We start from the raw sequence: 57,671 nt of genomic DNA on the forward strand, positions 1-57,671 counted from the left end.
GCGCCGTGATACCTTCCTGCCAATCTTCAGGGTCAATATTTTCACCAATATCCAGGTAATTCTGTTTTCTAGCTAAGGCAACAGGAATGATTTCCTCCATTGTTACTGGTTCACTGTCAGCATTATAAGGAGCTCTGAAGAGGATTGTGCTGTGACCGGTTACACATTCAATCAATAAACGAGTAAGTTTAAACTCCATTAATGCTCTTTCCGAAGTTATGGTTGCTACGTTTCTATGCGTAAATGTGTGATTACCAAGCAAATGTCCTTCATTGTAAATTCTTCTGAGGATTGGTAGATTTTTCTCAGCTTGCAGACCCACAACGAAGAATGTTGCAGGAACGTGATACTTTGAAAGAATATCGAGAATCTGAGGAGTATATTTTTCATCTGGTCCATCATCAAAAGTTAATAATAACTTAGTCTGTGGAGCCTCCCCATATTTTCTTACCTGATAGGTACTAGGAATTTTAATATAGTGTTCTTCTGCAATGAGCATTTCTGTGCTGTCGATTTCTGTAATGATTTTGCCTGGATGTGGAGTATTCAGTACATCAAGTACCTCTCCATCACCTATATAATCCACATCATTGACCATCGTTACATTTTCCAGACTCTTTTTACTGATTCTCTTCGCACCATCTTTTGATATGTCTTTGTTGTAGTATGTCCATACCCGGCTATCTTCACTACCAAGTCTCCAAATTCCAAAACCAGCCAAACCATATTCTGCTCCAAACCGCATGGTATTGAAATGGGTTGCCGCATCTGTGAAATATACCTGATGAATAATGTTCTTATCATCCTTATAAGCATAATTCAGGTTATAAGTATCATTATCAAAAATGATTTTTGATTTACTTGCAGAAGCTCGTGAAAGCGCTTGTTGATATGTAACGTTAGGAGTTGAGTTTGCTGCAGCCGGCCAATCATAGCCAAATGCTCCTAGACCAAGAATTATCTTTTCAGCTGGGACCTTTTCTGCCAGATCGTCTACAGTGGCTTCAATCCATTTTTGTGAACTTATTGGGCCCGGGTCGCTGTCTGAAGAGTATTCATCATATGCCATCAAACAGAGATAATCATTGTATTTTGCAAGTTCTTTGATGTTGTAGTCTTCATTAAACGGCATAATATCCTGTGTCACTAAAAGTCCTTTCGCATGAAATGCTTCAGAGAACTCTTTAACAAACTGAATGAGATATGCATCGCTTTTTTCATTCAATGATTCAAAATCGAGATTAATCCCAACAAAGTTGTGCTTGAGACATTCGTTTAAAACGTAGTTAATTACCTTTTTCCTTTTTTGCTCATTATGCAGAATTCGTCCGATAGCTTCCGGTCTGAATTCCCTCTCAAAGTTATTGCTTAACATTGGCATAATTGGAACTCCGCTTTTTCTCATCAGATTGTATCCACGCACGTCGACATTTGTTTTTACTGCATCGGTTTTCGGATCAATAAAGAACCACTCCGGCATTATCAGATTCAGGTTACGGATATTCCTTTTAAGAGAGAAGAAAGATTGCGGGTCCCAAGCAACATAGAAAGCTGCACGGATGCCTGCAGGAAATCTGTTCCAGTTATTAATTATCTTGTTTGAGCTGTTTGGAGTCAGGTTATTCTTAAATTGATTATACCTGGCAAGTGATTTCATTTTCTCTTTTTCATAATCCGTATGCAGCTTCTTATCCGAAATATAATCTCTAAATCCTTTATATTCTTTCGAAAGCTTTGTTTCTTGCATGAATGGTCTTGAAGCCGTTACTACACTTCGATAATTATGTCTGAAAGGTAAAGTCGGTGTTTTATCAATGATTAGCATGATAATTAATGCAGAAAAAAGTATTGCTGCAATAAAAATTATAAACCTCATGCTCCATTTAAACTTTTTCCATCTGGAAGTGTTTTCAGTTTGGAAGATCTGTTTGCCCATATTAGTATAATATTATATCTCTTGTTTTGGTGACAAATTTAAAGAAAAAGACGCTTACGAATAGTAAATATTGAATTATATATTTATAAAATATGGTTAATTAATTTTTATGTTCAATCATTGATCAGCTTTTTAAGATGTTTCACAGAAAAGATGCGTTATTAACGTGAATTTATAGTAGTCGATTTAACGAAAATAGCTTCATCATTTTATAAAGATTTAAGTAGATGGTTCTTTGATAATACCCAAAAATCCTAAAACAAATCAAAATGTATTATAAAGAACACTTTATCGTAAGTTATTCCGTGGATAAAATCCTTATCTTAGCAGCGTTTTTAATATACTAATGAAAAATGAAAAAGTATTTGTCGCTTATCTTATCTGTTATATTCCTGTTGTTTTCTTCGAATGTTGATGCACGTAAAAAGAGACACCGTCACCGCCGTGTTGCAAAGAAGCATGTTCGTGTTGTAGATGTAGCTCCTGTTGTTCCTCGTATTGTTGAAGGGATCTGCGGCATTGATGTTTCTCATTATCAGGGAACCATTGACTGGGATAAGGTGGTACATTATGAAAATAATCCAATAAAGTTTGTATATATAAAGGCAACCGAAGGAAGTACCATTAAGGATGAATGTTATGAACGAAATATAACACTTGCTAAACAGAAAGGCCTTTTAGTAGGCAGTTACCATTATTTCACTACTCGTTCATCTGCCGAAGAACAGTTCGAGAATTTCAAGCAGACAGCGAGTAAAGATTCTCAGGATCTTATTCCTGTAGTAGACATTGAAGAATGCAGATATTGGACTGAAGATATTTTTCACAAGAATTTGCAGGTTTTTTTAAATGAGGTTGAAGCGCATTATGGTAAGAAACCTGTTATCTATACAATGCCTTCTTTTTACAATAAATATCTGCTGGATAAATACAAAGATTATAAAATATTTATTGCTCAGTATGGCGATGGAAATCCAGAACTAAAAGATGGAAGTAACTGGCACATTTGGCAGTTTACACGCCGAGGACGTATTGAGGGCATACGAGGAAATGTGGATGTCAATGCAATTAACCCTCAGTGTGACCACAAAGAAATTCTGCTTTATCACAATGAACCGAATGCAAATCAAAGTGTAGAAAAGAGAGAAGAGGCTCCCAATCCGGTTCCGGTTCCTGTAAGTTAGCAAAATTTATAATGAGAATATCGAAAGAATTTCTATAACCTCAATCCGAGAAGGTTATGATTTTCAGTTTCTCCAAATTAAAAGAGCCATTTTCAATCCATAAGATAGGTTGAAAATGGCTCTTTAATTATGCAATATGTTTGTCAAATCATAATCTGCAGTTCAGTCTTTAACATCTGGATTAATGTTAGTTCCTTCTCATAATTATAATTCAATAATCATGGATTGTCTAGGTGAAAGATGCAGATCAGTGGTCAGATCGATTGCCTTATCACTGACAATGTCTTTTCCCGAAACGTGGTTCTTAATCACTTCCGAATAGTTCTTAATTGGAAGAGATTGTTCTTTGCTGGTTCCATTAAGAATAACCATCACTGTTTTCCCTTCGTAAGTTCGTGAATAGACGTAAATACCGTTCTGAGGAAGGAATTGTGTCATGCCACCTTTCGAGATAGCTTCGTTTCCTTTTCTCCAATGCAATATTTTACTAATATAATCAAAAGCTTCATTTTGTTCCGTTGTACGTCCTTCTCGAGTAAAGGCATTTTGAGCATCATCTTTCCATCCGCCTGGAAAATCTTTTCTCACATTTCCGTCACTGACATCCTTTTTCCCATTCATCATGATTTCAGTTCCATAATAGATTTGAGGAATTCGTCTTGTAGTAAGAAGCAAAGTAATAGCTTGTTTCAAGGCAGCAATGTCATGTCCATCTTCCAGGAATCGGTTGGTATCATGGTTATCCAGAAATGCCATTACGGAAAGCGGGTTAGGGTAGAGGAAATCATATACAAAATTGTTGTATATTCTATTCAGACCTTTCCAGTCTTCAGTGCTCTCTTCATGTTTTGCCTGATTTACCTTTTCAAAGAAACTGAAGTCCATCACGGTCTTTAAATTAGAATTCCTTGGTGCAGACAACTTAGAATCTTTTTGCCAGTATGCTGTATAGGCAGGTTCGGTGACCCACGATTCGCCAACCACATTGAAATTCGGATATTCTTCATTCAACTCTTTCATCCACTCCGCCATCGCATCGAAATCCGCATAGGGGTAAGTATCCATACGAATACCGTCGATGCCTGCATATTCAATCCACCAAAAGCTGTTCTGGATAAGGTAACGCAGTACATGTGGATTACGTTGATTAAGGTCAGGCATTGATCTTACAAACCAGCCATCGTTCATTGTTTTAAAATCATATTTTGATGCATACGGATCGACATGTGGAGTAAGTTTGAAATTGGTTTGCACAAATTTCTTTTCATAATCAGGGAAATTAAACCAGTCATGCGAAGGCATGTCTAACAACCATGGATGCTCTGAACCGCAGTGGTTGAAAATCATATCCATCACAATCTTTAGTTTTTTCTCATGTGCTTTATCAATCAGACTCTTATATTCTTCGTTACTTCCGAAACGCGGGTCAACCTTATAATAGTTGGTAGTAGCATATCCATGGTAAGAACCACCGGTCATGCTGTTTTCAAGAACCGGAGTAAACCATAAGGCTGTTACCCCAAGCTCATTAAAATAGTCCAAATGTTCTGATATTCCGGCAAGGTCACCACCGTGACGTGCATTCGGATCTTTTCGGTCGGCTTTAGAAGGAGATAAAGTGTTATCATTATCATTTGCCGGATTCCCATTTGCAAAACGATCGGGCATTAGCATATACAGTACATCCGATGCGTCGAAGCCAATTCTTTCAGTTCCTTTATGGCTACGCTCCTTAAGTTCGTAGTATTGAATCTCTTTTTTCTTTCCTTGCGTGAATGTGAGTTGTACTTTACCTGGCTTTACCTCCTCATCAAGAAACAGGTATATCAACAGATAATTCGGGCTTTCCAGTTTCACCACACTGCCTAGTCTTACTCCTGGATAGTTCACGGCTACATCCCACGAAGCTATGTTTGCTCCGTATACCATCAATTGTAATTTTGGATTTTTCATCCCTACATACCAGAATGATGGTTCAATCTTGTCTATATTTTTACTTGCTGCATTCATTGTAGATGCAATTATAAACAAGACTAAAGTTAAAAGTGTTTTTCTCATGGTTATAATAAATGTTGTTATATGTGGCGAATATAGTCAAAAATGTTCTCCGAAAACTTTGTAGTTCTGTTTCTTTTCGATGATGTTAATGCAAACGATTTCATGAACTCTCTAAAATATAAGAGATGCTTCAAAATGAGGAATCCCTCTCTTCAGAAAGAATGCTATTTGACTAGTCTTTCACTGAGAACTTCTCCATCCAGAATATTGTATATTATGTCTGTTTGTATAAAAAAAGGGGTTGCCTTGTATTAAGGCAACCCCAATCTATTTTGAGATTATGATATATTACATCAGCAATCCAATAAATACTCCCGCAGCAATCGCGGCACCTATGATACCTGCAGCGCAAGGTCCCATGGCGTGCATATGCAAGTAGTTGGTCGAATCATATTCTAGAGCAACTTCTTCCGAAACACGTGCTGATATTGGAGCTGCAACACCTGCATTTCCAATAAGCGGGTTAATCTTATTGCCATTCTTCAGGAACATATTGAGCAATTTAACGAACAATATACCTGCGATGGTAGCAATAACAATTGCCAGGAATCCTAAAACGATGGTATATACAGTTCCTGATGTAAAGAAACTTTTTGCAGTCATTGTAATACCAACTGTCAATCCTAAGAAGATTGTCACGATATCGAGTAATATTCCGCTTGCAGCTTCAGCTAAACGACGAGTCACGCCGCTTTCCTTCAGCAAGTTTCCAAAGAACAACATTCCAAGTAATGGAAGTGCAGCTGGAATCAATAAGCAAGTCAGCAACAATCCGATAATCGGGAACATCACCTTTTCAGTGTGTGAAACCTGACGTGCCGGTTTCATCTTGATTGTTCTTTCGTTCTCATTGGTCAATAACCGCATAATCATAGGTTGAATTTTCGGAATAAGAGCTATGTACATATAAACTGAAACAGCTATTGCTCCAATAAGTTCAGGAGATAATTTCGATGCAAGGAAAATTGCAATTGCTCCGTTTGCGCCTCCAATTGTTCCAATTCCTGCAGCTTGAGTAGGATCAAGTCCCAACACCATTGCAAGAATGTACGCACCGAATATACCTAACTGGGCAGCTGCACCAACCAACATTAACTTCGGATTTGAAATCAGAGCAGAAAAATCTGTCATGGCACCAATGCCTAATAGAATCAGAGGCAGATACCATCCGCTTTCTAACCCTTGATAGAGAACATTGAGTACAGAACCATCCGAGTATAGATCAAAATCTCCACCGATAGTGAAAGGTATATTACCAATCAGAATGCCGAATCCGATCGGAATCAGCAACATCGGTTCAAAATCTTTTTTGACTGCCAGATAGATAAGGCACACTCCGACAAGCATCATTACAAATGTCCATGGCGTTGCGTTCGCGAATCCTGTATAACTCCAGAAGTCAGCAAAGTTATTAGTTAAAAATGTTCCAAGTCCTCCCATACTATTATTCAATTACGATGAGATCAGTTCCTTCAAGAACAGAATCTCCATTATTTACGTTAATAGCGGTAACTTTTCCATCCTTTTCTGCATGGATATTGTTTTCCATCTTCATAGCTTCAAGAATAAGAACAGTTTGTCCTTTCTTCACTGTGTCGCCTACTTTCACTTTAATATCCAGGATGATTCCAGGAAGCGGAGATTTAACAGCATATTTGTTTGTTGCAGCTGTTGGACGAGCCACTACAGGTTTGCCACTTTCTGTTTTTGGAGCGGCAGCCGGACGTGTTACAGGTTTTGGAGCTACAGTTTTTTCAATTTCTACTGTATAAGGTGTACCGTTTACTTCAACTGTAGCGATGTTGTTTTCATCAATGTCATTAACCGTAACTTTATAGAGGTTTCCATTGATTTTATATTTATATTGTTTCATCTTTTTTGAATTAAGAATTAATATTAAAATGCTTTTAACGTCTACGCGGGGTTTCAGTTAAAGTATAAATCTTAGAACTCCATGGAGAATAGTTACGTTTAACCTTGTTGATGGTTAATACAGTGTCTTCCACGTCATGTACATTGTCCTGAAATTCGTGCAATGCCATTGCAATAGCAGCAAAAACCTCACCGGACTCTGAGCCGATGGCCTTTTCCTTAGCAACATTCTTATCTGTAATTCCCTGAGCCTTCATAGCATTCTTCTTTGATAGCTTAACAGCTACGTCAGCAATGATTTTGAATACCAGATAAAGAAGGATTAAGCCAAGGAAAATTGCAACCATAGCAATAATGGTCATGCCAATGCCTGCAGAGTCATCCTGACGGAAATTTTGTGCATTTGCGCCAATGCTTCCTGCAAGCAAAGTGATGATTAATACCCCTTTATTTAATTTGTTCATAACTTATCTGTTTATAGTTACTTATAATGGAATATTACCATGCTTTTTAGCAGGGTTGGTCAATTTCTTAGTCTGTAATTGTTGCAGAGCACGGATAATGCGGAAACGAGTGTTTCTAGGCTCAATTACATCATCGATATAACCATATTTTGCAGCATTGTATGGGTTTGCAAACAGCTTGGTGTATTCAGCTTCTTTTTCTGCCATGAATGCATTTGGATCTTCTGCTTCCTTAGCTTCCTTAGCATACAATACTTCAACTGCACCAGCACCACCCATTACGGCAATTTCTGATGTTGGCCATGCATAGTTCATGTCACCGCGAAGTTGCTTGCAGCTCATTACGATGTGAGAACCACCATATGATTTTCTTAATGTAACTGTTACTTTAGGAACTGTGGCTTCACCGTAAGCATACAACAGTTTAGCTCCGTGAAGAATTACACCGTTATATTCCTGTCCTGTACCTGGTAAGAATCCAGGAACGTCAACCAATGTTACCAATGGAATATTGAATGCATCGCAGAAACGAACGAAACGTCCGGCTTTACGTGATGCATTGCTATCGAGCACACCTGCCAGATATTTAGGCTGATTTGCAACAACACCTACTGATTGTCCGTTGAAACGTGCAAAACCGATGATGATGTTCTTTGCGTAGTCTTTCTGGATTTCAAGGAATTCACCATTATCAATGATTGCACCGATTACCTCGTACATATCGTAAGGTTTATTGGGGCTATCAGGAATAATGTCATTCAATGAATCTTCCAGACGGTCGATTGGATCATCACATGTAACAAGCGGAGCTTCTTCCAGGTTGTTCTGAGGAATGTAGCTAAGCAGCTTGCGGATAATTCCTAAACCTTCTTCTTCTGTTTTTGCAGTGAAGTGAGTAACACCCGATTTAGAAGAGTGAACACTTGCACCTCCCAGATCTTCCTGAGAAACATCTTCACCTGTTACAGTCTTAACTACTTTCGGACCAGTAAGGAACATGTAAGAAGTTCCTTCCATCATCAGTGTAAAGTCTGTCAATGCAGGAGAATAAACGGCACCACCGGCACAAGGACCAAAGATACCTGAAATCTGAGGAACTACACCTGAAGCCAGAATGTTACGTTGGAAAATTTCAGCGTAACCTCCCAGTGCGTTGATACCTTCCTGAATACGAGCACCACCCGAGTCATTAATACCAATTACCGGCGCACCCATTTTCATGGCCTGATCCATCACTTTGCAGATCTTTTGTGCCATTGTTTCAGAAAGAGAACCACCAAATACGGTGAAATCCTGTGCAAAAACATATACTAATCTTCCTTCGATAGTTCCGTATCCGGTTACAACACCATCACCGAGGAATGATTTCTTTTCTTGTCCAAAGTTGGTACATCTGTGTTTCACAAACATATCCATCTCTTCAAAACTTCCTTCGTCTAATAACTGAGCAATACGCTCACGGGCAGTGTATTTTCCTTTCGCGTGTTGTTTTTCAATTGCTTTTTCACCACCACCTAAGCGAGCTTGAGTACGTAGTTCTATAAGCTCTTTTACTTTTTCAAGTTGATTACTCATGAATTTATTATGTTAAAGTTAATAATTTATTGTTCACAGAGTTCAGTCAGAACACCCAAAGTAGATTTTGGATGTAGGAATGCAATTTGCAGACCTTCAGCTCCCTTGCGAGGTGCTTTGTCAATCAGGCGAATTCCATTGCCTTCCATTTCAGCTAAAGCATTTGCAACTCCATCTTCAACAGCAAATGCAAGATGATGTACACCTACACCTTTGTTTTCAATGAATTTAGCAATTGTACTTTCAGGGCTGGTAGGTTCTAGAAGCTCAATTTTAACGTCTCCAACTTTTAGAAAAGCAGTTTTAACCTTTTGGTCTTCAACCACTTCGATGTTGTAGCATTTTAAACCTAAAACATTTTCATAATAAGGTAAAGCTTCTTCGATGCTATTAACGGCAATACCCAAATGTTCAATGTGTGAAATCTTCATGACTATTCTATTTTATTATTAGTATATATAGTTTATATTGTGTATATCTATATCATAAAAGAGTACAAAGAAAGTCAATTACTTCTTAATAAAGAAATATTTCAGCATTTATTTAGGTGCTGTTACCGTTAAAACTCCAAAAGTAATCGGACGTTAATCTGACGAGATGTCAGGTAATTAGGTACCGCATACTGGTTATTATAGACGTCTGTCACCCAATAATATGAGTTTACGTTATTTATACCTAACAAATTGAAAACATCAACCCCTAACCACATGTTGCGGATATGTCTGCTTATTCGGCCTCTATACGTATTATCTTCATTGTCGATTAATTGTCTCGACATACCTATATCCACTCTTCTGTAGGGAGGAGTGCGGAACACCATTTTTTCCATTCCTGAATGCGGAGGACCAAAAGGAAGACCATCTGCCCAGCATGCCTTCAGATTCATTTTCCATTTCTTGTTTCCGGGAAAATAATCACTGAAGTATAAAGAAATATTGTATCGCTGGTCGGTAGGACGTGGAATCCATTTTCCGTTTATCTTTTCTTCAGTTTGCATTAGTGAAAGGCAAAGCCATGAATCGGTACCTGTTACAAACTCTCCGAACAGTTTCATGTCAAGCCCTGCCGCATATCCCGACGATATATTTTTGCCATAATAGCTTATGCGCACATTATCAATATTGTATGGCACTAGGTTGTTCAACTTCTTAAAATACATCTCGGTAGTAAATTTGAAGGGTCTTCCCAATGCCCGGAATTTATAATCACCTGCAAGAACATAATGAATGGATTGCTGTGATTTAATGTTTCTGTTCAGCGTAACAATCGTATTTCCTTCAACAGAGGTCGTATCACGAAATTCTTTGTAGAATGGAGCCTGATAATAGATTCCGGTGGCAGCCCGGAAGGTGAGATCTTCATTAAATCCGGGAATCAGGGCGAAAGAAACACGTGGACTAAAGATAAATTCTTTATTCCAGTTCCAGTAGCTGCCTCTTACTCCAGCATTGAGTGTAAACAGCCCCATTTCGGATGAAAATTTATAAGTATCCTGTGCATAGAAAGAATAGCGGTTGCTATTAATCTCATTTTTCGATGCCAGACTGTAGATTAATTCTACACTGTTGCTGCTTCGTGGAAGAGAGTACCCTGCAGAATCTCTCATTTCCCATTCCCGGAGCTTATCTTTTATTATCTCTTTTTTTAATTCGATTCCCCATTTAATTTGGTTTCTTTTAATCAGGTGGTTCCCGGTAAAAGTAAGGCTTCTTACATCCGCCCTCAGGTAGTTTCGCGCATGTTCCATGTAAGTTCCCACTCCCACGGTTTCCGACCCGCTTTCGTTAGAAGTGCTACCGTCAAGCGAACTTAGCCAGTATTGCCCCGTAATATCGTATGTTTCCTTTTCTTTGGTTCTGAACGCCGACCCTATCAAAGATACGTTATTATATGAATTCAAGTGGTAAGTCACGCTTCCCGATCCAAAATAGGTCTGGAATAAATCTTTTTCCTGACCGCCGAAGTATACCTTAAATTCCTGAACGGAAGCTATAGTCCCGAATTTAGTGGAACGATCCTTAGGCGTAAAATTGTATTTGTTTTGCGAAATATTTCCTATGAATCCAAACTCCCATCTTTTGTTGGGCATCCAATTCAGATAAGTCTGATAATCAAGGAAACTAGGATCGTATTCCCCTTTTGTTTCAAGGCTTCCAAGTAGATAACGATTGGTTTTATATCGAATACCATGAGTCATTGAAAAATGCTTGTTTCCATATCCTGCATATACATTCGCTCCGAGAAGGCTAGCCGAAACAGCACCTTCCATTTTTTCCGGTTTCTTGTAAGTGATATCCAGAACAGACGACATCTTGTCCCCGTATTTAGCTTCGTATCCACCAGATGAGAATCCAATATCCTGAACCATGTCCGGATTGATAAAGCTAAGCCCCTCTTGCTGTCCGGAACGGATGAGTAACGGACGATATATTTCCACGCCGTTTACATAAACGATGTTCTCGTCAAAACTTCCTCCCCGGACATTGTATTGAGAACTTAGTTCGTTGTGAGAGCTTACTCCGGCTTGTGTCGCAATAAGCGATTCAATATTTCCTCCCGAGGCATCTGGCATTAGCTTGGACCCTTTTGGCTTTATTTTTTCAGTCATTCCAGTCTGCCGTTTCGTTTCAGTGACTGTTACCTCACCAAGTTCGATGCCGGTATTAAGCAATACAACATTCAGTGTGATTTCTCCATGTGGATTTCTAAGGACCCGTTTTTTTGTATTATATCCCAGCATGGAATATATTAATACAACGCTGTCTTTTGAAGCTACAGTAATTGAGTAATGCCCTTTCAGGTCAGTGACGGTTCCAATAACTTGCCCTTCAACCCGCACGCTTGCTATTTCGATCGGATTATTATCCTGATCCATCACTATTCCCGATACTTTAGCCGTTCCCTGAGCCATGATTGCAGCGGGGAAGAATATAGTTATAAGTGCCAGAAGTGCACAATATTTCATAATAACACAATCTTTTATTTTTATGCTTACAGGCACGTTCATGCCTTTATCATTTAATAACGTAAAAAACGAGTTAAGTGTATATTCTGGCGAAAAATTTATTTAAAAACGGCCAATTCAGTCGGAACCATCTTCGGGAGCTTTGCTGTTTTCCACCAAATCGGAGAACAAAATCCCTGTATCCATGTTTCTTGAACGGTAACCCCACATCCATGTATTCAAGATGCTTGTATCCCATTTTATGAACAAATTTCAGTGCTTCCCATATAGCAAGAACTCCGGGATAGAGATTTTTATAAGTTTTTCTAATCCCGCCTGAAAACAACAAATAAGCATTTTCTCCAGAGAAAACAACCACCGATCCTCCGATAATCATCTCCTTATATTTTATGATAAAGATTTTACCTATTCCTTTATGCACAGCATTCTCGTCAAAATGCTCAAAAAACTCGATGCAAGGAAAATGTTTACGTATATTGTACGAATAGTTCTTTCTCAGCATCTTCGAGAATAAACGTATATCTTTAGGAGTGTCGGCAGTATACGCTTTTGCCCCATTTGCATATCCTTTTTTTATCTGTCTTCTTCTGGATACACTTATATTTTCCAATAAGTTTTTATTGTCATAGAGTGAGTTTTTTACCCTCATCCAGTTAATTGGAAAGTACTTGTTGTTTCTGAATGCTTTATAGCCAAACAGGGCGTTCTCCAGATTCCTGAATTCAATAACGAACGACTCCTTTAAAGCAATGTTGGTAATGTATTCAAGCATCTCCTCAAAAACCTGTTCACTATTAACCATATCATCAAAATATTCGCCCGTGCCATATATTTCGCAGCGTCGAATGATGCTCGGCGGAAACAGCCTGTTTGACTTTCTGATTACAAACAGTATTTTGGCCAGAGGTTTCAGTTCATTATATGCCACAACCAAAACGGGTGAGTATCCCGGAGTGGCTTCATATACATGAAACATCTCTTTGGAATAAAATACGTTGCTCCCCGGCAAGTCAGGGATGTCATCAACATGATAATATGTAGAGAGCTTTAGAGTCATATAGTCGCAAATTTATAATTCTTAACCATAAAATCAAAATTCTAGTTGTATATTTGTGGTTTAATGAATATGCAATATAATAATGATGGAACATTTTAGCGATTTAATAAAGAATAGACGAAGCATGCGAAAATTTACCTCTGAAGAACTTACTCAGGAAGAGGTGGTAAATTTATTGAAAGCAGCTTTGATGTCTCCCTCCTCTAAACGTAATAATCCCTGGCAATTTATTGTTGTTGATGATAAGGAAACACTTGCCAAACTAGCCCATTGCAAAGAGCATGGCGCAAACTTCATTGCCGATGCTGCTTTGGCTGTAGTTGTTGCTGCCGATCCGTTGGTAAGCGATGTCTGGATAGAAGACGCTTCGGTTGCTTCAATTATGATTCAGTTGCAGGCCGAAGACCTCGGACTAGGAAGTTGCTGGGTGCAGGTACGCGAAAGGTTTGCGGCAACCGGAATGACATCCGACGAATATGTACACGGAGTTCTGGATATTCCATTGCAGTTGCAGGTTCTATCCATAATTGCCATCGGGCATAAGGGCATGGAACGTAAGCCTTTCAACGAAGAAAATCTGCAGTGGGAGAAGATTCATATCAACAAATATGGAAGCAAATAAAATAGTATTTATCGGGTCCGGAAATCTCGCTACCAATCTGGCTAAAGCTTTCTTCGACCGACAAATAAAAATTTCACAGATATACAGTCGCACGGAAGAATCCGCACGATTACTGGCTGAAGCCGTGGGTGCCGATTACACCACATCACTTGCGCAGGTCATTACCGATGCAGATATATACATCGTAGCACTGAAAGATGATGTAGTTGCCCAGCTGATGCCGCAAATCATTGCAGGCAAGGAGGGAGCCTTGATGGTTCACACCTCGGGCAGCCTGCCATTAAGCATCTGGCCCGATTCCGTAAAACGCAAAGGAGTCTTTTATCCGCTCCAAACATTCAGTAAACAGCGCAAGGTTGAATTCGATTCCATTCCGGTTTTTATCGAATGCAATAACCCCGACGATAATAGCTTGCTCAAAGAGCTGGCTGCATGTATCACGAATCAGGTTTGCGAGCTATCATCCGAAAAACGCCGTCAGCTACATCTGGCAGCTGTTTTTGCCTGCAATTTCACGAATCACATGTATGCACTTGCAGAGAAGATATTGAAACAATACAACATACCTTTCGACTATATTCTTCCTTTGATTGAGGAGACCGAAAAGAAAGTGCACTATCTTTCTCCGCACCAAGCGCAAACGGGTCCTGCAGTGCGTTATGATGAAAAGGTTATCAATAAACACCTTGAGCTGCTGTCGGGCGAACCCGAGATGCAGGAAATTTATCAACTATTAAGCAAAAGCATACACAGGTTATGAGTACAATCAATTACGATTTAAAGAAGATAAAGGCCCTGGCTTTTGATGTGGACGGAGTGCTGAGCTCCGATATGGTTCCACTTCATCCAAGCGGTGAGCCAATGCGATGTGTCAATATCAAAGACGGTTATGCCTTGCAGTTGGCAGTTAAACACGGGCTTCATATAGCAATTATCACAGGAGGAAGAACAAACTCCGTGCGCCTCCGTTTCGAAGGGCTTGGTGTAAAAGACCTCTATATGGGCTCCAGTATTAAAATAAACGATTACAATAAGTTCAAGCAAAAGTACAATCTTGCAGACGAAGAGATTCTCTTCATGGGCGATGACATCCCCGATTTGGAGATTCTTCAAACCTGCGGACTACCTTGTTGCCCGGCCGATGCAGTTCCCGAAGTGAAAGGAGCGTCACTCTATATCTCTCATAAGAACGGCGGGTGCGGTTGCGGAAGAGATGTTGTGGAACAGGTTCTCAAAGCCCAGGGCAAATGGCTTAACGGAGAGGCTTTTGGATGGTAATTTTAAACAGATTATAAATGCTCGATAATTTAAATAAATACAAGATAATACTTGCCTCCAATTCTCCTAGAAGAAGAGAGTTGATGACGGGGCTGGGAGTGAAGTACACCGTCAAGACACTACCCGATGTAGACGAGTCGTACCCCGAAACCTTGTCGGCAGGAGAGATTCCCGTCTATATCGCCAAAGGCAAAGCGGATGCCTACATGCATCTTATTAAACCCGACCAACTGATTATTACCGCCGATACCATTGTGTGGCTGGAAGGCGAAGTGCTTGGAAAGCCCACAGATGAGGAAGATGCCAGAGCGATGCTTCGTCGCCTTTCCGGGAAAACGCACGAGGTAATTACCGGCGTATGCCTTACCACCCAAACATTCCAGAAGAGTTTTTATTCAGTGAGCGACGTTACATTTGCTACGCTCGATGAGGAAGAGATAGACTATTACGTAACCCATTACCGTCCGTTCGATAAAGCAGGCGCCTATGGCGTTCAGGAGTGGATTGGCTTTGTTGGTGTGGAACAGATTTCCGGTTCCTATTTTAATGTTATGGGTCTGCCCATCCAAAAGCTGTATCGGGAGCTGAAGCAGATTTAATTTATAACTTTCACTTATATAATGGAGCTATTTCCAGTCCTCATTGTAGGTTGGAAATGGCTCTTTTGTTATTATTGGTTTCTTATTTGTAGATTACAAAATAATTTATTCGGGATCAGAAATGCAATACGTCTTGTTAATTTGATGGCCATTACACTATTTTTTACCTTTTCTTTTATCTTCAATATATTCCAAAATAAAGACAGCAAATCCAAATGTTATAACTATTACGCCAATAATCGCGCAATAAATGTAATATTTTGATTTAAGCAACTCGTTTTCAAATACAGCCAATATTACGAACATCGAAAGCATAACTTTTGACATAATTTTCGTCAGTTTTGTATACTTATTCATATCATTATTTTTTTGAATTATTTAGATAACTATGTGTTTTATCAGATATTTTGTATCCTAATAAAATCCCAGATAATAAGATCATTATATAGGTGTAATATATAGATATGTCTTTTAGCCAAAACGCATACAAGAGTAAGTAAATTAAAAACAAAGCATGTATTATTGTGTACGAATAATAGTGCAAATTAAATAAAAGTTTCCGCTTCATATTTTTACTGTTATTAGTTTGAATATTTATTATTTACTTTATTGCTGGCATACCTAAATTATTGTTTCCGGATCATAGGTTCTTGTTTAAATACAACATCATAACCAGCATTTTTTATTTACGTAATTATTGGGATGTTGTCATTTGGAAATTAATCATTAAGCCAGTAACAATGATAATCGGAATAGGAATGTTATTGTCCCTATAATAACGAAGAACAGCCAATATTTCCTCATCGACTGATACTTTTCCTTTTTTGACGTTTTTAAATACAAACCAGCAACAATACCAATTAAAGGAATTGCCAATCTAATTATCTCCTTGATAATAATTGCATTTTGCAATTCTTTTGAAAGAAGCATTAGTCCCATGATAATAAATGCAATAGAACCTATATAACCCCTAATATGGACTACATATGATGTTGTAAAACTAGCTTTTATTTTTTTTCCATCTTTATAGCATATATAAAGAAAAACACTTCCCACAAGGAGACACCCAAAAGAATATAAAAAATTCATTGTTTTAATATTTCATTTTTAGTTTTCATAACAATATTCTTTTGAAAAAAATGATAATGCCAAAACTAAAACTTGCCACAATAATTCAAAAAGAATATAGGTACATGCCTATGCCAGCAAATGACAGACCGCATAAAAGTACAAAATAAACCGGAAGATCCAGGATAAATTTTAATTCAGATTTTTGAGGTTTTTGCGGATTATAGTACACCATGCATTCTTCTCCTATGCCGTACTGCTTTACAATTTTCTTTATATAGGATGAGAAGCATATGGCTATCTAATCACCGTAATAGATTTTTTTTAAAGAATATATTTCCCCATCTACTTGATACTGATACTCAACTATTGCTCTATATGATTTACTCGAACTGTCGTGATTCCAGCCAAAGTCTATTAATTCAGAAGAACGTATTTTTCCTGTTGTTGTTGACCATTGCTTTGATTTTCTCGTTTGATGAAATATGTTTAGGAAGCATAAAATTTGCAATGCACCACCAATTAGTAAACAGATACTAAAGAAAGGGATATTTTCCATCATCATTCTATGTAATAAAATTTGGCTGATTCATCTAGCTCATCCATGAAATCTGTTGAAAATTGGAAATTATACAATAACCATTTATCTTTGGGCTTATATAGTGTAAATTGAAACCTAATGGGTTGCACTTCATAATTGACTATGCACGAATAATGAATCAATGATTTTCCAATAATACGCTTTGATACAATTTCATAGCCACAATATTTCCCAATGGAATCTGTGTATGAAGTCAATCTGTTTTTTACTTCATCAGTAGTATTAGAGTGCATCATACTAAAATAAACATTTGTCGCAAATATCTCATTTAGGGCCATTTTAACGCCTTTATTCTTATATGTATCAAAGAATGATTCTATCAATTTCTCTGATTCTAAATTAGTTGGTTTATTTTGACCACTTGTTGTTAATAATAAAAATGATAAAACAATTAAGTGTTTCATGTTAATATATTTATTAATTATTTGCAGCGATTTTATTATTGCATTAAGAAGAGCGTCTGCTATGGGAAAGATCAAATTCTGCATGGTAGTTGTTTTTTATATTTCCTTTGAATGAAGTAAATGCATAACATAAGTAATCTTATATTGTTTATTTGCTTAAATAGAATTAATATGGTACTGATTTTATAGATAGTCATCAGGAATATCTCTCAATTGTTCATTTAAATTCCAATTTTCGGGTTTATCACGTGACTCATCCCATTTAGCTCCTTGTTGTATCCAATTATTCCGAAATCTTTTTATTGATTCTGGGGTATAATCTTCGTTACCAAATTCAACTCCACAGCAAGGACAAATCTCATAGGTTGGACATAATCCATCCTTGCCCCATGGCTTGTCTTCTATATATAATCCACATACTCTGCAATTATGCTCTTTCATATTTTGTTTTACGTGAGTATAGCTTATCGTTTATTGGTTAAATATTGTCAGTTGTATTTTTTTTGACAATGAGAATGCTGTGAAAACAGTATTAATGCTATTAGTAAACTGGCCTTTTTCATAATATTGTTTGTAAAATTAGCGAAGTGAATAATAATACATCATGTTACCAATAGACTCTATAATATACCGTTCATCATGCAGTTTACATGAGATAAGGTGAACATATTTCCAAAATGTTTTTTCGTAAAGCTGTAAAGTACCATTATGTTTTTCTTCTACTAAATATTTTTATTAATCCCTTGTTTTTTATAATACTGTCCATTTCTTTACCACAAAAATAAAAACAAATTTATATTCTTTTCATTTTTAATTTGTTTTTATTTTTAATCCCTGTATTAAATGTTTATGTAGATTCATTCAAGGATACGCAAAATACATTCATCTAGAATGATCAATCTGCTCCACCATTTTCTATTTTGTATTCTCATATCAAAGGCTAATACAGCCCCGTCCTTTCAATAAAACCGGTAACTTAAATATATAAAACTACCAATAAAATACAATAAAATACCCAAAATAACTAATAAACCTGTCCAAAAACATTTTCTTTTTTTATTTATTTGCATTTTATCAAATTCTTTGAAATAAGCAATGTATTTGTCATGTTTGAATAGTAAATGATAATTTATTATTAACGAAATACATATTGTTAAAATGAAATCGAATAGATTTAAATTTAATTTTTGTTGAACTAAACCTGAGTATATATTTAATAGTCCAAAAAATATCAGTAGAACTAATGTATTCATAAATCCACCGGCAAAAAGACTACTTAACCCAAAGTCGGCTCTTTTGAATGCTTTGTTAACTTCATCTACTGGATTTATCCCTTTTTTCTCAAAATGTCTTTTAGCAAAAGGGAGATTGTAAAAATAGAACACAGGATTTATCTTATTAAAGATTAAATGACTTTTGTAATGAGCTTTATAAACAAAATAGTGTATTAGATTCCAAAATCTTTCCATAATAAATATTTAAGTAATAAAATAAACGGCGAAATCGCCAATTGCAGATCCACCTATACCAGCAATAAATCTGCCTATAGCTCCTTCAATTACAGCATCGGGTATAGATCAAATGTCTCCAAATCAAGCGTCATTGCTATTAGAAGAATTGCATATAACTCTGCAGTATCAGATTATTTCCAACATTTATCATAAGTTGATATAATCTGTAAAATAAAAAACGTAATAGTTTTATAGTTCGTTATTTTAAAGAGTCGCCCCATCCACCAATTCACCAGTAGTTCTGCATTTAATGTGTTAATATTAGACTTCCCCAGAATGAACCGATTGCAAATAATATCAATAATAACGTAATAAAACCCCACTTAATTTTCCATTTTATATCTTTAAGATCAAATTCTGTGAAGTAATCTAAGTATTTGTCATTTTTAAACAGCAGTTGATTATTAATCCAATACGGAATAATAAGTTGTAAAATTAAAGCGGGTATTATTAAATATGTATTATTGAGAATAATTTCATATAATATGTCTTTTCCGGTAAATGCTTCACAGAGAAAATAAATGCTAAATTCAATCAAAACAATTATTCCGCCAATATGAATGCTGGCCCACATAATACTTGCGCCATGTTTAGGATCATTCATCATTCCCCGATAAAAGCCATTCATATCGGGCATGCCATTCCTTGCTTTATGCCTTTTCACTACTGGAATTTTATTTATCCAATAAAATGGAAGTGCATAGTTCAATGCAATGCTGAAATTTATATCCCATCTGTATAACATATAGTGAATCACATTCCAAAACCATTCAATCTTTTTCATTTTTTTTATTTATGTGGTTCAAACAATTCTCCTCCAATCCATTGACCTCCCAAAGCTCCACCAATTGTTCCTATAAACCCTCCGGCAACACTACCAATTACTGCACCGGATATTGCACCCCATCCTTCGAAACACAAACCCGCTTCCCAGCCTATTTCAAAGCCCAATGATGAACCAGTTTTTAAGTTAGCAAAAGCACCAACTCAACTACCAGTAGCTTTAGTAATTACTTCTTTTGTATTATATCTTATTCTATTTCCATCTTTCTTATATGCAATATAACTTTGTATTCCAGTTAGTGAGCAGCCCAGCCGTTGGGTTGTTAAAAGTCACACCTCCATTGGAACAAACAGTAGTTTTGCCAATATCTCCAAAATTTGTTGCATAAGATTCAATCTATGTTAATTTGCAAATAATAAAAGCTATAATTAATATTATTAGTGGAGTAAGTAATGAAATCAACATATATTTTATAAACAATTTCCCATCATGAGGTTTGTATTTTTTGATAATATTTTTATATTTATTTTTATAAAACACGAGAGGATAATGGATAAGGTATCCCGGTAATAAAAAAAGAATGAGGGCATGAGTTAACGTGTCAAGAAATTCTGACTCAAAAAAGTGAAACTCACGAAAGAACTTAGTCGGGGCAAAATCTTTTGGCAAAAATGATAGTAAAAAAACAAAATTGAACCCAAAACATAATGACATAACAAAAAGGGAGTACCATTTCCAACTATTTTTATTAAAAGGATTTTTTTGTAGTTGCAAAATCAAGTCAGCCCAAACTGAATAATAGAATTTCTTAATCATATTTTTTTATTTTTTCTCATTAATGAGCACTTATTCCCTGCTAATGTTTAATTATTTATAATTTACTTCCTTGTTATTTTTGTAATCGTTTTTAGTAAGTAGCTTAGAACATCTTTAGCATTTGCATGCCTTTAGCTTTGCATGCAAGTGATAAATAACCGGAATAAAACTAAGATACATTATAACTCTCCCCGGTTTTTCATCATCATCAAATATAAGCCAAGAGAAAATAACAAATATGATAAAACTAAATAGCAAATCACAACAAGTCTACCTGTTAATAGCTTTTTCCTTGATTCATTTTCATATTCCATTTTTATTTCTAAAAATTTCTTTTCTCTTGCAAATGATAAGTAGAAAATAGAAACCAAAACAAAGGCAATAGTTAAAACTATTGTGTTAGGGATATCAAGAATATTTTTATTGATTTTTGTAAAAACGTATAATAGTGACTTCAAAGTAATGTAATTTAAGAATAATGTCATTGTCATTAGAAGAATGGCACAAAATTCTGCCAAATCTTTATTTCCTACACTAATCATAAGTTGATATAATCTATAAAATAAAAAACGAAATAGTTTCATGGTTTTATAATATATTATTTGTCATTTTAGAGGGTTACCCAAATCGCAGATTCATTAGTTTATCCAGAGTGTTTTTTTGAAAAGATTACTAATCGATCATATTATTTTAATGGGCCGCTGCTGCTCTTCCATAAACAAAAATAGGCCAGGTAAATGCTAACATCCATAACAAAAGTGTACCAAATGTATAGACATAGGATAATATCGCATATTTCCTTTTCTCTTCTTCCGACATCATCTTTACCGCTTTCCTGATTGGTGCCCGATCAATTCTTTTGTCCATTTTAAAATGCATCCAGAATATGAACAACAGCATAACAGCCCCATATGAATAAAGGGTTTCTGTACAGAATATATTCAGTGTTAAAAGCAATCTTGTGACAAAATATAAGGATAGTATTCCTAAATTACCCATTTTTAGGTCCATTAATATTATGCATGTTTCTTCCGGTTTATATGCATTTTCCCGTTTCTGAAACCGTTGGTATCCCAATACATAATCTAATTTTATCAAATAGTCAATCATAGATGTTTTTAAATAGTTTGTTGTTTTATTGGTTGTCTGTTTGTAAACCAAAGGTTTGTTGTCAATTTGAAGAATATTATTAAAAAATCATTTAGTCATATTCTTTTGTTTCAACTATCCAATGAAAATGTTATTTTAAATAGTGTTTCGTCCGACAAATATAATGATTAATGTTCTATTATCGTTATGGAATACATAAAATGTGTAAATATATATATAAGGTTTTAATATCACTTCAGTCCTTAAAACGCCAAATATGCTTGATGCTTCTATTGGGGTGGTACAGGTGTAACAAAAAAGGGTGTAGATGGTGTAGATAAAACGGCAGTTTTTCGATTCTAGAAAATGAAAACTGAAAATTCTTCTAAAATAATTTTTTTCAAATATGATTTCCTAGAAACGTGAATAGCTTGTTTTTACTACACCATCTACACCCTCTAAATTTGCACTCTAATGATAATCAGTTGATTGTATTCTTAAATGAATGGTGCAGAGGAATTACATTATGCTGAAATGCCACTAAAAATGGAGCCGGATGAGTGGTTTACGGCAATGGAATCGGATGAAGCAGGTACCTCTACCTGGTGTGGTGCATGGAATAGCTGCAGAAGGGCTTGTTGACCAATATGACAGTCTGCCAACTACCTGTTCCGGTCTGTTTTTGTTTTGTTTATCAAGGATTGGCGGATATGCAACAATACACGACCTCTTTTTGTCGGAACTTCTTTCCGGCAGATAGAGTTACGGTCTGCTCCGAAGATTATTCTTTGTTCATGAGGAATTAGCAGAAGCAACAGGAAGAACTAACCAAAACAACACGACGTATTACCCCAATCTTGTACACGTTTTGCTTCAATCATGTACAAGATTGAACTCAATTATGTACATGATTACCCCCTAATCTTGTACATGATTGGGCTAACTCTTCGCCAATAAATGGTTAGTGCTTCCTTTATGACTCTTAATTCAACGTTGAGAGTGTACTAAACTGATTACGGTTGACTGCAAATGCTTCTAAGTGGATAATCGGTTGATTGATGAATAGGCAAACTCTGATATGGGTTGACTTTACAACTATGAGGCTTGAAAGAGGGATATGGGAGTAGAGGAGTGCACCATGTGCGCCTGCTTAAAGAGGTGGGTTGACCGATAAATGGTGCAATCGCAAGCCTAAAAGTATGCAGGGTGGAGTATAAAATCTACTGCCACCCCGGTATTATTCTCTTATCAAATGTGTAAAGTGCAGATATACAGCACTGTGCATCTTTGAGTGGGGCAGAAAGTGGTGCAGAGGGTGGAGTAAAATAGACCTGCCAACCTTTTCTGAAATTTTATTTTGAAAATTCAGTTTTTTGAAGAATTTTTTTGAAATAATTTTTCACGACTGCAAAAATGCCTTTTCATCTCCACCCTCTGCACCACGAAGAGCTGCTAAGTGTTGATAATAAGGTGAATAAGGTTGTTTATATGTAAACAAATATTTTAGTTAAATGAGAAATATGATTACGTATTTAAAGGGGTTATGTGTTGAAGCACCTCAAACAACAGTAATCGGGCCCTAGCACCCTAAAAAAAAGAGAACCGCAGCATAGGGTTCTCTTTTGGGTTATTGTGAAGATAGGGAGTTTACCTGTAATATCTAAGCAAATCAAGCATTAACGGAATGTCGTCTTCATTGATTCCCTGCCTGATTAGCTCTTCACGGTCTTTGTTGAACAATTCGAGGAAGGACTCCTGATTATCGCTCATGGCAAGACTGGTGGCATAGTATTTTACGGTTTTTTCCAACTGCCCGAGGCTCCAAGCCACATGGCCGGCATTGAGATAATCCATGAGCTGAGTCTCTTTCTCCAGCAATTTTGTATAGTATTTCATCGCCTGTTCGTGTTTGCCAATAACGAACGAACACCAGGCAATGGCACGCCATACTTTAGGAAGCTCGGAGTCGAGGTACTCAACCTTAAAGAAGTAGTTGAGTGCCTCGTCATAACGTTTAAGTCCTAAAAGACAGTGGCCTATCTGAAGAAGTACCGAAAGATTATCGGGCTGGGCGGCTTCTACCTTGAGGTAGTAGGAGAGGGCTTTGTCCAGTTGGTTTAGCTGACGGTAGCACATGGCCAGATGGCGGTTGGTCCAGATGCTGTCGGACTTCAGGATGTCGGCCTGAAGGTATGCTTCGATTGCTTTCTCGTATCCTTTGTTCTTTTGCATGCAGTAGCCCATCTTCTGATAGATTTCAGCATCTCCTTTGTTTACTTTAACAATGTCTTCGTACAAAAGCCAGGCTTCGAGCAGGTAGTTCTTGTGGAAGAAATACCCGGCAAGCGAGAGCTGGTTGCTTATGTCGCTAACAGTATCTTTTAGCGTAATGCAATTTTGCAGATTCAACGACTCCATAAATGGGTCTTTGAACTCGTGCCTGCGGGGATGTATCTTAAAGAACCTGTAGAGGTCGTGAATGTACTGGTTGCTAATGGTGTCGGCATGCTGAGCATAGGCAATGATTTTATCGTAATTCTTTTCTTCGTTCATTGCCTCGTTCTGTGCTTCGAACTGCTGTGCCATCATTTCGCGCTGTGCTTCGGGAACCTGCATCATTGTGAAGCAGAAGGAGTATTTATCGCTGTTGCAGAAGAAGCCCGACTGGTAAATGGTGTCGAGCAACACATCGCGTTTTACCGGTGTGGTAGAGAATGTTTGTACCACGGCAGAGTGCTGCATGTCGAACGGATAGAACCAGTTGGCCATCTCACGGAAGAAAGGATATGTTTTCAGCTGGGCAAAGGTGCTCATGTAGACGTCGGCTCCTTCCATCTGAAGCTCATTCATCTCTTTCAGCTTATCGCTCAGCCCCGTTTGTTCCATCCAGTCTTCCCAATCGGGGTTTTTATCGTTCTGTCCGCTTTCTTCATCCGGCGCTTCGTGGTTGAACTTTACATTCCGAAGGTTGGGGTTCTTCATCAGTTCGGGAAGAATCTCCTCCCTCATCTTTTTATCAATCTTTTCTGTTTCGCGGCATCTTAGCAGCTGAATTTGTATTGTACTCAGGTTATTGGCAAAGATGGCATCTTCGTTAAGCAGCTTTAAGCGGGCTGCAATTTCAGGATAAAGAGCCAGCCGTTTGTCGTAGCGGAAAATAATAAGGGCAAGTCCAATGATGGCTCTTTGGTTGACATCGTTTGCGGAATGCTGGTATGCATCGAACAGCAACATCATTTTGCGGATGTCAAAAAACTCCATCAGGCTTAATGTCAATGCGCTAACAAACAATGACAGGTCATTTATCTGCACCAATGCTGATTGAAGAAAAGCGCGGGCCTCTTCTTCCTCCTGGGCTTCCCAAGGATCGGCAAGCCACAATATATAAAATAGTTCGGAAACTGCTGTTTCGTGACGGCGACGTATGGCTCCCAGTTCTGCTGCCTGCTTTTCAGTATAATGCATCAGTTTGTTTACTGCCATGTCTTCGGTGTAACTTTCCAAATCCATCTGCACTGCCGGAAGTGTACGCAAAGGAACAAACTTATGATACCTTCTTCTGTCGAAATAATATTCTATTGAGCCGGGAGTCAGCTTGGTAATTCTTGTCTTATCGGTAAGCTTATAAGCAGTAGATAATAGCTTTTTGTAAAGATTATTACGTTCAGGGTCTGTAACTCCTTGTTGCATGTACTGTAACATGTATCGATAGGAGGTTTGTAGCTCTTCCAAGGAATTCTTTAATGTCCAGTCAGACAAATCCTGAGTAAAGGCCTCCATACGGTTTAATGCTTCAGATAATCTTTTCTTGTCCAGTAATTGGATAATCCGTTCATATTCTTCGTTAATGGCTGCTTCGTTCATAGTTTTGCACAATTAGTTTCTTTTATAACAAACAAAGATAAAAAAATATCTGTATGCACCTACTTAAATTATCCTAATCGTTCAATTTTATACCTGAAATGGCCTGTTGCGATATTGCTGTAGTTATTTTACAAATGTGCTATCAACCAGATTCTCACCTGTGAAGTTGTTTTTGATAAGTTGTTTGGCTTTAAGCCAAGAGATGTTTGCTTTTAAATCTTTTGCTTCAGGAAGTTCTGCTTTCTGAAAATCTGTAGAATGAACATGTTTTACGGCCGATTCGGGTAATTCTGAATCTTCAGCCAGAATCTTAATCCACTCTTTTGCCGGATGGGTCTTAATAAATTCCACTCCCAGATTGTATCCTTGCACCAATGCAGTGATTTCTTCGCTTTTCTCTTGAATGGCTTTTTCTGAGAAAATGGTTCCGGATACATTTATTCCTAACTCTTTCGATGTAATAAGGGTTTTCATTCCGTTGTTTCTGGCAACTGTAGCAAATGGTTCCGGAAAGAATGAAGCGTCAATCTGCCCGTTTTGAAGCATCTCGAGCCGAACAGGTATCTTATTTATTTTTGGCTTGTTCACATTCTCAGTGAGGATATTTGCCGATTGCAAAGTAATATCTGTGAAGAACTCGGCGGCAGTATTCTCGGACACTCCGATATTGGTCAGTTTCAAATCTGAAAGTTTCCGGATTCCCGACTCTTTTCCGGTGAGAAGATAAAGAGCGCCATCGGTTTTCATGATAATTTTTAGTCCGGCACCGTTTGCCTGTAAGAAGATGGCATGGGTCAGGTCTGTGATGGCACCATCGAGCTTTCCTGTTTTAAAGGCATTATCCCGGTCGCTGGCCGACTGGAACTTCACAAAATCTACACTTAATCCTAACGAGTCATAGATACCCTGTTTCTGAGCTACTGCGAAAGGAATATAATCCATTGAAGGGATAATACCAAGTGTGAGTTGCTGTAACTCAATGTGATCTGCTATCTTTTCTTTTCCTTTGCAAGAGGCAAAGAGTAATACTGTCAGAATAAGAGTGATGGAAATAAAGTGTCTTTTCATGAGAGTGTAATGATAAGGAATCTGTGAAACGGGAAAAGAGAGCGTTTTAAAAACATAGTACGAATCCACTGGATTTGCAGCGTTTTTAAAACACTCTCTTTAATATTTAAATCTCTTCGGGAGAATTATTCGCCTTGAATAGCTGCAATTCCTGGAAGAACTTTGCCTTCGATAGCTTCGAGTAATGCACCACCACCGGTAGATACATAAGAAACACCATCAGCTAAGCCGAACTTGTTAACGCAAGCAACTGAGTCGCCACCACCAACAAGAGAGAATGCTCCGTTCTTTGTTGCTTCAACGATTGCTTCGCCTACAGCACGTGAGCCTGATGTGAAGTTTTCGAATTCGAATACTCCAGTAGGACCGTTCCAAAGAATTGTTTTAGAGTTCTTGATAACTTCAGCGAAAAGAACTTCTGTTTTAGGACCGATATCCAAACCATCCCATCCGTCAGGAATTTCGTTTACAGGAACAAATTGAGTGTTAGCGTCGTTTGCAAACTTGTCGGCAATCTTAGCATCAACAGCCAATACCATGTTTACATTGTTTGCTTTTGCTTTTTCAAGCAGTTCGAGAGCTAAATCCAGCTTATCCTCTTCGCAAAGAGAGTTACCTATTTTACCACCTAATGCTTTAGTGAAAGTATAAGTCATACCTCCGGCAATGATAAGGTTGTCTACCTTAGTCAGCAGGTTTTCAATGATTTCAATTTTAGAAGAAACCTTTGAACCACCCATGATTGCAGTGAAAGGACGGTTGATGTCTTTCATTACTTTTTCTACCGCTTTTACCTCTTTTTCCATCAGGTAACCAAACATTTTGTTGTCTGTATCGAAGTAGTTTGCGATAAGTGCAGTAGAAGCGTGAGCGCGGTGAGCAGTACCGAATGCATCGTTTACGTAGCAATCAGCATAAGAAGCCAAAGCTTTAGTAAAGTTCTTCTGGCTTTCTTTTACAGCTTTCTTAGCTGCAGCTTTTTCTTCGTCGGTTGCATCATCGGCAAGACCTCTTGGTTTACCTTCTTCTTCAGCATAGAAACGAAGGTTTTCGAGCAATAAAGCTTCACCTGGTTTCAAAGCGGCAGCTTTTGCAGCTGGTTCTTCGCCCATGCAGTCGCTGGCAAACTGTACTTCTACGCCAAGCAGTTCAGAAACGCGACCAATAATATGTTTTAATGAGAATTTATCAGTTGCTCCTTTCGGACGTCCGAGGTGAGAACCAATAATAAGGCTACCGCCATCTGCGATAATTTTCTTTAATGTAGGAAGAGCGGCACGGATACGAGTGTCGTCTGTAATGTTGAAGTTTTCATCCAATGGAACATTAAAGTCCACTCTAACGAATGCCTTTTTACCGGCAAAGTTGAATTTGTCAATTGTTTGCATAATTCTCTTTATTTAAAATTCTAAATTTCTATATCGTGTTGCAAAGTTAATTAAAATTCCAGCTTATCGAATAATTATTATTTAATAATTTCCCGTTTTAAGAGCTTTTGTCTTGCATGATGTTATATTTTTGTTCACTTTTGTAATATTTGCATAGCAATTGTAATCCGCATTTATCACATTTAGGATTTCGGGCAAGGCAGACGTATCTTCCATGCAAAATCAGCCAATGGTGTGCAATGGGAAGCAATTCGCCCGGAATGTATTTTACCAGTTCTTTCTCAGTGGCAAGTGGGGTTTTTGAGTTTGTGGTAAGCCCAATGCGGTTGGATACGCGAAATACATGCGTATCAACAGGCATTGCCTCTTTATTGAATATCACAGCACGAATCACGTTGGCTGTCTTTCTTCCTACACCTGGCATCTTTTCGAGAAGGTCCAGATCCGACGGCACTACATCATTGAATTCGTTATGCAGCATCCGGGCCATGCCCACAAGGTGTTTTGCCTTGTTGTTGGGATAAGATACGCTTTTGATGTATTCGAATATCACTTCGGGTGTGCTTGCTGCAAGCGCTTCGGGGGTAGGATAGTCTTTAAAAAGTACGGGGGTGATCAGATTAACACGCTTGTCGGTGCATTGTGCCGATAGGATTACTGCGACCAACAATTCATACGGATTGTTGTAATTGAGTTCAGACTCTGCCACCGGCATATTTTGCTGAAACCATTCAATGACTTTTTTATATAACTCTTTTTTACTCATCTATCTTAATTTGTTTTGCACAAAATGAGGACCAACTTTTTTTCTGAAATAAAAAACAGCAAAGAGTGTAAGGCAGGCTCCGAAGAAGAAGGCTCTATCGAACGTGGTAAACTGTCCGATGTAACCTCCTGAGAGAACTCCGATTCCTATGCCCATATCCCAAGATGTAAGATACGTAGACGTGGCTGTTCCGCGTTGTGAGTTCGGTGCCAAATTCACAAACAGTGTGTTGAACGCCGGAAACATGGTGCCAAACCCGATTCCAAGAAAGAGGGCAATACTGAAGAATATCGTGATGGTCATAATTCGGTTTACTTCCATTAATAGGGCGCATGCCGAAAGAAGGAAGTAGCAGAAACAGACAAGCCCCATTCCCCAGGAAATAACCGAGAGAATCCTCCCTTTGTCTACTTGCTTCCCGGCAAACAGGCGTGAAACGGCCATACCTATTGCCATGAAAGTAAAGAAAAGGCCTGTGCCGCTTGTAATCCCAATATCCTTGGCGTAGATGGCAACGAAGGTGGTTGTCATTCCGTAAGGAACCGATAGCAGCATCAAATCGATGCCGGCAGGAATCCCTTTAATCAAAATAAAGCGGTCGAGCGAGATAGGCTCCCGCTTGATGTGTTGTTTTGCATGTGTCTTTACCAGGAAAGCCATGATAAACCCGAGACTGCACGAGATAAAGGCGCAGCAGAATATTGTTTGGAACGAGTAGGCTTCGTGCAGGAAAAGTCCCACCATGGGACCGATACTCATAGCCGTATTGTTCATCATTCCATAATACCCAAGCCCTTCTCCTCTGCGGGAAGAGGGCATAATATCAATCACAATTGTGTTTCCGGCAACTGTTACCGTGCCGAATGCCAGCCCATGGAAGATTCTAAGTATGGTGAAAAGAGTAAGTACTCCTGCAAACAGATAACCTAAAAATATACCGGTAAAGATGAAATAGGCAAATAAATAGAGCGGTTTTCGTGCGAAAGTATCGAGTAGATACCCGGAAAAAGGTCGTATAAAAAGTGCCGCGATGGTGTAGCAAGAGAGGATAATTCCTATAGTTGCGTTGCCTGAGTGAAAAACTTCCGTGAGATAAAAAGGCAGTATTGGGAGTAGTAGATAAAAGCCAAAGTACAACAGGAAATTTGCAGCAAGAATTAAGATATAACTGCGCGTAACTAGTTTGTCTTTTGCCATAAGCAGATTTTTAAAAACAAATAATGAACAAGAGATAACGAGAAACCCGAGTGTCGGATTGCTCATTATTCCTTGTTCATTTATAATTCATATTAGTTTGCCGCTTCGAACTCTTTCAGGAAACGTGTGTCGTTTTCTGAGAACAGCCGAAGGTCTTTTACCTGATATTTCAGATTGGTAATTCTTTCAATACCCATACCCAGGGCATAACCTGAATATACTTTGCTATCGATACCGTTGCTTTCGAGAACATTCGGGTCGACCATACCGCAACCAAGGATTTCTACCCATCCGGTATGTTTGCAGAAAGGACATCCTTTTCCGCCGCAGATATTACAGCTGATATCCATTTCGGCGCTTGGCTCGGTGAATGGGAAGTAGCTTGGACGAAGACGAATCTTGGTATCCGCACCAAACATCTCTTTAGCAAAGAGCAGAAGCACTTGTTTCAGGTCGGTGAAAGACACATCTTTGTCGATATAGAGAGCTTCAACCTGATGGAAGAAACAATGTGCGCGGTAGCTGATTGCTTCGTTACGATACACACGTCCCGGGCAAATAATGCGGATAGGAGGTTGTGAAACTTCCATTACACGGCTTTGCACGGAAGAAGTGTGAGTACGAAGGATGATATCGGGATGCGATTCAATAAAGAATGTATCCTGCATATCTCTAGCCGGATGATCTTCTGCGAAGTTCAGCGCAGAGAATACATGCCAGTCATCTTCAATCTCCGGTCCTTCGGCAATGCTGAATCCAAGACGGCCAAAAATATCAATGATTTCATTCTTGACAATTGATAATGGGTGGCGGGTGCCCAGAGAAACAGGATATGCTGTTCTTGTTAAATCTAAATCACATGCTCCGCTGTCCTGGCTATCGAAAGATTCTTTCAGGGTGTTTATTCTTTCCTGAGCTTTTGTTTTCAGCTCATTCAACTTCATCCCAACCTCTTTCTTTAGTTCGGCAGGTACGTTGCGGAAGTCGGCCATCAGGTCATTGATGGCTCCTTTTTTGCTTAAATACTTAATTCGAAGAGTTTCCAGTTCTTCAGCATTCGCTGCTTTTAACGTTTCAACCTCTTCCAGTAGCTGTTTGATCTTATCTATCATATTTTCTTTATTAATTCCATTCCCTTTTGAATAGCTGCCTCATTCATCGGAATTAAATGATGATGACGCTCGGGGAGAGTCTTTTTCAATCCTTTAATTACGCTTTCAATGGTTACCATCGGACGAAGTTTCAGCAATCCACCCAGTACAATCATATTGAAAGCTTTGGCATTATTCATTTCGTTGGCCGCATCCATGGCGTCTATGCAATAAACTTGTATATCGGTGCGTGTTGGAGGAACAATAATACCGTAACTGTCATAAATCAGAATACCACCAGGTTTCACCTTACTTTCAAACTTTTCTAAAGAAGGCTGATTAAGAATGATTGCAGTATCGTATTTACTTAAAATTGGAGAAGATATTTTTTCATCACTGATAATGACGGTAACATTGGCAGTTCCACCTCTTTGTTCCGGTCCGTAAGCTGGCATCCAGGTAACTTCCTTATTTTCCATTAAGCCTGAATAGGCCAGGATTTTTCCCATTGACAAGACACCTTGCCCACCAAATCCGGCTATAATTATTTCTTCTTTCATTGCTCTGATTTTTAGATTATTCTTTATCTTTTAAATCACCCAATGGGTAATATGGGAACATGTTTTCTTCCATCCATACATTGGACTTCTCAGGACTCATTTTCCAACCGGAATTACATGTTGATACAATTTCCACCAGGTTTGAACCTTTTCCGTTCATGGAGTTTTCGAATGCTTTACGAATAGCCTTTTTAGCTTTACGAATTGCAGCTGTTGTATGTACAGACTGGCGTGTAACATAAGCTGTACCTTCAAGAGTTGCAGCAATTTCAGTCATTTTAAGCGGATAGCCGTGCAATGAAACATCTCTACCATAAGGAGAGGTTGCAGTCTTCATTCCTACCAATGTTGTGGGAGCCATCTGGCCTCCAGTCATACCGTATATGGCATTATTAATAAAAATAATTGTGATATTTTCACCACGGTTCAGAGCATGAATAGTTTCAGCTGTACCAATACAAGCCAGGTCACCATCTCCCTGATAAGTAAAGACAAGTCTTTCAGGCCACAAGCGCTTAATGGCTGTTGCCAGAGCGGGTGCCCGTCCGTGTGCAGCTTCCTGCCAATCGATATCAATGTAGTTGTAAATGAATACAGCACATCCCACTGGAGAGATTCCGATGGTTTTATCTTCCATGCCCATCTCTTCAATTACTTCGGCAACCAATTTATGTACTACCCCATGACTGCATCCCGGGCAATAGTGCATCGGGTTGTCATTCATGAGCTTTGGTTTCTTATATACTAAGTTTTCGGGTTTGATTATTTCTTCTTTAGTCATCGTCGTTCCTCCTCTTATTGCGGTTGATCGCATTTTGAGTAAATCGCAATGCGTATTCAACGAATTTAACAAAAATAGTAAAAAAGCAAACTGCAATCATTACCAAGTCGTTCTTGACTACGAAAAACACTACAATGGTGCTTAAAGCGCCAATCATGAAGATGATGTTCAGAATCAATCTTATTTTATCAAGATTTACCATTGTTTCTTATTTAATTAGTTTTTCCTTGATTGCCGCAACCACTTCGTCAGGATCGGGTACTATACCTCCCAATCGGCCGAAATGTTCAACTTTTACTCGTCCGTTCACTGCAAGGCGGATATCTTCCACCATCTGTCCGGCATTAAGCTCTACAGAAATCATACCTTTTACTTTTTCAGCATAAGCAGCTATTATTTTTGTAGGGAAAGGCCAGAGGGTAATAGGACGAAGAAGTCCTACTTTTAGACCTTCTGCACGAGCCAGCTCCATAGCTTTCTGACAGATACGAGCGCATGAGCCAAATGCTACGATCAGATATTCTGCATCTTCGCAATTAATTTCTTCATAGCGAACTTCGTTTTCTTCTATTGTCTTGTATTTAGCCTGGAAACGCAGGTTGTTCTGCTCCATTGCAGCTGGTGCAAGCTCAAGTGAAGTAATGATATTAGGCTTTCTTCCATTTTTTCTTCCTGTTGTAGCCCAAGGACACTGAGCAATCAGCTCTTCATCGGTACGACGTTTTTTCTGTTTTGGGAGAATTACCTTTTCCATCATCTGGCCAATAACACCGTCGGCCAGAATAATTGCGGGATTGCGATATTTGAATGCAAGATCGAAACCCAGTCCTACAAAGTCGGCCATTTCCTGAACCGAAGCAGGTGCAAGGGCTATAAGTCTGTAGTCGCCATGACCACCGCCTTTTACTGTTTGAAAATAGTCTGCCTGACTTGGCTGGATTGTTCCCAAACCGGGGCCTCCACGCATTACGTTTACAATTAAACAAGGGAGCTCGGCACCAGCGAGGTATGAAATACCTTCTTGCTTTAAGCTAACTCCGGGACTTGAAGATGAGGTTAGAACCATTTTACCTGATCCGGCACCTCCATATACCATGTTTATTGCTGCCACTTCACTTTCTGCCTGTAGGACAACCATTCCGGTTGTTTCCCAGGGTTTCAGTTCGGCCAGCGTTTCCAATACTTCAGATTGAGGAGTGATAGGATAACCAAAATAGCCATCGGCTCCGTAGCGGATAGCTGCATGCGCAATGGCTTCGTTACCCTTCATTAAGAGAACTTCTTCTTCCATATGTATTTAGTTTTTTTGGATTCATTTATTTGTTAGTCGTGACTCAGGTAACTTACAGTTTAATTTTATAAACCGTAATACATCCGTCCGGACACACGGTTGCACAAGAAGAACATCCGTTGCAGGTGTCTTCAACTATCTGTTGTGCAAAATTATATCCCTTGATGTTTACCTCTTTTTTAGTAAGTGCGAGCACATTTAACGGGCAGGCTACTACACAGAGATTACATCCTTTGCAACGTTCGGTGTCTACTACTACTGCTCCTTTTATTTTAGCCATAACTTAAGATTTTATTGGTTGTACATATCCTTATTATAGAAATTCAGGATGTCTATGATCATTTTTTTAGCTTGCAGGGCCGGGCTTTGAGGGTTGATTTCGATAGCAGATAGATAATTATTGATTGCCATTTGCCAGTTCCCTTGTTTTCGATAAGCATTTCCGCGAAGATAAAAAGCTTCATCGCATGACGGATTCTTCTCAATGAACAGATCCAATGCCTGAATTGCTCTTTCTATCTCACCTTCGTTTATTAGTCCTTTTATAGCGTCAAATTCTTCCATCGTTTGAATTTCCAATGCTTAAGATATGCAAAGATACTTTTATTTTTTGATTTACATATTTGAATGCACGAAAAATAAGAAAAAGTAATGTATAAAACAAAGAAAAATTAAAATAATAATAAAATCATCCTAATTTCTTATTGCTATTAAAAGTGTTGACTAATATCTGTTTTTATAAGAATTAACCATTTTGTGTTGTTGTTATGGTCGTCTAATTAATCAAAAAGATAGATAATTCCAATTGTATGATTTGTTTTTATTTCTTTGTTTGTTGTGATTAATGAAAATATTTTTTGGCTTTTGCAAATATGGGCAATCAGAAATTGATAAATTCTCTTGTTTTCCCTGTACCGGAACTTTTGGTGGCCTTTATACTGAAGAAGTCTAAAGATTGTGAAGTGATTAGAAAAGGACAGACAGATAATAATTCAATATCAATGTTTTAGGTAGGCACTTCTATTTATAGTTTAAAATATATGAATAATATTTTGTTTATAAGAAAAAATATTTTGATTTTTGTGTTTATTGTATTAATGATTATTTATGTAAAATTACATCTTCTAATCCATAAAAATGACTATATATATTATTTTTAGTTAAATATTTTAATTGATAAACATTGTTATTAATATTAATATTATGAGAAAACAAATTTTTACGATTATAGGTGTATCATTACTTCATGTATCTATATGCACGCAAGCACAGAGTTATGATAGTTATTTATTAAAGGATTATCAAACACCTGATATCAAGCGGAGTTCACTGGATGTTAAGTTGAACTCTCAAGGTGAATTTACATCTAAAGATTATTATGAAGAAAGAACTGACCAGATACAGGGAGAGGCAAATCTGGATTTCAAACATTATGTAAACACAAGAAGTCTAATTGGAGAACATCAGGTTCTGTTTAATCTATCCGGCATCAGTCTTGAGAATCTGAAAGCTTCTCAATCGAAGACGGACGAACTTATTTTTTCTGCCTCTTATGCAAATAATTACCGATTTTACACTTCGAAAAAATGTTTCTGGGGACTTGGAGGCGACGTATCGTTTTCTTATTATAAATCAAAATATGTAGATGCGCTGAATTCAAAAAATACAATATTGGGAATTTCTCCGTTGGTAATGATAGGTCGTGGACGTATTGAACCGATTCAGGATGCCCGCCAGGCGGTGTATATTCTGGATGAATTATCACGTAAAGGAATTATTACTGAAAGATTGTCTGATGATGAGGTGAATCGCCTTGCACAACTCATATCCAAGGTTAAGAACAAGCGCTTTCTGGATAGTCGTCTGCATTTAATTGATGAGATATCTAATGTTGATTCATTCTTGTTAAATAACAAATATCTTAAAAAAACGACTGCAGAGTACTTTACGACACTTTATGATTATTGGATGAACGGTGACCTGTTTAAAAGAGGATCTGGTTGTGATGTAAGTCTGATCATTAAGCCTTTTTATCACAATTATAAAAATCACATAGATTTTTTACGAACATCTCAGACGGGATTCAACATAAGTGTGCCTTTTAATTACGAGAAACCGGTAAACCTTTATTGGCAACATTCAGCCAACATATCTTTGAGCGGAACTTATAACCACATTTCAACTAAAGCGAGTGGTGATGAGACGACCTATAATTGGCGCAGCGGTATTATTCTGGGAGGTTATAGCATTGGATATTATCCCAATACACGCACAAATTTGAATGTTGGAATTTCGGACAGGTTATTGTTGAGTGATGAGGACAAAGTCAGGTATAATTCGGCTACAAGCCTTACGTTTTCTGCTAATTATTATGTTTCTCCCCATGTACGAATTTCAGGTGACGCAGGTCTGGTTTATGAAAATAGCAATTTATATACGAGATATTCGAACCGTTGGTCTGGGAATTATTCGTTTAAACTGACCTATATGATTTTTTAATTTCATAAAAAGAGGTTATTCAGTAAGTAAGAATAACCTCTTTTTATTTCTATTTTTTGGGAAGTCTTTCCATTCCTACTGTTTACTTTTTCTACGTTTGGAATAAACGAATCCGACTGTCAGTACCAATAGGAGAGGGATGCCAATGTTTATCGTTTCCCACAACCCTCTTTGTGCGATTGCCTGTTTGTTAAGCAATCTAAGTTTATAATCGCGCGAACGAAGACTTAGCCACTGTTCGTTGCCTGCCAGATAATTGACAGCATTAGAAATGAATTCGGCATTCCCCAGGTATTCGCCTGAAACGTTATCGTATCCAAGAGGGACCGGTTGTGCTTCATCTTTTTCTCCTCTCCATTCGTTTTTAATAATACTACCGGTAGCTACAACAATCATTCGGGTGTATTTACTCTTCTGCAATCGTCCTTGGGAGAGCTCTGTGCAGCTATCAGGTGTTAAACGGTTGATAAAAGCTGATGTAAATTCTCCTTCCAGTAAACCTGCCACCGGGAGATTGCGCTCGTTAAAGTAGGATTCCTCAGCTGGCATCTCTACATATCGGAGGCTCACTTTGTCCGGAACAGGCAAGGTGTGTGCATTGGCAGATGTGGAAAGGAGTGCTTCTCTTTTCAATTGGTCACTACCCACAAATGAGATCGTACTCACAAGTTCGGATTTAAGAGGTGAGATGTGGTGCGTGATTATGCTCTTGTCTGATGGGATAAGCAATGGGGCAAAATACCAGGGAAGGGTAGTGTAGGTCTCTTTGGTTCCTGCTGCCGAGGATGCGAGACGAATGGCAGTGCATTGCATATCTTGTATCGTAACAGGATTAATACGGATGCCGTAGGTGAAGAGCATGTCGTCCAGGTTGACATCCTCCTTCAAAGTGGCCGATTCTCCGGTTGCATCGAATTCCTGTTGGGAGATCTTTGTTCCGTTAAGTAACCATAGTACTCTTCCGCCATTCATTATATATTGGTCAAGGGCGAATTTCTCTTTTTCACTGAAGGCTTTTTGAGGGGCTGCGATAATAAGTACTTTATATGGTAGCAGCTCTTCCGGATTTCCGCTCAACCTGCCCCTATCAACATTGTAATACTTGCTTAGTAAGTTGGTAGCTTCGTACACGTATGCCTCGCTCCATTCGTTGTGCCCTTCAATAAAGGCAATTCGCTCGGGATGAGTTATGGCAAGTATTCTTATTCCTTCGGTCAGGTTGTATTCTAGTTCGCTGACGGAAGTGTTCAATGCCTCTTGCGGGGTGAGATTCAGGTTCTTTTTGAGTAGACTTACCGGTAGGGTATCGCCGTTGTATATAAGTTCCATCCAGGGGTATATTACTTTAGAAGAAAGTTTTCCTTCCCGATCATGCTCATTAACGGAAAGCCCGCGCATTCCTTTCCGATCCATCTGAACATAGTGTTCCTGTCTCGTTTTATCGTCAGGGGCTGCCGATGGATTTACTTGATGCAGTTTTATTCCATGAGGAGCGTATATTGCAAGTTCGTCTAGCATATCGGTTACTGATGTGCGGAGGCGATCGAAAGCCGGGTTTAGATCTCCGTTCAGATAAAGAATCACTTCCAGAGGTTTATCCATACTTTTAACCAATTTTCTGCTTTGACCGGAGAGAGTGTACCGTTTTTCGGCGGTGAGGTCAAGCCGCACGAAGTAGCTTGAAGAAAGCAGGTTTAATATTACAATCAGTACCAGTATACCAGATCCTTTTAATATATTCTTTTTCATCTTTTGCGTGTGTTTACCTGGATGGTGAGATAGATAAAGAAGATAGTTACTGAAGCGAAATAAATAAGATCGCGTGTATCGATAACTCCCCGGGACATGGATTGGTAATGAGCTTGAACACCGAGCTGAGCCCATGTGTTGTGCAGACTGCCATTCGATGTAAGTGAAGCAATAAGCTCAAATCCATAGAAAGTGGCAAATGATAAGAGAGCAGCTATCAGAAATGCAATCAACTGATTGCTGGTGAGGGAAGATGAAAACAAACCAATGCTGACGAAAGCAGCCAATAGGCAAAGTAGTCCGAAATATCCTCCGATGATTTCTCCCGAGTCAATACCTGCAGTACTTAGCGATAAAATACTTATAAGATATATTAGGGTAGGGATCAATGCAATTACCATTAACAACCATGCCGACCAGAATTTACTTACGACGATGGTGCTGATCTTGATTGGACGTGAAAAGAGTAGTTCGAGTGTTCCCATTCTTTTTTCTTCGGCAAACATTCGCATCGTGACTGAAGGAACCAACAGCAGAAACAGCACAGGAGCTAGCGAAAAGAACGGGCGAAGGGTTGCAAATCCTCCATCAAGCAGATTATATTCTCCTGCAAAAAACCATAACATAAGTGATACAGCCAGTAGCCATACAAAGAGTATTACATACCCCATGGATGAACTAAAAAAACCTGCTATCTCTTTTCTAATCAAATATTTCATTAAAAGTCAGAATATTTATTATTTTTGTATGTTAACACATTTAGTATAACGTGACAAAGATACTGATATTGTATTGAAAAGCACATTGCAATGGACCGGAAATTAAGGATAAAGATATTGATTCTTGCCTCTGTTCTGCTTTCTCTGATAGGAGCGGGGGTATTCTTTTTTACTAGCCTTAATGCTCGTGGACGGAATGCGGGGATTAACCTCTATTCACTTGTTCCACCAAATGCATGTGCGGTTTTCGAAACAAGGGAGCTTTCAACGTTAATGAAAGATTTGAACTATGCATCTTTCAGAAAGGAATTTTCTAGTCTTAAGCTTTCGCGTATTGCCAATGATGTGAGAGAGCATTTTGATGAATTGACAGCCTCTGCTCCGCATGGCTTGGGCGAGAGACTGAACCGGATGTTAATCAGTTTTCATTCTCCCGGTAGCGAACTGGATCAGGTTATCTACTTTTGTACGAATCCTGGTGACGAGAAATGGATTGAACATCAAATTCGCAAATATCGCTCAATCGATTTTCCTTCAAAAAATGTTTCTTATAAAGGACATCAGATTGAAATTTTACCAATGGGAGGAGATCTGTTTCTCTGTTGCTACAAATCTTCTGGTTTTATGACTGCCAGTTACAGCAAGAAGCTGATTGAACAGGTTATTGATGCCCGGTTAAGCGGACAATCGCTTCTTTCAGATCCGTTGTTCTCACTCTCTCATGACCAAAAACGGCTTAATGGCATTTCAACGTTGTATCTTAAGATGAAGGAAGTGGGATGGAGTGAACTAGACCTCAATCTAGGACGCGATGCACTCTATTTTTCAGGTATCAGCATTGATGCTGATACCAGTTCATCGTTTGTAAATGCACTTAAGCTGCAAGTGCCAATCGAACATTTATCTGGAAAAGAGTTCCCTGAGTCTACCTATTATATTAATCAAACAGCTATTTCTGAATTTAAATATATAGCAGCAAATGCATCGAGGAGACAATATGCTTTAACTGATTATCCAGATTATATAAGAGAAGCGGATGTAAATCTGATGCATTTCCTGATGGGCAATGTGGCAGGTAGTATGATGGGACTTTCATTTTATGCAGCCGATTCAGTACGCCGGCCTCTCTCGCTGCTTGCCATTCCACTGAAAGATTCCATTAAGACAGAGAATGAACTGAAATTGTTCCTGCAAAACAATTCTATGCAGAGGAAAATGCCTATTTCGCCAATGGAGATATTGTATGCAGGTAATAAAAATTATAGGTTCTATTCTCTTCCACAAAATACACTTTTCTCACAGTTGTCTGGCATTGCAGATGCTGATTTCAAATCTTGTGCGGTGTTCTACAAAAATTACCTGCTGTTGGCTCCGAAGCCGATTGATATAATATCATATATTACCCAGGTAGAAACATTCTCTTCTGTAGCTGAATCTACTCTGTACAAAAAATTTGGTGCCAGACTTGCTCCCGGATTTAATTATCTGTTGATTGCCGATCTGGCTGAATTGAGCCACTTCTCGGAAAGCCGTTCACGAATGATACCTGATTTTTTCTTCTCGCATGGTGAATTCTTCAGTCATTTCATACTCTCAGTGCAGTTTGTTTGTAAGGATGGAGTTATTCATCCCAGCATGTCGCTTGCCTATAAGAGGGGCCCGACAGATTGGAAACAGTGATGTTTTCCAGTTGTATAATATTTTCTGATAGAAAATAACATCTTATGAAGTAGCCGCCTTTATTTTCCTCTTAATTATCTGATGCTCTATTGAGAATCGAGTTTGATAATGAAAAATTTAAGGCTGAATGTCGAAACCGATGATCTGGATTTTATAATAAATAAAAATCCCGCCTGAAAACAAGCGGGATTTTCTTATTTGGAGAAATTGCTATTTTATTTTACAGGAATTTTTTCAATCCGTTTTTGGTGACGTCCGCCTTCAAACTCGGTTGAAAAAAAATCAGTCATGATTTGGTCGGCTTCTTCGGTAGAAATAAACCGGCCTGGCATAACCAGAACATTAGCATCGTTGTGAAGACGTGCAAGTTTTGAGATTTCAGGATTCCAGCAAAGAGCCGCCCTGATTCCCTGATGCTTGTTAAGTGTCATATTGATGCCATTACCACTGCCACAGATGGCAATTCCCGGATAACATTCACCTGCTTCTACAGCCAAAGCAAGCGGATGAGCGCAATCAGCATAATCACAGCTATCTGTTGAATATGTACCAAAATCTTTATAGGCCCAACCTTTAGCTTCAAGCCAGCTCTTAACGAACTGCTTCAATTCAAAACCAGCGTGGTCTGAGCAAATTCCAATTGTTTTCATTTTAATCTGTTTACAGTTTATGTAAGGTTTATAACATCGCCTTTACCTGATTGTATACATTCTCAGCAGTGAATCCTAATTTCTCGTCAAGCACCTTGAAAGGAGCAGAGAAACCAAATGATTCCAGACCAAATACCTTTCCGTTGGCACCAGCCAAACCTTCAAGATTTACCGGAAGGCCAGCTGTCAGACCAAATACTTTGGCTCCGGCTGGGATGATTGATTCCTGGTATTCTTTGCTTTGGTTGCGGAATAATCCTTCAGAAGGAACAGAGACAATGCGAAGTTTGAGTCCATCTTTGCGAAGTAGCTCAGCTCCTGCAACAAGTGTAGAAACTTCAGAACCTGATGCGATCAGGATTACATCTGGGTTTTCGTCTGAGCCAGCAACGATGTAAGCTCCTTTGGCAGCTTCTGCATAATTGGTTCCGGCAGGCAGATTAGCTACATTCTGACGAGAGAAGATTAATCCTGTAGGTGTGCAGGTATTTTCCATAGCCAGTTTCCATGCTATTGTAGATTCGTCCGAATCAGCAGGACGAAGAACCAACATGGAATTCTTGCCGCTGTGGTTTTTAAGTTTTTCCATCAAACGGATTTGAGCTTCCTGTTCTACCGGTTCATGAGTAGGCCCGTCTTCACCAACGCGGAATGCGTCGTGCGACCAGATAAATTTAACCGGAAGTTCCATCAATGCAGCCATACGGATTGCAGGTTTCATGTAGTCGGAGAATACAAAGAATGTTCCGCATGCCACAATTACCCCACCGTGAAGAGCCATACCAATGCAAACACACGCCATGGTTAGCTCGGCTACACCTGCTTGCAGGAAAGCTCCACTGAAATCACCTTTTGTAAAGGCATGAGTCTTATTCAGGAATCCATCAGTCTTATCAGAATTTGATAGGTCGGCAGAAGAACAGATCATGTTTTCAACTTTAGTTGCCAATACTCCTAAAACGGCAGCAGATGCACCACGGGTTGGAATACCAGCTTTTTGCTGGATGCCTGCCCAGTCAATTTCCGGTGTTTTACCTGAGAAGAAATTCTCTAGTTTTGCTGCAAGTTCAGGATTAGCTTTCGCCCATTCTGCTTTAGCGACATATTTTTCAGCAACAATCTTTTTCAGTTCGGCTGCTCTCTTATTATACAGGTCCTGTACTTCAGGGAAAATCTGGAAAGGATTGGTTGGATCGCCACCAAGGTTTTTGATTGTTTCATCAAATGAAGCACCGCTGGCACTTAATGGCTGTCCATGAGTAGAACATTTACCTTCGAAATTCTGGAGTTCGGCTGTGACAGCACCTTTCCCCATAATTGTTTTACCAATTATGATTGTAGGACGTTCTTTTTCTGCTTTAGCAGCAGTCAAAGCCTTACGGATTTCATCAGGATCGTTGCCATTAATGGCTAATACATTCCAGTTCCAGGCTTCATATTTCTTTGCGATATCTTCGCTGGTTACTTCGTAAGTATCCGTTGATAGCTGAACATCGTTTGAATCATAAAACATAATCAGGTTGTCAAGTCCCAAGTGTCCTGCCAAGCGGCCTGCACCCTGAGATACCTCTTCCTGAATTCCTCCGTCAGAAATGAATGAATAAATGGTTTGATTCATAACCTCTCCAAAGCGTGCTTTCAGGAATTTTGCAGCGATAGCGGCACCTACTGCATATGTATGTCCTTGTCCAAGCGGACCGGATGTGTTTTCAATTCCTCTCATTACGTCAACTTCCGGATGGCCTGGAGTACAGCTACCCCATTGACGGAACTGCATTAGTTCTTCGATTGTATATTTACCTGTTAAAGCTAAAACAGAATATAGCATGGGAGACATATGTCCGGGATCAAGGAAAAAACGATCGCGACCTTCCCATTTTGGATTTTCGGGATCATATTCTAGAAATTCGGAGAAAAGAACGTTGACAAAGTCTGCACCACCCATAGCACCACCGGGGTGACCTGACTTCGCTTTTTCTACCATAGAAGCTGCTAAAATACGCACATTGTCGGCTGCGCGATTCATTAGTTTACTATCGTTCATAACTATTAGTTCATTAATTTTCGTGCAAAGATAATGCTTTATGACTAATAACTAGTTAGAAAAATATTTTTTTTAATAAGCCGATGATTCCTGCAGGCTATTTATCGCATTAACTTTCGTGATAAATTGATTTATTTGTATAACAAAAAGACAAATTCGCAACTACTTCTTTACTCTTCCAATCTGGAGATTGGTCTTTCAGAAGTAGTTTATTCCGTGTAAACCAGAACTGCATGATATAATTATTATGACTCTATAGAATAAACAAAAAAAGGTGTACTGTTCAGAACAATACACCTTTATATTATTTAAATATACTGATTATGCCAATTTGCGAGAACCGTCGCTGATAACTACATCGTATACTTTTGGAGCTCTGCCGAATTTAGCAGTGAATGATTCTTTTGCATCAGCAATGAATGAATCATAAAGCTCTTCTTTAACGAGGTTGATGGTACATCCACCAAAACCACCACCCATAACGCGTGAGCCAGTCACACCGTTTTTCTTGGCGCAGTCGTTCAAGAAATCAAGCTCTTCGCAACTTACTTCGTAAAGTTTGCTCATACCGTGGTGAGTACCATACATCTTTTCACCTACAGTTTCGTAATCACCTTTTTCTAAAGCATCGCAAACGTCGAGTACACGTTGAATTTCTTCAATTACGTATTCAGCACGCATGTAATCTTCTTCAGTTACATCGTTCTTCACAGCCTGAAGCATTTCCATTGTACAGTCGCGAAGGAATTCCACTTCCGGGTGATTCTTTTTGATAGCAGCAACTACTGTTTCGCAAGAATGACGACGCTTGTTATATGCTGATGAAGCAAGCTCGTGTTTTACAACTGAGTCAAGCAACACAACTTTATAGCCAGTTGGGTTGAATGGGTAATACTTATACTCCAAAGAGCGGCAGTCCAGACGAATCAGGCTACCAGCCTTACCGAATACAGAAGCAAACTGATCCATGATACCGCAGTTTACACCGCAATAGTTATGTTCTGTTGCTTGTCCGATTTTAGCCAACTCAAATTTATCGATTCCGCAGTTGAACATTTCGTTCAGAGCATAAGCGTATGTGCTTTCCAATGCTGCTGATGAAGACATACCTGCACCCAGAGGAACATCACCTGCAAAAGCTGTATCAAATCCTTCGATTTTACCACCTCTTTTGATAATTTCGCGGCAAACTCCAAAGATATATCTAGCCCAGCTAGCTTCCGGAGCATCTTCTTCATTCAGACCGAATTCAGCATAATCGTTTAGGTCGATAGAGTATGCTCTTACTTTATCTGTACCATTTATTTTGATTTCGGCTACCATTCCTTTGTCGATTGCTCCCGGGAATACGAAACCGCCATTGTAGTCAGTGTGTTCACCAATCAGATTAACACGTCCGGGTGAAGCGTATACAGAGCCAACTTCACCATTAAAGCGTTCTGAGAAGTGACCTCTTACATATTGTAAATCCATGATATTATTTTGAAAGTTATGAATATTATTATTAAATTATTCTACAGGAATGTCCTTGTTGACATTTTTGCAACCTACTAATGCATAGTAAAGTATGAAGCAAATTGCGGCGAAAATTACCCAGTAACTAGTCATGTAGCTGCTGGTGATATCAGCCAAACCTCCTTGGATAAGAGGAAGGATACCTCCACCACAAACCATTACCATGAAAATACCTGATCCCATTGATGTGTATTTTCCAAGTCCTTCAACTGCAAGGTTGAAAATTCCTCCCCACATTACAGAAGTGCAAAGACCGCAAAGAACAAAGAACATAACATTAATAGGCACAATAGCTGTTCCAAAGCTGATGTTTGATTTAAATACCGGCATAGAAACTGTTGTGTCGATAGGAGCAAAGATACCGATTACCAAGAATATCAAGGCTAATGTACTAACTGTTGTCAGCTGTACCTTACTGGAAATTTTACCACCGATACTTCCACCTACCAAACGACCAATCATCATAAGGAACCAATAAGTTCCAACAATGGTACCTGCCATGGCTGTGTCCATACCAAAACCTTTTGCTCCTTCTGCATCTTTGGCAGTAGTAAGGAACAAGTTCACAAAGTTAGGAATACCAACTTCAATACCAACGTACAAGAAGATAGCTACAGTACCTAAAACGAAGTGACGGAAAGACATTGCGCTGTGTTTTTCTTTTACCTCTTTTTTTGCTTCTTCTTCTCCATATGGTTCAGGGATATTCATTGTGAACAGTACGATGAATGCTAAAGCAAAGATACCCATTGCGATAAATAATGCAGGAGCTGCATCACTGATTTGTGCACGTGCTGCATCACCAATGAGGTAACCAACTAGGATAGGAACGATAGTTGCAGAGATAGAGTTCAAAGAACCACCAAACTGAATAAGTTGGTTACCTTTTTTACCTCCACCACCAAGTGTATTCAACATAGGGTTTACTACTGTATTCAACATACACATAGAAAAACCGGAAATAAATGCACCAGACAAATAAATGCCGAAGCTGCTTGCCAATCCAGAAACATATTGAATACTTACACCGAAGAAACCAACTGCAATAGCAAGAAGAGCTGTTTTCTTATATCCTATCTTTTTTAATAGCATACCGGCTGGAATACCCATAAACAGGTATGCAATGAAGTTTGCTGCATTTCCTAACTGAGTCATCCAGTTAGCAGCGTTGAATTGATTCTTTACGATTATTCCTAGCGGATTGGTAAGTCCGGTAACGAATGAAATCATTGCAAAGAGAGCGAACATCATTGCAATAGGCAATGCATAATTCTTTTTTTGTTGTGTCATGGCTTTTTTAATTGTTAATTATAAAATGTAGTTTATTTGATTATTTTTCTATTCCAAATTTGTAAATTGTAGTCTGATTGTACTCTTCACCCGGATTAAGTACTACTGATGGAAAATGAGGTTTGTTAGGAGTGTCGGGGAAGTGTTGTGCTTCAAAGCATATAGCACTTCTGGCCGGGAAAGTGGTGCCATGTGCACCGCTGAATCCGTTCAGCCAGTTGCCTGTATATAGTTGTACTCCAGGTTCTGTAGTATATACTTCCATTGAACGTCCGCTAAGGGGTTCAACACATTTAGCTGCAAAGCTAAGTTCTCCCGGTTCTTTTTTATTTAGTACAAAACAGTGGTCATAACCAGTACCATTAACTGTTTGTTGGTCTTTATCATCAATTCGTTCTCCTACTACATGAGGTGTTCTGAAATCAAATGGAGTTCCGGCTACCTTAATAATTTCACCGAATGGGATGCTTACTTCGTCAATCGGGATGAAATAATCTGCGTTGATAGTAAGAATATTATTCAGAACAGTTGGAGTAGGATTAGCAATACCTGCCAGATTAAAGAAACCATGATTGGTCAGGTTAACTATCGTTGTTTTATCTGTGGTGGCTTTGTAAGTTATTGTAAATTCGTTGTTGTCCGTTAATGAATAAGTCATATTTACAGTCAACTTACCAGGAAATCCTTCTTCACCATCTTGAGAGGTATGTTTGAATTCTACAGTCTGCTCGTCTGTCTGTTCTGCATCCCACACAGCTGTATGGAATCCTGTAGGACCACCATGTAATGAGTTGGGTCCATTGTTGATGGCTAATGAATACTCTTTACCCAGCAAGGTGAATTTTCCTTTTGCTATTCTGTTGCCATAACGGCCGATCGTTGTACTAAGGAAAGGTTCGGGACTTTTGATAACGTTCTCAATGCTATCGTGACCTAAAATTACATTTGCATAGTTTCCGTTTTTGTCCGGTACCATAATAGCAAGTGTGGCCGCACCGTAGTTGGTTACAGCTATTTCCATGCCATTTTTGTTTTTAAGAATGAATAAATCAGTTGATTTACCATCTATTGTCTTTTTAAAGTCTTCACGCTTAAGGCCTGATAGGTTTTCCTGAGTATTTGTGGTGTTAATCATGTTTGTTCTCATTTTAAGTAATTCCCTGCAAATAAAGTCAAATTCTTCCGTTTACCAAAATATATTTCTTAAAAAACGGCTCCCATAATAAAGAAAGTTTTTCTTTATTTCATTAATATAAGTTTCATCTTTTGCTGTAATTGGGTATAGATAATTTTTGCCTAATTTGAATTATAAGGAAATACAATGTAAATATGTTATATTGTTAAATAAGGTTTGTTTTATATATATCGTTATTTATATGTTACATTTGAAACAGTTATTTTTGCGATAAATGGCGTATATTGTTGGTCTATGGTAAAATAAATAACAAATAATGCTTGTTGTATTTGGTTTTGTATTAACTTTGCAGCCAAAAATTATTAAAGAATAAGAAATATGAGAAAAACATTTCAGCTTTTTGTTTTATTAATAACAGTTTCAGTCCCAACATTTGCGGGCGGACTTTTAACTAATACAAATCAGCATATTGCTTTTTTGCGTAATGTAGCTCGTGGTGCTTCGACTGAAATTGATGCAGTTTATTCAAATCCGGCCGGAGTAGCTTTCATGAGTGATGGATTACATCTTTCATTGAACGGACAGAGTGCTTTCCAGACCAGAACTATAACTTCAACATTCGCACCATTCGCTGGGAATGGTGGAAGTAAAATGAAAGAATTTAAAGGTGAAGCAACAGCTCCGTTTGTTCCAAGTTTTCAGGCTGCTTATAAGAATAATAATTGGACCTTTTCGGGTAGTTTCGCTATAACCGGAGGGGGTGGAAAGGCTACCTTTAATGAAGGTCTACCATCTTTCGAATCTCAGGTGGCAATGATTCCGGTGCTACTTTCAAATTCAGTAATTGCTGGAAGTAAACCATTTGCAGGTACAACCAGCTATGCTGTAAATAGTTACATGGAGGGTCGTCAATATATTTTTGGTCTACAATTGGGTGCGACTTATAAAATATCTGATAACTTGGCAGTTTTTGGTGGAGGAAGAATGAATTACGTCAGCAATGCCTATTATGGATATTTGAAAAACATCAGAGCTAATCTTGCCGGAGGTGAAATGATGAATCTGAATCAATATTTTACATCAGCAGCCAATCAATACACGACTGCTGCTTCTCAGTATACAGCAGCAGCTGCTGCAGCTACTGCTGCTGGAAATACAGAATTAGCAAGTCAATATACGGCTGCAGCTTCTATGGCTACCAATGCTGCTGCAACAGCCGCAGGTGTTGCCATTAAAACTGCTGATAAAGAACTGGATTGCACTCAGAGCGGGTGGGGAATTACTCCGATTATCGGTCTTGATTATAAGTTGGATAAATTTAACTTTGGTGTGAAATACGAATTTAAAACCAACCTGAATGTCGAAAATAAAACAAAAATCAACACAACCGGAGTTGCGGCTTATGATCATGGAATTAATACTCCAAATGATATTCCAAGCTTGTTGACTGTTGGTGCACAATACTCAATTCTTCCTTCATTACGCACCTCAATCGGATGGAATCATTACTTTGATAAGGATGCGGAGATGGCAAATCAGAAACAAAGATATTTGAGTGGAGACAGTAATGAGTTACTGGCTGGTGTTGAATGGGATATCACCGACAGAGTGCTAGTTAGTGGTGGTTACCAACGTACAATGTATGGTCTGGAAGATAATTATATGTCTGACATGAGTTTTACTACAAACTCTTACTCAATTGGTATGGGAGCCGCTTTTAAACTAAACAAGAGCCTGAAGCTGAATGTAGCATATTTCTTTTCTAAATACGATGGATATACAAAAGAATCGGCTAACTATAATGGAACCACTTTGCCAGGGACTGATGTTTTTGGTCGTACAAACAAGGTGTTTGGTGTTGGTGTAGATTATTCTTTCTGATAATATATACAAGACTTACTAACTAAAATATGTAATGGGCGGCCATAAGGTCGCCCATTGTTTTTCCTACTTTTAACAGTAACATCGCATTCTGTTTTCATTATAATTACTAACTTTGCACCCAATTAAGAAATGCGATGCCTTGAATAAAGGTCGTGTGCTTGAACACCACGTAAAAAACAAGAATTATGAAGAATAAAGTTTCTGTATCATTTATGCTTATGGGCATACTATTCAGTATGTGTCTTGTATTATCGAACATTCTGGCTGTTAAACAGTTTGAGATTTTGGGTTTCCCCTCTACCGCCGGATTGATAATTTTTCCCATTTCGTACGTAATTAACGACTGCATCACTGAAGTTTGGGGCTTTCGCAAAGCCAGGCTTATAATCTGGATTGCATTTGCCATTAACTTTCTGGCAATATTGCTGTTTCAAGTATCGGTCGCTCTTCCGCCTGCTGCCCATTGGGGTATGCAAAATTCTTATGCTTCAGTACTTGCTCAAACACCTCGTATTGCATTAGCCAGCCTATTGGCTTTTCTAGTAGGATCTTTCCTGAATGCGTTTGTAATGAGTAAAATGAAAATCTTACATAAGGGCAAGAAGTTTGGTCAAAGAGCTGTTGCTTCAACCATTGTAGGTGAGCTTGCCGATACTTTTGTTTTTACTACTATCGGCTTTTTATTTGTGATACCATTGAATGTTGTGATACAGATTATCGTAGTGGAAACAGTTGCTAAAACATTGTTTGAGATACTAGTTCTTCCGGTTACACGTAGGGTGGTAGACTTTGTGAAACAGACTGAAGAAACGGATGTTTATGATACCGACATTTCTTACAGCGTAATTAAAATAAATGAAATTTGATGAAAATGAGAAATAATGAATCGGCTGTAGTCTTGTTTAGCGGAGGACAAGATTCCACAACCTGTCTATATTGGGCTAAAAGAGAATTTAAGAAAGTATACGCCCTGTGTTTTAAATATGGTCAGAAACACCAGCTAGAAGTCGATGTTGCAAGGGCTATTGCAGAGAAAGCAGACGTAGAATTTCGTCTGATTGATGCTTCTTTTATCAGTAGTTTAGGCAGTAGCTCGCTGACCAATAATTCCATTGAGATGGATGAAGAGAAACCTTCCGATTCATTTCCGAATACATTTGTGCCAGGTAGAAATCTGTTTTTTATAAGTATAGCAGCTGTTTTTGCACGAGAAAAAGGAGTACGTAACTTAGTGACAGGTGTATCTCAAACCGACTTCAGCGGTTATCCTGATTGTCGCGACTCATTTATTAAATCGCTCAATGTAACCCTTAATTTGGCAATGGAAGAGCAATTCCTGATTCATACACCACTTATGTGGATTGATAAAACAGACACCTGGGCTTTGGCGGATGAACTGGAAGTGTTCGATGTGATACGAAATGAGACGTTGACCTGTTATAATGGAATACTTGCCGATGGTTGTGGCCATTGCCCTGCATGCAAACTAAGAAATAAGGGTTTACAAGAATATTTGAATAGAAGAAAATAATTATTGGAAATAAATTGAATTATGGCAGAACTAAAAGAACAGCTCTCATTATTGGGGGGTAAAACGGAATATAAAAATGATTATGCTCCTGAAGTTTTAGAGGCTTTTGACAATAAACATCCGGGAAACGATTATTGGGTGCAATTTAATTGTCCCGAGTTTACAAGCCTTTGCCCAATTACCGGCCAGCCTGATTTTGCGGAAATACGCATTACATATATTCCCGATGTGAAAATGGTTGAGAGTAAAAGTCTGAAACTGTATCTCTTCAGCTTTCGTAACCATGGAGCTTTCCACGAAGATTGTGTGAATATTATCATGAAAGACCTTATTAAACTGATGGATCCTAAATACATTGAAGTAACCGGAATATTTACTCCACGTGGGGGGATTTCTATTTATCCTTACTGTAATTACGGTCGTCCGGGAAGCAAATACGAAGAAATGGCCAATTATAGGCTGATGAACAGAAAATAATCATTTTGATTTTATATAATATGAGAGGCCTTTGGGTTTAGTTAAGTTCTAACCCAAAGGTCTCTTTTAATTTTAGTAGTTCGGGGTTTTTCTGAGCCATCATCTGAAAACGCTCTACTCTTCCGTATGCCCGGACAATTTCCTGCGGTTCGCTGACCCTTACATTCATTGTAATTTTACTGTTGTGCAACTGTCTGCGCAAGTAATTCTGGATTTCGGGAATCATTGCTGTCATGTCTTTAGCAACAATTTCATTATCTACCACCATCTCGAAAGCAGTGTCTGATATTAGTTTTGCTGGAGAATTTTTCATTCGCATCATAATTCCTCTTTGTTCAATAGGAAGCGCATTAGCAAATTCTTGCCAGTAGTGGTTCAGGTCTCTGTCATTGATGTTATAATCTTCCTCGATAGCCCTGTTCAGTGTAGGGTTTTGTTCGGCAACCTTTGGCTGCTCATCCTGAACATTCCGGTATGGATTTTTTATAGATACACCTAGACTTCCGGCCTTCATAACCGGAATCTTCTTTTCCTCTTTTTTCTGAGGAATAGGAGATTTATGACCTATAGAGATTGTTGCTGTTTGAGCAATGTTCCTTGCAGGTTGCAAATTTGAGGCAGTCTGACTTTTGTCTGTAGCCTGAATCGTTGTCTCTTGTTGAGGCTGTCCGTTATCGGACTGATTGAATATGGGTTTTATAGCTTGTTTAGGGCCACGCCCATGGCTTTCATCTTCAGGTTCCGATGTTATCTGTGCTATTTGAATTAAGGTGAGTTCCACCAGAAAACGCTTGTTTTTACTAACTCTGTAGTTCAAATCGCACTCGTTGGCAAGCTTCATTGCCTTGTATAAGAATTTTGGAGTGCATTTTGTAGCCTGTTCTCTGTATCTTTCACGAATGCTGGCACCAACCTCAAGAAGCTGAAGGGTTTGTTCATCTCTGCTGACCAATAGATCGCGGAAATGAGAGGATAGCCCTGTAATGAAATGACCTCCCTCAAAGCCTTTGTTTAAGATGTCGTTGAAAATAAGCAGTGAATCTGCCACCTTGTTTTCAATCAGCCTGTCTGTTAGTCGGAAGTAGTATTCGTAATCAAGAACGTTCAGATTTTCAATAACACTTTTGTATTGTACATTTCCTGCTGTAAAGCTTACTACCTGGTCGAAGATGGATAGTGCGTCACGCAGACCTCCATCCGCTTTTTGAGCAATTACGTTTAAAGCATCTGGTTCGGCATTTATACCTTCTTTTTGAGCTACGTAGGTAAGGTGCTCTACTGTGTCTTGTACGCTGATTCTGCTAAAATCGTATATCTGACACCTGGAAAGAATTGTAGGCAGTAACTTATGTTTTTCTGTTGTTGCAAGAATAAAAATTGCATGTTTTGGGGGTTCCTCCAATGTTTTCAGGAAGGCATTGAATGCCGCGGTTGAAAGCATGTGAACCTCATCGATGATATAAACTTTGTATCTGCCTATTTGTGGCGGAATGCGTACCTGTTCTATAAGCAAACGTATATCGTCTACACTATTGTTTGAAGCTGCATCAAGTTCATGGATATTATACGAACGCTGTTCATTGAAGGCAAGGCACGATTCGCACTCATTGCAAGCTTCACCTTCGTTTGTCAGATTCAGACAGTTTATGGTTTTAGCAAAAATTCGTGCACAGGTAGTCTTGCCAACTCCTCTTGGACCACAAAAAAGATAGGCATGCGCAAGTTTTTGAGAGGCTATTGCATTCTTCAGTGTGGTGGTTAAGGACTTTTGACCAACAACAGATTCAAAAGTTGATGGACGATATTTTCGGGCCGATACGATATAATTTTCCATATTCCTGGATACATTCTATAATTCAATCTCTGCAAATGTACATTAAATTATCGATTAAGTAAAACGTACGTTCGGAAATATTTCTATCTTTGTAACCACGTATAACTTGATGTAATATGATTAAACTTCTTACTATTTGGAATTTTATCAGAAGACATAAATACTGGATTACGGTATTTGTTTTTCTTGCAATCATCGGTTTTCTTGACGAAAACAGTATGGTGCGGCGTGTTTCTAATATCCGGAAGATTAATAAACTTCACGAAGGCATTAAAGAGTATCAATCTGAATACGATGAGAATACTAGGCGCCTGAACGAATTAACCACCAATCCTCGTTCAATAGAAAAAGTGGCTCGTGAGAAGTACCTCATGAAAAAATCGAATGAGGACATTTATGTTATCGAGGAAGAAAACACAGAAACTACAGAAAACGAAACTCAGAAATGAAAAAATATACTTCTTTATTATTCCTTTTGGGAGCAGCGCTGGTGTTGATTGGTGCAGCCTCTTACATTACACGCTGGACTTTATCTCCTTATGTATTTTCTGCCGGAGCTTTAATTGTTGCTTTGGTTCAAATTTTACTCACTCCTTATAATGGGAATGATCTGATTGTAAAGCGTCTTCGCCGTCAGCAGATATTGGGGGCTATCTTTCTGGTTGCTTCCGGTGTGCTGATGTTTGCACTTCCTCATGGTAACGAGTGGATGCTTTCACTTACAATTGCTGCTGTATTTGAGTTGTATGCTGCATTCCGAATGCCAAAGACAGACGTTGAATAATCTCTTTTAGCTCTCTCTTGCATTAAGAGATTCTTTATAGGTCCTTAATTTTGCACGCTTAAATTAAATAGTGACATGCAAACCTTTCTATGCAAATGTTTTGAATAGGTTTTTTTATCAGAAACTTGTAATCAAAAAATAAATTCAATTCCTTGAGTTTAATTTCTCTTGTACAAAACAATCTATTCTTTTGTACAAGAGAATTAATTGTTCTGTACAGAAGAATGCATTGTTTTGTACAAGAGTTAATTAATCTGTGTAGTAGGAATATATATTCCCGATATACTTGTTTCGGGGCAAAAGTACTTTATCATATCCGGTGGCGAATATACTCTATTAACCAAACAGGAAATAGGCTACCTCAAAGTATGTGTTATTTGGAAAGACTGCGAAATAAAGAACGCGAAAAAGATAAACCATCTCTATTTTCATTGCAATAATAAGGAAGTTTTGGGATAAAAACTATTGGCGGCAGGGACACGAAGTTGCTTTGTCTATTTAAATTGAATTATATTTGTTGCAGTTTTTTCTCGATGAAGGAATCTGGTTGATAATATGTGTTAACATATAAATGTCGATAGGAATGTTATTCTGGTGTGCAATGCTAAGACTGTTAGCGTTTTACATACAAGTAAATTATGCATTAAAAGAAATAAATATATCTAAAAATACCAAATTTTAAAAAGCATCACTACCTTCTCCGAAAATGGGAATTCATAACCGTCAATTTGAGGGGGTAAAGCACCTCTCTCTTCTGAAACGCCCTGCTGGTGGGGGTGACAAATTTCACACCGAACCATATAAAAGAACTATTTTACAGAACTTTGTCACACTGTATAATTATTTCATATCTTTTTAATCAACCACTCATACTTCACAATCAGATGGTTCTTTTCTGTCTGCTGCAATTTTGAGTCATACACAAACTTACCCGCTATTTTCCAATGAATGCGATGAAAATCACAGAACTGGAAAAGCGGAAGTCAACTTTGATAATAATGAGATAACATCCATGCCGTTTCCTCATTTTCAGAAGAATAAAAACCATCGACCGGTCATTCAAAGACAAGATAGTAAGGATAACGACCTGGATATATTTGATGTAAAAAAGATGATGAGTGTATTTTAAACAATTATTGAGAAGCATTGGAAAGAAAAAAGTCCCGCTGTCTTTAAAAAGAGCAACGGGACTTTCAAAAACTAAGACGGGCTTTTAAGTAAAGTACCGCCATATTTTGTTTATTTCAACCAAGGAATATGACTTTTCCCTGATTAGATTTTCTACCTTCTGGTATTTACCTGAATCAATGCTACCTTAATCAGGAAATAATTCCTTTTTTAGATTCTCTGATGAAATTGATGATGTTTTCAATTTCCTCGCTCATCGGAACCTCTTCTTCAACCCTGTGTAAGGCATCTGTGGTGCTTACTCTCGCGTGAAAAATCAATTCATACGCATGGGCGATATGACCGATTACTTCTTCAGAAACATTATAGTGATTCAGCAACTTAACATTTACACCGTAATAACGGGTCGGATTAGTAGTTGTGATAATATAAGGAGGAATGTCTTTCTTAAAGCGGCAGCCTCCCTGTATCATACTCCAGCAACCTACATGGGTATCCTGAAACATGCTGACCTGTGAACTGAATATCACATGCGAATCAATGATGCAGTTTCCAGCAATAATTGAGTTGATGCCAATCACACAGAAATTATCTATCTTGCAATCATGGCATATATGAACTCCTTCCATAATAAAATTGTCATTGCCTATGATGGTTTTCCCATCTTTAATAGAAGAACGGGCTATCAATACGTTTTCACGAAAAACGTTGTTGTTGCCAATTTCCAGAATGGTATCACCGCCATGGTAAGAAAAATCCTGCGGGGTTGCTCCCAGAACTGAATTCTGGTAAACCTGATTGCCATCGCCCATACGGGTACCGTTTAAAATACTTGCGTATGGCATAATGGTGCAGTTGTTCCCAATCACTACATTTTTATCTATATAGGCAAATGGATGTATCGTTACCCCTTCGCCAATCTTTGCTTCGGGGCTGACAAAAGCCAATGGGCTGATTGTGTTCATATGCATTTTATTTTTAGTTATGTTTTATCTTCCGCCTCCCAAAGCTTGGTATAGGCTGATGACTGCCTGGATACTCTGAAAACGGTCCTGTACATCGGATAACTGCGCGCTAAGCAATGATTGTTGTGCCGTAAGAACTTCCAGGTATCTTGAATTTCCCAGCTTCATTAACTGCTCGGTTTTATTAAGTGCACTTGTTAAAGATTCAATTTGCAGTTTTCTTTGCACGCATTTGTCGTTCGCTGACTGATATTTATATAAAGCATCGCTAACTTCGGCGCCGGCTTTCAGAATACTGTTTTCAAACGAGAGCAGAGCTTGCTGTTGTTGTGATTTTGCTATTTTAAGCTGTGCGGTAAGAGCTCCTCTTGTAAATAATGGCTGAGTTATGGAACCTAACGCTGATGCCAAAAAATTCCCCGGATTTGTAATTGCACCTCCGGCACTGTTAGTCCATCCGGCCGACCCGCTTAATGTTATCTTTGGATAAAAAGCAGAGCGTGCCTGATTTGTTGCATAATAAGCACCTGCAAGAGTCATTTCAGCCTGTTTTACATCCGGCCGATTGGACAGCATCTGCAATGGTATTCCTACTGATAAATGTTCAGGCATTACTTGCTCGTCCATTGTACCACGTTCTATGTGTCGAGGAGTCTGTGCTAGCAACAAAGAAAGCGCATTTTCGGTTTCACGAATCTGGCGGCGAAGATCCGGCAATGTGGCATTTACCTGATAATAGTATGCCTCGCTTTGAGCCACAGCTGCTTCAGTTATTCCGTAAAGTCCCGAATTTTTCATCGCTTTCATTGCCTTCACGTTCTCTTCCCAATTTCGGGCTGTCTTTTCAGTAATTGATAACTGACCATCTAGGAGTAAAAGCGTATAGTAACAATTGGCGATATTGGCTATAACCTGTGTTTGTACAGCCTGACGGTAAGCTTCGGTTTGCATTAACGTTGCTTTTACTTCTCTTTTTGCATTTAGAATATTGCCAAACAAATCTAACTCCCAACTTGACGAGACCGGCAGCTGATAAGTTTTGGTTGCTGCATGGTTATCAAAACTACTGATGGTTCCCTGAGGTGTAAGTGCCAACGATGGCAGAAAGGCTAAACGAGCAGCCCGCAAACCTTCTTTTACCTGTTCCACCCGAAGCATGGCTGTCTGTAGGTTAATATTATTGGAAAGCCCCTGTTCAATCAGTGATTGAAGCTTCGGATCGCGGTACACTTCCTTCCAGGGGAGATTTCCCATATTGGTTGTATCAGAAACCAAAGTATCGTTTATTGAAATGGTATCCCGATACAGACCGGAAGTGTTCACTACTGGCCTCTCATATGATTTGTAGATGTTGCAACTGCTTAGTAAGGCAGTTGCACACATCATTCCTATTATCTGTTTTTTCATTCCGTTATTCTTTATCAATGTTAGTATACTGTTCAAGCTCGGGCATTGCTTCGCTTACATCCATTCCTTCTTTTTCGATAGGTTTGATTTTTTCCTGTAGATATTCAAAGATTACGAATAATCCGGGTACCACAAATATCTGGCATAATACACCGATTAACATACCACCTACGGCACCACCACCTAAAGTTCTGTTACCATTGGCTCCTACACCGCTGGCAAACATTAATGGAAGCAAACCAATAATCATAGCCAGTGACGTCATCAGAATAGGACGAAGACGAGCTGTTGCCCCCAGAACTGCCGACCACTTGATGCTCATTCCGGCGTGACGCCTTTGCAGCGCAAACTCAGTTATCAGAATTGCATTCTTAGCCAGCAAACCAATAAGCATAATCAATGCAATTTGCAGGTATATATTATTGGCCGTTCCCATGAACTGGGCGAAAATAAATGTACCGGCAAGTCCAAACGGAATGGAAAGAATTACC

General features: G+C 38.6%; 54 protein-coding genes and 1 pseudogene (2 of these 55 running past the window's edge). 14 read left to right on the forward strand and 41 right to left on the reverse strand.

Features of this window, described 5'->3' with window-relative positions:
• Nucleotides 1-1,936: the 5' portion of a polysaccharide deacetylase family protein gene (locus tag ABWU87_RS02380; RefSeq protein WP_353332943.1), read on the reverse strand. Its footprint begins 1,487 nt before the window's first position; only the first 1,936 of its 3,423 coding nucleotides appear in the window; its start codon is at nucleotides 1,934-1,936; its stop codon lies off the left edge, out of view.
• 353 nt (nucleotides 1,937-2,289) lie between these two features.
• Here ABWU87_RS02380 and ABWU87_RS02385 point away from each other — a divergent pair, with 353 nt between their 5' ends.
• The gene (locus ABWU87_RS02385) at nucleotides 2,290-3,120 is read left to right on the forward strand and encodes a glycoside hydrolase family 25 protein (protein ID WP_353332945.1); all 831 of its coding nucleotides are present in this window, start codon (nucleotides 2,290-2,292) and stop codon (nucleotides 3,118-3,120) included.
• A 204-nt stretch (nucleotides 3,121-3,324) separates the two neighbouring features.
• Here the strand turns inward: ABWU87_RS02385 and ABWU87_RS02390 are convergent, their stop codons facing one another.
• The 8 genes and pseudogenes from ABWU87_RS02390 to ABWU87_RS02425 form a co-directional block, all read right to left on the reverse strand.
• Nucleotides 3,325-5,178, reverse strand: coding sequence for a glycoside hydrolase family 13 protein (locus tag ABWU87_RS02390; RefSeq protein ID WP_353332946.1), 1,854 nt, complete (start codon nucleotides 5,176-5,178; stop codon nucleotides 3,325-3,327).
• A 288-nt stretch (nucleotides 5,179-5,466) separates the two neighbouring features.
• Entirely contained in the window at nucleotides 5,467-6,618 is a 1,152-nt protein-coding gene (locus ABWU87_RS02395; protein ID WP_353332948.1) for a sodium ion-translocating decarboxylase subunit beta, read from the reverse strand.
• A 4-nt stretch (nucleotides 6,619-6,622) separates the two neighbouring features.
• Nucleotides 6,623-7,051 carry an acetyl-CoA carboxylase biotin carboxyl carrier protein gene (locus ABWU87_RS02400; protein ID WP_353332950.1) on the reverse strand — a complete coding sequence of 143 codons (429 nt, stop codon included), beginning with the start codon at nucleotides 7,049-7,051 and terminating at the stop codon, nucleotides 6,623-6,625.
• Between the two features lie 34 nt (nucleotides 7,052-7,085).
• Nucleotides 7,086-7,448: pseudogene (locus tag ABWU87_RS02405) on the reverse strand (OadG family protein); the annotation flags it as partial.
• An 87-nt stretch (nucleotides 7,449-7,535) separates the two neighbouring features.
• On the reverse strand, nucleotides 7,536-9,089 hold the full coding sequence (locus ABWU87_RS02410) for an acyl-CoA carboxylase subunit beta (protein ID WP_353332952.1): 1,554 nt from the start codon (nucleotides 9,087-9,089) through the stop codon (nucleotides 7,536-7,538).
• 26 nt (nucleotides 9,090-9,115) lie between these two features.
• Entirely contained in the window at nucleotides 9,116-9,520 is a 405-nt protein-coding gene (mce, locus tag ABWU87_RS02415) for a methylmalonyl-CoA epimerase (protein ID WP_353332954.1), read from the reverse strand.
• A 128-nt stretch (nucleotides 9,521-9,648) separates the two neighbouring features.
• Nucleotides 9,649-12,054, reverse strand: coding sequence for a TonB-dependent receptor (locus ABWU87_RS02420; protein WP_353332956.1), 2,406 nt, complete (start codon nucleotides 12,052-12,054; stop codon nucleotides 9,649-9,651).
• A gap of 73 nt (nucleotides 12,055-12,127) precedes the next feature.
• A complete protein-coding gene (locus ABWU87_RS02425; protein ID WP_353332958.1) occupies nucleotides 12,128-13,111 on the reverse strand; it encodes a GNAT family N-acetyltransferase in 984 nt (327 codons plus the stop codon).
• Nucleotides 13,112-13,196: 85 nt separating this feature from the next.
• Between ABWU87_RS02425 and ABWU87_RS02430 the strand changes: the two genes are divergently transcribed.
• The 4 genes from ABWU87_RS02430 to ABWU87_RS02445 are packed head-to-tail and all read left to right on the forward strand — an operon-like array spanning nucleotide 13,197 to nucleotide 15,610.
• On the forward strand, nucleotides 13,197-13,733 hold the full coding sequence (locus tag ABWU87_RS02430; RefSeq protein WP_353334397.1) for a nitroreductase family protein: 537 nt from the start codon (nucleotides 13,197-13,199) through the stop codon (nucleotides 13,731-13,733).
• Nucleotides 13,708-14,493, forward strand: a complete 786-nt coding sequence (locus ABWU87_RS02435; protein ID WP_353334398.1) for a Rossmann-like and DUF2520 domain-containing protein — start codon at nucleotides 13,708-13,710, stop codon at nucleotides 14,491-14,493. The genes ABWU87_RS02430 and ABWU87_RS02435 overlap by 26 nt, the downstream gene beginning before the upstream one ends.
• On the forward strand, nucleotides 14,490-15,011 hold the full coding sequence (locus tag ABWU87_RS02440; protein WP_353332960.1) for a KdsC family phosphatase: 522 nt from the start codon (nucleotides 14,490-14,492) through the stop codon (nucleotides 15,009-15,011). The genes ABWU87_RS02435 and ABWU87_RS02440 overlap by 4 nt, the downstream gene beginning before the upstream one ends.
• A 17-nt stretch (nucleotides 15,012-15,028) precedes the next feature.
• The gene (locus tag ABWU87_RS02445) at nucleotides 15,029-15,610 is read left to right on the forward strand and encodes a Maf-like protein (protein ID WP_353332962.1); all 582 of its coding nucleotides are present in this window, start codon (nucleotides 15,029-15,031) and stop codon (nucleotides 15,608-15,610) included.
• A 156-nt stretch (nucleotides 15,611-15,766) separates the two neighbouring features.
• On the opposite strand, the gene ABWU87_RS02450 is transcribed toward ABWU87_RS02445, so the two are convergent.
• The 9 genes from ABWU87_RS02450 to ABWU87_RS02490 all read right to left on the reverse strand — a co-directional run bounded on the left by ABWU87_RS02450 (nucleotide 15,767) and on the right by ABWU87_RS02490 (nucleotide 21,904).
• Nucleotides 15,767-15,967, reverse strand: coding sequence for a hypothetical protein (locus tag ABWU87_RS02450; RefSeq protein ID WP_353332964.1), 201 nt, complete (start codon nucleotides 15,965-15,967; stop codon nucleotides 15,767-15,769).
• Nucleotides 15,968-16,784: 817 nt separating this feature from the next.
• Complete coding sequence (locus ABWU87_RS14915) at nucleotides 16,785-16,979, reverse strand: DUF3592 domain-containing protein (RefSeq protein ID WP_434533915.1); 195 nt, start codon at nucleotides 16,977-16,979, stop codon at nucleotides 16,785-16,787.
• A gap of 260 nt (nucleotides 16,980-17,239) precedes the next feature.
• Complete coding sequence (locus ABWU87_RS02460; RefSeq protein ID WP_353332966.1) at nucleotides 17,240-17,683, reverse strand: hypothetical protein; 444 nt, start codon at nucleotides 17,681-17,683, stop codon at nucleotides 17,240-17,242.
• A gap of 183 nt (nucleotides 17,684-17,866) precedes the next feature.
• Nucleotides 17,867-18,124, reverse strand: coding sequence for a hypothetical protein (locus ABWU87_RS02465; protein ID WP_353332967.1), 258 nt, complete (start codon nucleotides 18,122-18,124; stop codon nucleotides 17,867-17,869).
• Nucleotides 18,125-18,642: 518 nt separating this feature from the next.
• Nucleotides 18,643-19,152, reverse strand: a complete 510-nt coding sequence (locus ABWU87_RS02470; RefSeq protein ID WP_353332969.1) for a hypothetical protein — start codon at nucleotides 19,150-19,152, stop codon at nucleotides 18,643-18,645.
• A gap of 289 nt (nucleotides 19,153-19,441) precedes the next feature.
• Nucleotides 19,442-19,978: a hypothetical protein gene (locus ABWU87_RS02475; RefSeq protein ID WP_353332970.1), complete on the reverse strand. Its 537-nt coding sequence runs from the start codon at nucleotides 19,976-19,978 to the stop codon at nucleotides 19,442-19,444.
• A 5-nt stretch (nucleotides 19,979-19,983) separates the two neighbouring features.
• Nucleotides 19,984-20,145, reverse strand: a complete 162-nt coding sequence (locus ABWU87_RS02480) for a hypothetical protein (protein ID WP_353332972.1) — start codon at nucleotides 20,143-20,145, stop codon at nucleotides 19,984-19,986.
• Nucleotides 20,146-20,973: 828 nt separating this feature from the next.
• Nucleotides 20,974-21,378, reverse strand: coding sequence for a hypothetical protein (locus ABWU87_RS02485; protein ID WP_353332974.1), 405 nt, complete (start codon nucleotides 21,376-21,378; stop codon nucleotides 20,974-20,976).
• Between the two features lie 106 nt (nucleotides 21,379-21,484).
• Nucleotides 21,485-21,904: a hypothetical protein gene (locus ABWU87_RS02490; RefSeq protein ID WP_353332976.1), complete on the reverse strand. Its 420-nt coding sequence runs from the start codon at nucleotides 21,902-21,904 to the stop codon at nucleotides 21,485-21,487.
• Between the two features lie 535 nt (nucleotides 21,905-22,439).
• On the opposite strand from ABWU87_RS02490, the gene ABWU87_RS02495 reads away from it, so the two are divergent.
• Nucleotides 22,440-22,643, forward strand: a complete 204-nt coding sequence (locus tag ABWU87_RS02495) for a hypothetical protein (RefSeq protein WP_353332978.1) — start codon at nucleotides 22,440-22,442, stop codon at nucleotides 22,641-22,643.
• Nucleotides 22,644-23,530: 887 nt separating this feature from the next.
• Here ABWU87_RS02495 and ABWU87_RS02500 read toward each other — a convergent pair.
• From ABWU87_RS02500 to ABWU87_RS02555, 12 genes are all read right to left on the reverse strand, one after another.
• A complete protein-coding gene (locus tag ABWU87_RS02500) occupies nucleotides 23,531-25,747 on the reverse strand; it encodes a tetratricopeptide repeat protein (RefSeq protein WP_353332980.1) in 2,217 nt (738 codons plus the stop codon).
• Nucleotides 25,748-25,870: 123 nt separating this feature from the next.
• Nucleotides 25,871-26,815, reverse strand: a complete 945-nt coding sequence (locus tag ABWU87_RS02505) for an ABC transporter substrate-binding protein (RefSeq protein ID WP_353332981.1) — start codon at nucleotides 26,813-26,815, stop codon at nucleotides 25,871-25,873.
• A 125-nt stretch (nucleotides 26,816-26,940) separates the two neighbouring features.
• Nucleotides 26,941-28,203, reverse strand: coding sequence for a phosphoglycerate kinase (locus ABWU87_RS02510; protein ID WP_353332983.1), 1,263 nt, complete (start codon nucleotides 28,201-28,203; stop codon nucleotides 26,941-26,943).
• Nucleotides 28,204-28,300: 97 nt separating this feature from the next.
• Nucleotides 28,301-28,969 (reverse strand): endonuclease III, encoded by a 669-nt coding sequence (nth, locus tag ABWU87_RS02515; RefSeq protein ID WP_353332985.1) that lies wholly within the window; start codon nucleotides 28,967-28,969, stop codon nucleotides 28,301-28,303.
• Nucleotides 28,970-30,166, reverse strand: a complete 1,197-nt coding sequence (locus ABWU87_RS02520) for an MFS transporter (RefSeq protein ID WP_353332987.1) — start codon at nucleotides 30,164-30,166, stop codon at nucleotides 28,970-28,972. It lies immediately after the preceding gene.
• A 92-nt stretch (nucleotides 30,167-30,258) separates the two neighbouring features.
• Nucleotides 30,259-31,278: a phenylalanine--tRNA ligase subunit alpha gene (gene pheS, locus ABWU87_RS02525; protein WP_353332989.1), complete on the reverse strand. Its 1,020-nt coding sequence runs from the start codon at nucleotides 31,276-31,278 to the stop codon at nucleotides 30,259-30,261.
• Complete coding sequence (locus ABWU87_RS02530; protein WP_353332991.1) at nucleotides 31,275-31,817, reverse strand: 2-oxoacid:acceptor oxidoreductase family protein; 543 nt, start codon at nucleotides 31,815-31,817, stop codon at nucleotides 31,275-31,277. The genes pheS and ABWU87_RS02530 overlap by 4 nt, the downstream gene beginning before the upstream one ends.
• A gap of 16 nt (nucleotides 31,818-31,833) precedes the next feature.
• Entirely contained in the window at nucleotides 31,834-32,598 is a 765-nt protein-coding gene (locus ABWU87_RS02535) for a thiamine pyrophosphate-dependent enzyme (RefSeq protein WP_353332992.1), read from the reverse strand.
• Nucleotides 32,591-32,800, reverse strand: a complete 210-nt coding sequence (locus ABWU87_RS02540) for a hypothetical protein (protein WP_353332994.1) — start codon at nucleotides 32,798-32,800, stop codon at nucleotides 32,591-32,593. Before ABWU87_RS02540 ends, ABWU87_RS02535 begins: the two co-directional genes overlap by 8 nt.
• 6 nt (nucleotides 32,801-32,806) lie before the next feature.
• Nucleotides 32,807-33,889 carry a 3-methyl-2-oxobutanoate dehydrogenase subunit VorB gene (locus tag ABWU87_RS02545; RefSeq protein WP_353332996.1) on the reverse strand — a complete coding sequence of 361 codons (1,083 nt, stop codon included), beginning with the start codon at nucleotides 33,887-33,889 and terminating at the stop codon, nucleotides 32,807-32,809.
• 52 nt (nucleotides 33,890-33,941) lie between these two features.
• Nucleotides 33,942-34,169 (reverse strand): 4Fe-4S dicluster domain-containing protein, encoded by a 228-nt coding sequence (locus ABWU87_RS02550; RefSeq protein WP_353332998.1) that lies wholly within the window; start codon nucleotides 34,167-34,169, stop codon nucleotides 33,942-33,944.
• An 11-nt stretch (nucleotides 34,170-34,180) separates the two neighbouring features.
• Nucleotides 34,181-34,453, reverse strand: a complete 273-nt coding sequence (locus ABWU87_RS02555; RefSeq protein ID WP_353333000.1) for a tetratricopeptide repeat protein — start codon at nucleotides 34,451-34,453, stop codon at nucleotides 34,181-34,183.
• Between the two features lie 639 nt (nucleotides 34,454-35,092).
• Here ABWU87_RS02555 and ABWU87_RS02560 point away from each other — a divergent pair.
• Nucleotides 35,093-36,388, forward strand: coding sequence for a hypothetical protein (locus tag ABWU87_RS02560; protein WP_353333002.1), 1,296 nt, complete (start codon nucleotides 35,093-35,095; stop codon nucleotides 36,386-36,388).
• A gap of 75 nt (nucleotides 36,389-36,463) precedes the next feature.
• On the opposite strand, the gene gldG is transcribed toward ABWU87_RS02560, so the two are convergent.
• Nucleotides 36,464-38,137: a gliding motility-associated ABC transporter substrate-binding protein GldG gene (gene gldG, locus ABWU87_RS02565; protein WP_353333004.1), complete on the reverse strand. Its 1,674-nt coding sequence runs from the start codon at nucleotides 38,135-38,137 to the stop codon at nucleotides 36,464-36,466.
• Nucleotides 38,134-38,856, reverse strand: a complete 723-nt coding sequence (locus tag ABWU87_RS02570; RefSeq protein ID WP_353333006.1) for an ABC transporter permease subunit — start codon at nucleotides 38,854-38,856, stop codon at nucleotides 38,134-38,136. Before ABWU87_RS02570 ends, gldG begins: the two co-directional genes overlap by 4 nt.
• 90 nt (nucleotides 38,857-38,946) lie before the next feature.
• Between ABWU87_RS02570 and ABWU87_RS02575 the strand changes: the two genes are divergently transcribed.
• On the forward strand, nucleotides 38,947-40,536 hold the full coding sequence (locus tag ABWU87_RS02575) for a hypothetical protein (protein WP_353333008.1): 1,590 nt from the start codon (nucleotides 38,947-38,949) through the stop codon (nucleotides 40,534-40,536).
• A 215-nt stretch (nucleotides 40,537-40,751) separates the two neighbouring features.
• On the opposite strand, the gene rpiB is transcribed toward ABWU87_RS02575, so the two are convergent.
• The 5 genes from rpiB to ABWU87_RS02600 all read right to left on the reverse strand — a co-directional run bounded on the left by rpiB (nucleotide 40,752) and on the right by ABWU87_RS02600 (nucleotide 47,170).
• Complete coding sequence (gene rpiB, locus ABWU87_RS02580) at nucleotides 40,752-41,186, reverse strand: ribose 5-phosphate isomerase B (protein WP_353333009.1); 435 nt, start codon at nucleotides 41,184-41,186, stop codon at nucleotides 40,752-40,754.
• A 28-nt stretch (nucleotides 41,187-41,214) separates the two neighbouring features.
• Nucleotides 41,215-43,230: a transketolase family protein gene (locus tag ABWU87_RS02585; protein WP_353333011.1), complete on the reverse strand. Its 2,016-nt coding sequence runs from the start codon at nucleotides 43,228-43,230 to the stop codon at nucleotides 41,215-41,217.
• Nucleotides 43,231-43,551: 321 nt separating this feature from the next.
• Nucleotides 43,552-44,703, reverse strand: coding sequence for a galactokinase (gene galK, locus ABWU87_RS02590; protein WP_353333013.1), 1,152 nt, complete (start codon nucleotides 44,701-44,703; stop codon nucleotides 43,552-43,554).
• A 36-nt stretch (nucleotides 44,704-44,739) separates the two neighbouring features.
• Nucleotides 44,740-46,035, reverse strand: a complete 1,296-nt coding sequence (locus tag ABWU87_RS02595) for an MFS transporter (RefSeq protein WP_353333014.1) — start codon at nucleotides 46,033-46,035, stop codon at nucleotides 44,740-44,742.
• Between the two features lie 40 nt (nucleotides 46,036-46,075).
• Nucleotides 46,076-47,170 carry an aldose epimerase family protein gene (locus ABWU87_RS02600; RefSeq protein ID WP_353333016.1) on the reverse strand — a complete coding sequence of 365 codons (1,095 nt, stop codon included), beginning with the start codon at nucleotides 47,168-47,170 and terminating at the stop codon, nucleotides 46,076-46,078.
• Nucleotides 47,171-47,548: 378 nt separating this feature from the next.
• Between ABWU87_RS02600 and ABWU87_RS02605 the strand changes: the two genes are divergently transcribed.
• The 4 genes from ABWU87_RS02605 to queF all read left to right on the forward strand — a co-directional run bounded on the left by ABWU87_RS02605 (nucleotide 47,549) and on the right by queF (nucleotide 51,062).
• A complete protein-coding gene (locus ABWU87_RS02605; RefSeq protein WP_353333017.1) occupies nucleotides 47,549-49,051 on the forward strand; it encodes an OmpP1/FadL family transporter in 1,503 nt (500 codons plus the stop codon).
• Between the two features lie 188 nt (nucleotides 49,052-49,239).
• A complete protein-coding gene (locus tag ABWU87_RS02610) occupies nucleotides 49,240-49,920 on the forward strand; it encodes a queuosine precursor transporter (RefSeq protein ID WP_353333019.1) in 681 nt (226 codons plus the stop codon).
• A 5-nt stretch (nucleotides 49,921-49,925) separates the two neighbouring features.
• The gene (gene queC / locus ABWU87_RS02615) at nucleotides 49,926-50,585 is read left to right on the forward strand and encodes a 7-cyano-7-deazaguanine synthase QueC (protein WP_353334399.1); all 660 of its coding nucleotides are present in this window, start codon (nucleotides 49,926-49,928) and stop codon (nucleotides 50,583-50,585) included.
• Between the two features lie 21 nt (nucleotides 50,586-50,606).
• Nucleotides 50,607-51,062: a preQ(1) synthase gene (gene queF / locus ABWU87_RS02620; RefSeq protein ID WP_353333021.1), complete on the forward strand. Its 456-nt coding sequence runs from the start codon at nucleotides 50,607-50,609 to the stop codon at nucleotides 51,060-51,062.
• A 37-nt stretch (nucleotides 51,063-51,099) separates the two neighbouring features.
• Here the strand turns inward: queF and ABWU87_RS02625 are convergent, their stop codons facing one another.
• On the reverse strand, nucleotides 51,100-52,896 hold the full coding sequence (locus tag ABWU87_RS02625) for a DNA polymerase III subunit gamma/tau (RefSeq protein WP_353333023.1): 1,797 nt from the start codon (nucleotides 52,894-52,896) through the stop codon (nucleotides 51,100-51,102).
• A gap of 116 nt (nucleotides 52,897-53,012) precedes the next feature.
• Here ABWU87_RS02625 and ABWU87_RS02630 point away from each other — a divergent pair, with 116 nt between their 5' ends.
• Together ABWU87_RS02630 and ABWU87_RS02635 are read left to right on the forward strand one after the other, a co-directional pair.
• The gene (locus ABWU87_RS02630) at nucleotides 53,013-53,345 is read left to right on the forward strand and encodes an FtsB family cell division protein (RefSeq protein ID WP_353333025.1); all 333 of its coding nucleotides are present in this window, start codon (nucleotides 53,013-53,015) and stop codon (nucleotides 53,343-53,345) included.
• Nucleotides 53,342-53,680: a hypothetical protein gene (locus tag ABWU87_RS02635; protein WP_353333027.1), complete on the forward strand. Its 339-nt coding sequence runs from the start codon at nucleotides 53,342-53,344 to the stop codon at nucleotides 53,678-53,680. The genes ABWU87_RS02630 and ABWU87_RS02635 overlap by 4 nt, the downstream gene beginning before the upstream one ends.
• Before the next feature lie 1,319 nt (nucleotides 53,681-54,999).
• On the opposite strand, the gene lpxA is transcribed toward ABWU87_RS02635, so the two are convergent.
• The 3 genes in view from lpxA to ABWU87_RS02650 are tightly spaced (at most 24 nt apart) and all read right to left on the reverse strand, a layout consistent with a single transcriptional unit that may run on beyond the window.
• Nucleotides 55,000-55,773: an acyl-ACP--UDP-N-acetylglucosamine O-acyltransferase gene (gene lpxA, locus ABWU87_RS02640; protein ID WP_353333029.1), complete on the reverse strand. Its 774-nt coding sequence runs from the start codon at nucleotides 55,771-55,773 to the stop codon at nucleotides 55,000-55,002.
• A gap of 24 nt (nucleotides 55,774-55,797) precedes the next feature.
• Entirely contained in the window at nucleotides 55,798-57,180 is a 1,383-nt protein-coding gene (locus tag ABWU87_RS02645) for a TolC family protein (RefSeq protein ID WP_353333031.1), read from the reverse strand.
• Nucleotides 57,181-57,184: 4 nt separating this feature from the next.
• Nucleotides 57,185-57,671, reverse strand: partial view of an efflux RND transporter permease subunit gene (locus ABWU87_RS02650; RefSeq protein WP_353333033.1) — the 3' portion only. Its footprint extends 2,705 nt past the window's final position; 487 of the gene's 3,192 nt are visible here — the last part of the coding sequence; its start codon lies beyond the right edge, outside the window; it ends in the stop codon at nucleotides 57,185-57,187.

Source organism: Bacteroides sedimenti (assembly GCF_040365225.1).
Lineage (GTDB): Bacteria > Bacteroidota > Bacteroidia > Bacteroidales > Bacteroidaceae > Bacteroides > Bacteroides sedimenti.

What these genes read in the sequence shown, in the direction of transcription:
- ABWU87_RS02385 (WP_353332945.1), top strand. Translation starts at nt 2,290, where the DNA reads ATGAAAAAGTATTTGTCGCTTATCTTATCTGTTATATTCCTGTTGTTT.
- ABWU87_RS02390 (WP_353332946.1), bottom strand. Translation starts at nt 5,178, where the DNA reads ATGAGAAAAACACTTTTAACTTTAGTCTTGTTTATAATTGCATCTACA.
- ABWU87_RS02395 (WP_353332948.1), bottom strand. Translation starts at nt 6,618, where the DNA reads ATGGGAGGACTTGGAACATTTTTAACTAATAACTTTGCTGACTTCTGG.
- ABWU87_RS02400 (WP_353332950.1), bottom strand. Translation starts at nt 7,051, where the DNA reads ATGAAACAATATAAATATAAAATCAATGGAAACCTCTATAAAGTTACG.
- ABWU87_RS02410 (WP_353332952.1), bottom strand. Translation starts at nt 9,089, where the DNA reads ATGAGTAATCAACTTGAAAAAGTAAAAGAGCTTATAGAACTACGTACT.
- mce (WP_353332954.1), bottom strand. Translation starts at nt 9,520, where the DNA reads ATGAAGATTTCACACATTGAACATTTGGGTATTGCCGTTAATAGCATC.
- ABWU87_RS02420 (WP_353332956.1), bottom strand. Translation starts at nt 12,054, where the DNA reads ATGAAATATTGTGCACTTCTGGCACTTATAACTATATTCTTCCCCGCT.
- ABWU87_RS02425 (WP_353332958.1), bottom strand. Translation starts at nt 13,111, where the DNA reads ATGACTCTAAAGCTCTCTACATATTATCATGTTGATGACATCCCTGAC.
- ABWU87_RS02430 (WP_353334397.1), top strand. Translation starts at nt 13,197, where the DNA reads ATGGAACATTTTAGCGATTTAATAAAGAATAGACGAAGCATGCGAAAA.
- ABWU87_RS02440 (WP_353332960.1), top strand. Translation starts at nt 14,490, where the DNA reads ATGAGTACAATCAATTACGATTTAAAGAAGATAAAGGCCCTGGCTTTT.
- ABWU87_RS02445 (WP_353332962.1), top strand. Translation starts at nt 15,029, where the DNA reads ATGCTCGATAATTTAAATAAATACAAGATAATACTTGCCTCCAATTCT.
- ABWU87_RS02450 (WP_353332964.1), bottom strand. Translation starts at nt 15,967, where the DNA reads ATGAATAAGTATACAAAACTGACGAAAATTATGTCAAAAGTTATGCTT.
- ABWU87_RS02460 (WP_353332966.1), bottom strand. Translation starts at nt 17,683, where the DNA reads ATGAAACACTTAATTGTTTTATCATTTTTATTATTAACAACAAGTGGT.
- ABWU87_RS02465 (WP_353332967.1), bottom strand. Translation starts at nt 18,124, where the DNA reads ATGAAAGAGCATAATTGCAGAGTATGTGGATTATATATAGAAGACAAG.
- ABWU87_RS02470 (WP_353332969.1), bottom strand. Translation starts at nt 19,152, where the DNA reads ATGGAAAGATTTTGGAATCTAATACACTATTTTGTTTATAAAGCTCAT.
- ABWU87_RS02475 (WP_353332970.1), bottom strand. Translation starts at nt 19,978, where the DNA reads ATGAAAAAGATTGAATGGTTTTGGAATGTGATTCACTATATGTTATAC.
- ABWU87_RS02485 (WP_353332974.1), bottom strand. Translation starts at nt 21,378, where the DNA reads ATGAAACTATTTCGTTTTTTATTTTATAGATTATATCAACTTATGATT.
- ABWU87_RS02490 (WP_353332976.1), bottom strand. Translation starts at nt 21,904, where the DNA reads ATGATTGACTATTTGATAAAATTAGATTATGTATTGGGATACCAACGG.
- ABWU87_RS02495 (WP_353332978.1), top strand. Translation starts at nt 22,440, where the DNA reads ATGAGTGGTTTACGGCAATGGAATCGGATGAAGCAGGTACCTCTACCT.
- ABWU87_RS02500 (WP_353332980.1), bottom strand. Translation starts at nt 25,747, where the DNA reads ATGAACGAAGCAGCCATTAACGAAGAATATGAACGGATTATCCAATTA.
- ABWU87_RS02505 (WP_353332981.1), bottom strand. Translation starts at nt 26,815, where the DNA reads ATGAAAAGACACTTTATTTCCATCACTCTTATTCTGACAGTATTACTC.
- ABWU87_RS02510 (WP_353332983.1), bottom strand. Translation starts at nt 28,203, where the DNA reads ATGCAAACAATTGACAAATTCAACTTTGCCGGTAAAAAGGCATTCGTT.
- nth (WP_353332985.1), bottom strand. Translation starts at nt 28,969, where the DNA reads ATGAGTAAAAAAGAGTTATATAAAAAAGTCATTGAATGGTTTCAGCAA.
- ABWU87_RS02520 (WP_353332987.1), bottom strand. Translation starts at nt 30,166, where the DNA reads ATGGCAAAAGACAAACTAGTTACGCGCAGTTATATCTTAATTCTTGCT.
- pheS (WP_353332989.1), bottom strand. Translation starts at nt 31,278, where the DNA reads ATGATAGATAAGATCAAACAGCTACTGGAAGAGGTTGAAACGTTAAAA.
- ABWU87_RS02530 (WP_353332991.1), bottom strand. Translation starts at nt 31,817, where the DNA reads ATGAAAGAAGAAATAATTATAGCCGGATTTGGTGGGCAAGGTGTCTTG.
- ABWU87_RS02535 (WP_353332992.1), bottom strand. Translation starts at nt 32,598, where the DNA reads ATGACTAAAGAAGAAATAATCAAACCCGAAAACTTAGTATATAAGAAA.
- ABWU87_RS02540 (WP_353332994.1), bottom strand. Translation starts at nt 32,800, where the DNA reads ATGGTAAATCTTGATAAAATAAGATTGATTCTGAACATCATCTTCATG.
- ABWU87_RS02545 (WP_353332996.1), bottom strand. Translation starts at nt 33,889, where the DNA reads ATGGAAGAAGAAGTTCTCTTAATGAAGGGTAACGAAGCCATTGCGCAT.
- ABWU87_RS02550 (WP_353332998.1), bottom strand. Translation starts at nt 34,169, where the DNA reads ATGGCTAAAATAAAAGGAGCAGTAGTAGTAGACACCGAACGTTGCAAA.
- ABWU87_RS02555 (WP_353333000.1), bottom strand. Translation starts at nt 34,453, where the DNA reads ATGGAAGAATTTGACGCTATAAAAGGACTAATAAACGAAGGTGAGATA.
- ABWU87_RS02560 (WP_353333002.1), top strand. Translation starts at nt 35,093, where the DNA reads ATGAGAAAACAAATTTTTACGATTATAGGTGTATCATTACTTCATGTA.
- gldG (WP_353333004.1), bottom strand. Translation starts at nt 38,137, where the DNA reads ATGAAAAAGAATATATTAAAAGGATCTGGTATACTGGTACTGATTGTA.
- ABWU87_RS02570 (WP_353333006.1), bottom strand. Translation starts at nt 38,856, where the DNA reads ATGAAATATTTGATTAGAAAAGAGATAGCAGGTTTTTTTAGTTCATCC.
- ABWU87_RS02575 (WP_353333008.1), top strand. Translation starts at nt 38,947, where the DNA reads ATGGACCGGAAATTAAGGATAAAGATATTGATTCTTGCCTCTGTTCTG.
- rpiB (WP_353333009.1), bottom strand. Translation starts at nt 41,186, where the DNA reads ATGAAAACAATTGGAATTTGCTCAGACCACGCTGGTTTTGAATTGAAG.
- ABWU87_RS02585 (WP_353333011.1), bottom strand. Translation starts at nt 43,230, where the DNA reads ATGAACGATAGTAAACTAATGAATCGCGCAGCCGACAATGTGCGTATT.
- galK (WP_353333013.1), bottom strand. Translation starts at nt 44,703, where the DNA reads ATGGATTTACAATATGTAAGAGGTCACTTCTCAGAACGCTTTAATGGT.
- ABWU87_RS02595 (WP_353333014.1), bottom strand. Translation starts at nt 46,035, where the DNA reads ATGACACAACAAAAAAAGAATTATGCATTGCCTATTGCAATGATGTTC.
- ABWU87_RS02600 (WP_353333016.1), bottom strand. Translation starts at nt 47,170, where the DNA reads ATGATTAACACCACAAATACTCAGGAAAACCTATCAGGCCTTAAGCGT.
- ABWU87_RS02605 (WP_353333017.1), top strand. Translation starts at nt 47,549, where the DNA reads ATGAGAAAAACATTTCAGCTTTTTGTTTTATTAATAACAGTTTCAGTC.
- ABWU87_RS02610 (WP_353333019.1), top strand. Translation starts at nt 49,240, where the DNA reads ATGAAGAATAAAGTTTCTGTATCATTTATGCTTATGGGCATACTATTC.
- queC (WP_353334399.1), top strand. Translation starts at nt 49,926, where the DNA reads ATGAGAAATAATGAATCGGCTGTAGTCTTGTTTAGCGGAGGACAAGAT.
- queF (WP_353333021.1), top strand. Translation starts at nt 50,607, where the DNA reads ATGGCAGAACTAAAAGAACAGCTCTCATTATTGGGGGGTAAAACGGAA.
- ABWU87_RS02625 (WP_353333023.1), bottom strand. Translation starts at nt 52,896, where the DNA reads ATGGAAAATTATATCGTATCGGCCCGAAAATATCGTCCATCAACTTTT.
- ABWU87_RS02630 (WP_353333025.1), top strand. Translation starts at nt 53,013, where the DNA reads ATGATTAAACTTCTTACTATTTGGAATTTTATCAGAAGACATAAATAC.
- ABWU87_RS02635 (WP_353333027.1), top strand. Translation starts at nt 53,342, where the DNA reads ATGAAAAAATATACTTCTTTATTATTCCTTTTGGGAGCAGCGCTGGTG.
- lpxA (WP_353333029.1), bottom strand. Translation starts at nt 55,773, where the DNA reads ATGAACACAATCAGCCCATTGGCTTTTGTCAGCCCCGAAGCAAAGATT.
- ABWU87_RS02645 (WP_353333031.1), bottom strand. Translation starts at nt 57,180, where the DNA reads ATGAAAAAACAGATAATAGGAATGATGTGTGCAACTGCCTTACTAAGC.